The 55,896-nt window shown below is 70.9% G+C and carries 50 protein-coding genes, 1 tRNA gene and 2 pseudogenes (2 of these 53 running past the window's edge); 26 read left to right on the top strand and 27 right to left on the bottom strand.

The genetic code is table 11. The features are described from left to right. The 3 genes from AB6L24_RS22965 to AB6L24_RS22955 all read right to left on the bottom strand — a co-directional run. Positions 1-645, bottom strand: partial view of a PP2C family protein-serine/threonine phosphatase gene (locus AB6L24_RS22965; protein ID WP_405663264.1) — the beginning only. The gene continues 801 nt to the left of window position 1, outside the view; the window shows 645 of its 1,446 coding nt (coding positions 1-645); its start codon is at positions 643-645; the stop codon falls past the left edge of the window. A gap of 552 nt (positions 646-1,197) precedes the next feature. Further along, a complete protein-coding gene (locus AB6L24_RS22960) occupies positions 1,198-2,262 on the bottom strand; it encodes an NlpC/P60 family protein (RefSeq protein WP_405657873.1) in 1,065 nt (354 codons plus the stop codon). Positions 2,263-2,563: 301 nt separating this feature from the next. Further along, entirely contained in the window at positions 2,564-3,370 is an 807-nt protein-coding gene (locus AB6L24_RS22955) for a class I SAM-dependent methyltransferase (protein WP_405657870.1), read from the bottom strand. A gap of 157 nt (positions 3,371-3,527) precedes the next feature. On the opposite strand from AB6L24_RS22955, the gene mshA reads away from it, so the two are divergent. The 3 genes from mshA to AB6L24_RS22940 all read left to right on the top strand — a co-directional run bounded on the left by mshA (position 3,528) and on the right by AB6L24_RS22940 (position 8,383). Beyond that, a complete protein-coding gene (mshA, locus tag AB6L24_RS22950; protein ID WP_405657867.1) occupies positions 3,528-4,874 on the top strand; it encodes a D-inositol-3-phosphate glycosyltransferase in 1,347 nt (448 codons plus the stop codon). Further along, positions 4,867-5,367, top strand: a complete 501-nt coding sequence (locus AB6L24_RS22945) for a YbjN domain-containing protein (protein WP_405657864.1) — start codon at positions 4,867-4,869, stop codon at positions 5,365-5,367. The genes mshA and AB6L24_RS22945 overlap by 8 nt, the downstream gene beginning before the upstream one ends. Before the next feature lie 739 nt (positions 5,368-6,106). Next, entirely contained in the window at positions 6,107-8,383 is a 2,277-nt protein-coding gene (locus tag AB6L24_RS22940; RefSeq protein WP_405657861.1) for a hypothetical protein, read from the top strand. Positions 8,384-8,967: 584 nt separating this feature from the next. Here AB6L24_RS22940 and AB6L24_RS22935 read toward each other — a convergent pair. After that, entirely contained in the window at positions 8,968-9,414 is a 447-nt protein-coding gene (locus tag AB6L24_RS22935) for an ATP-binding protein (RefSeq protein ID WP_405657858.1), read from the bottom strand. Between the two features lie 46 nt (positions 9,415-9,460). Continuing rightward, positions 9,461-9,868, bottom strand: a complete 408-nt coding sequence (locus AB6L24_RS22930) for an NUDIX hydrolase (protein ID WP_405663261.1) — start codon at positions 9,866-9,868, stop codon at positions 9,461-9,463. A gap of 118 nt (positions 9,869-9,986) precedes the next feature. Here AB6L24_RS22930 and AB6L24_RS22925 point away from each other — a divergent pair, with 118 nt between their 5' ends. The 3 genes and pseudogenes from AB6L24_RS22925 (at position 9,987) to AB6L24_RS22915 (ending at position 12,081) form a co-directional block, all read left to right on the top strand. Further along, positions 9,987-10,775, top strand: coding sequence for a GntR family transcriptional regulator (locus tag AB6L24_RS22925; protein ID WP_405657855.1), 789 nt, complete (start codon positions 9,987-9,989; stop codon positions 10,773-10,775). Positions 10,776-10,832: 57 nt separating this feature from the next. After that, positions 10,833-11,443: pseudogene (locus AB6L24_RS22920) on the top strand (site-specific integrase); the annotation flags it as partial. A 458-nt stretch (positions 11,444-11,901) separates the two neighbouring features. Then, positions 11,902-12,081: a hypothetical protein gene (locus AB6L24_RS22915; RefSeq protein ID WP_405657852.1), complete on the top strand. Its 180-nt coding sequence runs from the start codon at positions 11,902-11,904 to the stop codon at positions 12,079-12,081. A gap of 80 nt (positions 12,082-12,161) precedes the next feature. Here AB6L24_RS22915 and AB6L24_RS22910 read toward each other — a convergent pair whose 3' ends face one another. Continuing rightward, entirely contained in the window at positions 12,162-12,923 is a 762-nt protein-coding gene (locus AB6L24_RS22910; protein WP_030362183.1) for a phosphoglyceromutase, read from the bottom strand. A 153-nt stretch (positions 12,924-13,076) separates the two neighbouring features. Here AB6L24_RS22910 and AB6L24_RS22905 point away from each other — a divergent pair, with 153 nt between their 5' ends. The 3 genes from AB6L24_RS22905 to AB6L24_RS22895 all read left to right on the top strand — a co-directional run bounded on the left by AB6L24_RS22905 (position 13,077) and on the right by AB6L24_RS22895 (position 14,969). Further along, complete coding sequence (locus tag AB6L24_RS22905; RefSeq protein ID WP_405657849.1) at positions 13,077-14,402, top strand: MDR family MFS transporter; 1,326 nt, start codon at positions 13,077-13,079, stop codon at positions 14,400-14,402. A 52-nt stretch (positions 14,403-14,454) separates the two neighbouring features. Beyond that, positions 14,455-14,703, top strand: a complete 249-nt coding sequence (locus tag AB6L24_RS22900) for a hypothetical protein (protein WP_380846468.1) — start codon at positions 14,455-14,457, stop codon at positions 14,701-14,703. A gap of 65 nt (positions 14,704-14,768) precedes the next feature. Continuing rightward, a complete protein-coding gene (locus AB6L24_RS22895; RefSeq protein ID WP_405663258.1) occupies positions 14,769-14,969 on the top strand; it encodes a hypothetical protein in 201 nt (66 codons plus the stop codon). Here the strand turns inward: AB6L24_RS22895 and AB6L24_RS22890 are convergent. The 3 genes and pseudogenes from AB6L24_RS22890 to phoU all read right to left on the bottom strand — a co-directional run bounded on the left by AB6L24_RS22890 (position 14,912) and on the right by phoU (position 18,262). Beyond that, positions 14,912-16,669: a glycosyl hydrolase family 28-related protein gene (locus tag AB6L24_RS22890; RefSeq protein ID WP_405657847.1), complete on the bottom strand. Its 1,758-nt coding sequence runs from the start codon at positions 16,667-16,669 to the stop codon at positions 14,912-14,914. The genes AB6L24_RS22895 and AB6L24_RS22890 overlap by 58 nt on opposite strands. Before the next feature lie 341 nt (positions 16,670-17,010). Next, a pseudogene (locus AB6L24_RS22885) lies at positions 17,011-17,133 on the bottom strand (NADPH:quinone oxidoreductase); the annotation flags it as partial. A gap of 448 nt (positions 17,134-17,581) precedes the next feature. Continuing rightward, the gene (gene phoU, locus AB6L24_RS22880) at positions 17,582-18,262 is read right to left on the bottom strand and encodes a phosphate signaling complex protein PhoU (RefSeq protein WP_380846462.1); all 681 of its coding nucleotides are present in this window, start codon (positions 18,260-18,262) and stop codon (positions 17,582-17,584) included. A 349-nt stretch (positions 18,263-18,611) separates the two neighbouring features. Here phoU and AB6L24_RS22875 point away from each other — a divergent pair, with 349 nt between their 5' ends. Beyond that, positions 18,612-19,922, top strand: coding sequence for a cell wall metabolism sensor histidine kinase WalK (locus AB6L24_RS22875; protein WP_030362172.1), 1,311 nt, complete (start codon positions 18,612-18,614; stop codon positions 19,920-19,922). After that, on the top strand, positions 19,919-20,599 hold the full coding sequence (locus tag AB6L24_RS22870) for a response regulator transcription factor (protein WP_030362171.1): 681 nt from the start codon (positions 19,919-19,921) through the stop codon (positions 20,597-20,599). Before AB6L24_RS22875 ends, AB6L24_RS22870 begins: the two co-directional genes overlap by 4 nt. 89 nt (positions 20,600-20,688) lie before the next feature. Here AB6L24_RS22870 and AB6L24_RS22865 read toward each other — a convergent pair whose 3' ends face one another. Next, positions 20,689-21,453 (bottom strand): DUF461 domain-containing protein, encoded by a 765-nt coding sequence (locus tag AB6L24_RS22865; protein WP_405657844.1) that lies wholly within the window; start codon positions 21,451-21,453, stop codon positions 20,689-20,691. Positions 21,454-22,230: 777 nt separating this feature from the next. Here AB6L24_RS22865 and AB6L24_RS22860 point away from each other — a divergent pair. The 7 genes from AB6L24_RS22860 to AB6L24_RS22830 all read left to right on the top strand — a co-directional run bounded on the left by AB6L24_RS22860 (position 22,231) and on the right by AB6L24_RS22830 (position 29,446). Then, positions 22,231-22,713, top strand: a complete 483-nt coding sequence (locus AB6L24_RS22860; RefSeq protein ID WP_003953493.1) for a CarD family transcriptional regulator — start codon at positions 22,231-22,233, stop codon at positions 22,711-22,713. A gap of 427 nt (positions 22,714-23,140) precedes the next feature. After that, a complete protein-coding gene (gene ispD / locus AB6L24_RS22855; protein WP_405657841.1) occupies positions 23,141-23,941 on the top strand; it encodes a 2-C-methyl-D-erythritol 4-phosphate cytidylyltransferase in 801 nt (266 codons plus the stop codon). Beyond that, positions 23,931-24,518 carry a 2-C-methyl-D-erythritol 2,4-cyclodiphosphate synthase gene (gene ispF / locus AB6L24_RS22850; RefSeq protein WP_405657839.1) on the top strand — a complete coding sequence of 196 codons (588 nt, stop codon included), beginning with the start codon at positions 23,931-23,933 and terminating at the stop codon, positions 24,516-24,518. Before ispD ends, ispF begins: the two co-directional genes overlap by 11 nt. Before the next feature lie 94 nt (positions 24,519-24,612). Next, on the top strand, positions 24,613-25,017 hold the full coding sequence (locus AB6L24_RS22845) for a PPOX class F420-dependent oxidoreductase (RefSeq protein ID WP_405657837.1): 405 nt from the start codon (positions 24,613-24,615) through the stop codon (positions 25,015-25,017). 89 nt (positions 25,018-25,106) lie between these two features. Further along, positions 25,107-26,510 carry a cysteine--tRNA ligase gene (gene cysS / locus AB6L24_RS22840; protein ID WP_405657835.1) on the top strand — a complete coding sequence of 468 codons (1,404 nt, stop codon included), beginning with the start codon at positions 25,107-25,109 and terminating at the stop codon, positions 26,508-26,510. A gap of 125 nt (positions 26,511-26,635) precedes the next feature. Continuing rightward, positions 26,636-27,577, top strand: a complete 942-nt coding sequence (rlmB, locus tag AB6L24_RS22835) for a 23S rRNA (guanosine(2251)-2'-O)-methyltransferase RlmB (RefSeq protein WP_405657833.1) — start codon at positions 26,636-26,638, stop codon at positions 27,575-27,577. 129 nt (positions 27,578-27,706) lie between these two features. Beyond that, positions 27,707-29,446: a DoxX family membrane protein gene (locus tag AB6L24_RS22830; protein ID WP_405657831.1), complete on the top strand. Its 1,740-nt coding sequence runs from the start codon at positions 27,707-27,709 to the stop codon at positions 29,444-29,446. A gap of 121 nt (positions 29,447-29,567) precedes the next feature. Here AB6L24_RS22830 and AB6L24_RS22825 read toward each other — a convergent pair whose 3' ends face one another. From AB6L24_RS22825 to AB6L24_RS22815, 3 genes are all read right to left on the bottom strand, one after another. Beyond that, on the bottom strand, positions 29,568-30,302 hold the full coding sequence (locus AB6L24_RS22825; RefSeq protein WP_380846438.1) for an NDP-sugar synthase: 735 nt from the start codon (positions 30,300-30,302) through the stop codon (positions 29,568-29,570). A gap of 94 nt (positions 30,303-30,396) precedes the next feature. Continuing rightward, on the bottom strand, positions 30,397-30,855 hold the full coding sequence (locus tag AB6L24_RS22820; protein ID WP_087884697.1) for a hypothetical protein: 459 nt from the start codon (positions 30,853-30,855) through the stop codon (positions 30,397-30,399). 269 nt (positions 30,856-31,124) lie between these two features. Beyond that, complete coding sequence (locus tag AB6L24_RS22815) at positions 31,125-32,261, bottom strand: ABC transporter ATP-binding protein (protein ID WP_030362161.1); 1,137 nt, start codon at positions 32,259-32,261, stop codon at positions 31,125-31,127. Between the two features lie 208 nt (positions 32,262-32,469). Between AB6L24_RS22815 and AB6L24_RS22810 the strand changes: the two genes are divergently transcribed. Then, positions 32,470-32,543 (top strand) — tRNA-Thr (locus tag AB6L24_RS22810). Positions 32,544-32,603: 60 nt separating this feature from the next. On the opposite strand, the gene AB6L24_RS22805 is transcribed toward AB6L24_RS22810, so the two are convergent. Together AB6L24_RS22805 and AB6L24_RS22800 are read right to left on the bottom strand one after the other, a co-directional pair. Continuing rightward, the gene (locus tag AB6L24_RS22805) at positions 32,604-34,601 is read right to left on the bottom strand and encodes a hypothetical protein (RefSeq protein ID WP_405657828.1); all 1,998 of its coding nucleotides are present in this window, start codon (positions 34,599-34,601) and stop codon (positions 32,604-32,606) included. Between the two features lie 83 nt (positions 34,602-34,684). After that, positions 34,685-36,085, bottom strand: coding sequence for an NAD(P)/FAD-dependent oxidoreductase (locus tag AB6L24_RS22800; protein ID WP_405657826.1), 1,401 nt, complete (start codon positions 36,083-36,085; stop codon positions 34,685-34,687). 90 nt (positions 36,086-36,175) lie between these two features. Here AB6L24_RS22800 and AB6L24_RS22795 point away from each other — a divergent pair, with 90 nt between their 5' ends. Together AB6L24_RS22795 and AB6L24_RS22790 are read left to right on the top strand one after the other, a co-directional pair. Then, positions 36,176-37,027, top strand: coding sequence for a thioredoxin domain-containing protein (locus AB6L24_RS22795; RefSeq protein WP_405657824.1), 852 nt, complete (start codon positions 36,176-36,178; stop codon positions 37,025-37,027). An 85-nt stretch (positions 37,028-37,112) separates the two neighbouring features. Further along, positions 37,113-38,015 (top strand): aminoglycoside phosphotransferase family protein, encoded by a 903-nt coding sequence (locus AB6L24_RS22790; protein WP_405657822.1) that lies wholly within the window; start codon positions 37,113-37,115, stop codon positions 38,013-38,015. A 179-nt stretch (positions 38,016-38,194) separates the two neighbouring features. Here the strand turns inward: AB6L24_RS22790 and AB6L24_RS22785 are convergent, their stop codons facing one another. Next, the gene (locus tag AB6L24_RS22785) at positions 38,195-39,313 is read right to left on the bottom strand and encodes an endo alpha-1,4 polygalactosaminidase (protein ID WP_405657820.1); all 1,119 of its coding nucleotides are present in this window, start codon (positions 39,311-39,313) and stop codon (positions 38,195-38,197) included. Here AB6L24_RS22785 and AB6L24_RS22780 point away from each other — a divergent pair. Beyond that, a complete protein-coding gene (locus tag AB6L24_RS22780) occupies positions 39,312-39,788 on the top strand; it encodes a GNAT family N-acetyltransferase (RefSeq protein WP_030362155.1) in 477 nt (158 codons plus the stop codon). The genes AB6L24_RS22785 and AB6L24_RS22780 overlap by 2 nt on opposite strands. Here the strand turns inward: AB6L24_RS22780 and AB6L24_RS22775 are convergent. The 6 genes from AB6L24_RS22775 to AB6L24_RS22750 form a co-directional block, all read right to left on the bottom strand. Then, on the bottom strand, positions 39,785-41,287 hold the full coding sequence (locus AB6L24_RS22775; protein WP_405657818.1) for a GNAT family N-acetyltransferase: 1,503 nt from the start codon (positions 41,285-41,287) through the stop codon (positions 39,785-39,787). The two genes, AB6L24_RS22780 and AB6L24_RS22775, sit on opposite strands and share 4 nt — an antisense overlap. Before the next feature lie 157 nt (positions 41,288-41,444). Then, positions 41,445-42,446, bottom strand: coding sequence for a zinc-binding dehydrogenase (locus AB6L24_RS22770; RefSeq protein WP_405657816.1), 1,002 nt, complete (start codon positions 42,444-42,446; stop codon positions 41,445-41,447). A 319-nt stretch (positions 42,447-42,765) separates the two neighbouring features. Beyond that, positions 42,766-44,019, bottom strand: a complete 1,254-nt coding sequence (locus tag AB6L24_RS22765; RefSeq protein WP_405657814.1) for an NAD(P)-binding protein — start codon at positions 44,017-44,019, stop codon at positions 42,766-42,768. A gap of 145 nt (positions 44,020-44,164) precedes the next feature. After that, positions 44,165-44,665: a hypothetical protein gene (locus tag AB6L24_RS22760; protein WP_380834042.1), complete on the bottom strand. Its 501-nt coding sequence runs from the start codon at positions 44,663-44,665 to the stop codon at positions 44,165-44,167. 192 nt (positions 44,666-44,857) lie between these two features. After that, positions 44,858-45,607: a response regulator gene (locus tag AB6L24_RS22755; protein ID WP_405657812.1), complete on the bottom strand. Its 750-nt coding sequence runs from the start codon at positions 45,605-45,607 to the stop codon at positions 44,858-44,860. Next, on the bottom strand, positions 45,597-47,183 hold the full coding sequence (locus AB6L24_RS22750) for a sensor histidine kinase (RefSeq protein ID WP_405663256.1): 1,587 nt from the start codon (positions 47,181-47,183) through the stop codon (positions 45,597-45,599). Before AB6L24_RS22750 ends, AB6L24_RS22755 begins: the two co-directional genes overlap by 11 nt. Before the next feature lie 577 nt (positions 47,184-47,760). Here AB6L24_RS22750 and AB6L24_RS22745 point away from each other — a divergent pair. Together AB6L24_RS22745 and AB6L24_RS22740 are read left to right on the top strand one after the other, a co-directional pair. Then, positions 47,761-48,318, top strand: coding sequence for a heme-binding protein (locus AB6L24_RS22745; protein ID WP_405663254.1), 558 nt, complete (start codon positions 47,761-47,763; stop codon positions 48,316-48,318). 78 nt (positions 48,319-48,396) lie between these two features. Further along, positions 48,397-49,860, top strand: a complete 1,464-nt coding sequence (locus tag AB6L24_RS22740; protein WP_405657810.1) for a M1 family metallopeptidase — start codon at positions 48,397-48,399, stop codon at positions 49,858-49,860. A 137-nt stretch (positions 49,861-49,997) separates the two neighbouring features. On the opposite strand, the gene AB6L24_RS22735 is transcribed toward AB6L24_RS22740, so the two are convergent. The 4 genes from AB6L24_RS22735 to AB6L24_RS22720 form a co-directional block, all read right to left on the bottom strand. Beyond that, positions 49,998-50,522 carry a GNAT family N-acetyltransferase gene (locus AB6L24_RS22735; protein ID WP_405657808.1) on the bottom strand — a complete coding sequence of 175 codons (525 nt, stop codon included), beginning with the start codon at positions 50,520-50,522 and terminating at the stop codon, positions 49,998-50,000. A gap of 140 nt (positions 50,523-50,662) precedes the next feature. Then, positions 50,663-51,748, bottom strand: a complete 1,086-nt coding sequence (locus AB6L24_RS22730) for a hypothetical protein (RefSeq protein ID WP_405657806.1) — start codon at positions 51,746-51,748, stop codon at positions 50,663-50,665. Beyond that, positions 51,745-52,293 (bottom strand): PadR family transcriptional regulator, encoded by a 549-nt coding sequence (locus AB6L24_RS22725; protein WP_405657804.1) that lies wholly within the window; start codon positions 52,291-52,293, stop codon positions 51,745-51,747. Before AB6L24_RS22725 ends, AB6L24_RS22730 begins: the two co-directional genes overlap by 4 nt. Before the next feature lie 173 nt (positions 52,294-52,466). Beyond that, on the bottom strand, positions 52,467-53,042 hold the full coding sequence (locus AB6L24_RS22720; protein ID WP_030363500.1) for a TerD family protein: 576 nt from the start codon (positions 53,040-53,042) through the stop codon (positions 52,467-52,469). Positions 53,043-53,307: 265 nt separating this feature from the next. Here AB6L24_RS22720 and arfB point away from each other — a divergent pair, with 265 nt between their 5' ends. Further along, a complete protein-coding gene (arfB, locus tag AB6L24_RS22715; RefSeq protein ID WP_030363499.1) occupies positions 53,308-53,751 on the top strand; it encodes an alternative ribosome rescue aminoacyl-tRNA hydrolase ArfB in 444 nt (147 codons plus the stop codon). A gap of 96 nt (positions 53,752-53,847) precedes the next feature. Here the strand turns inward: arfB and AB6L24_RS22710 are convergent, their stop codons facing one another. After that, positions 53,848-54,366 (bottom strand): flavin reductase family protein, encoded by a 519-nt coding sequence (locus tag AB6L24_RS22710; RefSeq protein WP_030363498.1) that lies wholly within the window; start codon positions 54,364-54,366, stop codon positions 53,848-53,850. A gap of 570 nt (positions 54,367-54,936) precedes the next feature. On the opposite strand from AB6L24_RS22710, the gene cdgB reads away from it, so the two are divergent. Further along, on the top strand, positions 54,937-55,896 hold the 5' portion of the coding sequence (cdgB, locus tag AB6L24_RS22705) for a diguanylate cyclase CdgB (protein ID WP_405657802.1). 717 nt of this gene lie beyond the right edge of the window; the window shows 960 of its 1,677 coding nt (coding positions 1-960); its start codon is at positions 54,937-54,939; its stop codon lies off the right edge, out of view.

Genomic DNA, 55,896 nt, shown 5'->3' with positions numbered 1-55,896 from the left:
CCGGATGGCGCGGCTGAGCAGGCGGCTGTCCAGCTCCTCGCGCAGCAGATAGTCCTGCGCGCCGACGCCCACGGCCTGCGCGCCGATCTCGGCGTCCCCGGACGCGGTGAGCGCGAGGACGGCGTGGCGCGGGGCGAGGCGCAGGACGTGCTTGAGGACGGCCAGCTCGTCGGGGGCGGCCTCGGTGTCGGCCGCGGGCTCGCGGTCCTTGCCGTGGGAGGGCTCGGGGCTGGGGGAGCTGGTGCCGGGGGTGCCTGGAGTGCCAGGGGTGCTGGGGGTGACAGGGGTGCTGGGGGTGCCAGGGGCGCCGCCGGGGCGGCTGAGGCCGCTCGGGCCACCGGCGCCGCCGGGGCCGCCAGGTCCACCGGAGCCGCCGGGTCCACCGAGCCCGCCATGGCCGCCGGGCCCACCGGGACCCCCGAAGCCGCCCGCCTGCCCGCGGCCGGGCAGGGCCAGGTCCAGCAGGATGCAGTGCACGTCGTCCGTGAGCAGCCGCTCGGCCTCGGTGAGGTTGCGGGCGGTGCGGATGCGGATGGGTTTGCCCGCGGCGTCCAGGAGCTCGGGCACGCTCAGGGAGCCTGCCGGGTCGTCCTCGATCACCAGCAGGGTGAGCCCGGTGCCGTTGCCCACGGGGCTGCTGACCATGGGGTCGCTCCCTATGGGGTCGTCGTCCGCGAGGCCGTCGCGTACGGATGTGTCGCGTACGGGTGCGTCGCGAACCGGGTCGGTGCCCGTGGGGTGGTGGGCGGTGGGGGCGGTGCCTTCGGTTGTCGGCGCCGCCTGAGCCTGACCGCCTTCCGCGGCCGGGTTCGCTCTCTGCCGCGGTATGGGTACGGGCATCGTGTGAATCCTTCCCTCCCCCCGAGGGCATGGCGGGGCGACGGTCGCACGCCCCACCAGACGGGGACCATAGCGTCACCCGGGGCGTGTGTGGAATGCCGTGCGGCACGCGGCCGACGGCATATGCCGCATCCTGGACCGCATTTGGGCACGAACCCGGTCCGCCTGGGATGACGAACGTCACGCCGCGAGGGTTGAGCGGGGCGCGGGGCCGTGCGCTGGGTCACAGTGCGGACCCGGCCGATGGACCGGCCGAAGGATCGGCCGACGGACCGACCGGCGGACCCGGTCGACAGGCCCGGTCGGCGGGCCGACCCGCCCGAGCCCGCCAAGGCCGTCCCGCATGGCTCATATGTCCTACTTGTCCGGCCGCACGACCCCGAGTATCTCCATCGAGCCCGCCCCCGCGAGCGTCACGCTGCGCCCGGGGCGGGGCGCGTGCACGATCGCTCCGTCGCCCACGTACAGCCCGACGTGGCTCGCGTCCTTGTGGTAGATGATCAGGTCGCCGGGGCGCATGTTCTTCACGTCCACGCGTGGCAGCCGCTTCCACTGCTCCTGCGAGGTGCGCGGGATGCCCTTGCCCGCGGCCGCCCAGGCCTGGGACGTGAGCCCCGAGCAGTCGAACGACTTCGGGCCCTCCGCGCCCCATACATAGGGCTTGCCGATCTGCGCCGTGGCGAACGCGATCGCCTTCTTGCCGGGGGAGGTCGCCTCGCCCTTGGCGTCCTTGAGTATCCCCGTGTCCACCCAGGCCGACTGCTGCCTCAGCGCGGCCTCCTCCTCCAGCTTCCGCAGCCGCTCGCGCTCCTTCTTCTCCAGGCGCGACTCCAGCTTCTCGGCGGCGGCGATCTTCTTCTTGACCTTCTTCTTCGCCTCCGCCTTGGCCTTTCGGTTGGCCTCCAGCTTCCGCCACTGCGCGGAGGCGTCCTTGGCGTACGTCTTCAAGTCCGCCTGGGTGCGGCTCATTTCCGTGAGCATGGCCTTCGTCGCGTGCTGGCCCTGGCGCAGCCGGCCCGCGCCGTCGAGGAAGCGGCTCGGGCTGTCGCTGAGGAGCAGCCTGGCCTCGTCCGGGACGCCACCGCCGCGGTACTGCGCGCGGGCCGCGGCGCCCGCGCGGGCCTTGAGTCTGTCCAGCTTCGTCTGGCCCTTGTCGATGGATCTGGCCAGGCGGACGATCTCCTCCGACTGCTTCTCGGCCTTCTCCTCCGCGGCGTTGTACGCGTCCGTGGCCGTGCCCGCCTCGCGGTAGAGCCGCTCGATCTCCTTGCGGACCTTCTCCAGGGAGCCGTTCGACGGGGGAGTGGGCTCGGCCGGGCTCGCGAACGCCGTGCCCGGCGCGGCGAGCACCGCGGCCGCGCACGCGCAGACCAGTGCCACGGCTGTCGTCGTCGAGTGCCTCTTGCCGGTCACGCCCGCCACCCCCAAAGTTGATTTACCGTCAGTAACTTCTCGGTGTTCCCGGGATGGTGCCATGCCGGTGCCGAATGCGACAGAGTCGCGTGACAACTCCGAACTCCCACCCGTCACATGTGACGAACCGCACGCGAAGATCGTTCCCCGCAGGTCAGGGGGTATGCGCGGCACAATTCCGGCACGTGGGCCGGGGGCAGAGCCCGCGCCGGACCCGCCGCCGCCCACCGGCCGCCGCCGCGCCGGATCCACCCCCACCGCCCACGGCCGCCGTGCCGGAGTCGCCCCCGCCCTCACCCCACCGCCGCGTTCAGCCCCGCCCCGGCGCCAACGCCCCCCACGCCACCGTCACTTCCCCCTGCCGCCACCGCGAACTCCGGTCCACCACCGGCCAGTCCGCCGCCAGGTCCCGCACCGCCCGCAGCCACCGCTGCCGCGCCCCGTACGCCGCGTACGGCGCGGCCGCGGCCCACGCCCGGTCGAAGTCGCGCAGGAACGCGTGCACCGGCTCGCCCGGCACATTGCGGTGGATCAGCGCCTTCGGCAGCCGCTCGGCGAGGTCGGACGGGCGGTCCAGGGAGGCGAGGCGGGCCGCGAAGGTGACCGTGCGCGGGCCCTCGGGGCCGAGCGCGACCCACACGTGCCGCCGCCCGATCTCGTCGCACGTGCCCTCGACGAGGAGCCCGTCCGGGGCGAGCCGCGCGCACAGCCGCTCCCACACGGCGGCGACCGCGTCCTCGTCGTACTGGCGCAGCACATTGGCCGCGCGGATCAGGAGCGGGCGTGCGGGCAGCGGCACCTCGAAGCCGCCGTGCCGGAAGGTGAGGCCCTCGCGCGCGTAGGGCAGGGCCGCCGCCACCCGCTCCGGGTCGATCTCGATGCCGACCACGCGCGCGTGGGGGGCGGCGGTACGCAGCCGGAGGAGCAGCTCGACGGCGGTCCAGGGTGCGGCGCCGTAGCCGAGGTCGACCGCGACCGGCTCGTCCGCGCGGCGCAGGGCGGCGCCGTGGGTGGCGGCGATCCAGCGGTCCATGCGGCGCAGCCGGTTGGGGTTGGTGGTCCCGCGCGTCACGGTTCCCACAGGTCGGGAGGGGGGACGGGGGGCACGCGGGGTCATGAGGGCAAGCGTAAGCAAGGGGCGCGGCCGCGAGGGCCAAGGTAATGCTTTGGCAAAGAGGAAATGGAGGTGAAGCTTCCGGTGTTGCTCCTCCAGGAGGCCCGCACCCGGTCTCCGCCTCGTCGTGCCCGCCGTCAAGGCCAAGGAGGACCGCCACGTGAGCCACTACGTGACCAGGCTCGGCCGTCTCTCCCCATCCTCGTCCGCGAGGATCCGGCTGCCGGGCTCCACCCGCAGGCCCCGCAGGGTCGCCATGCTGAGTGTGCACACCTCACCGCTGCACCAGCCCGGCACCGGCGACGCGGGCGGCATGAACGTCTACATCGTGGAGCTGGCCAAGCGCCTGGCCGCGATCAACATCGAGGTCGAGATCTTCACCCGCGCCACCACCGGCGCCCTGCCGCCCACCGTCGAACTGGCGCCCGGTGTGCTCGTGCGCCACGTCGACGCGGGCCCCTACGAAGGCCTCGCCAAGGAGGAGCTGCCCGCGCAGCTGTGCGCCTTCACGCACGGCGTGATGCAGGCCTGGGCGGGCCACCGGCCCGGCTACTACGACCTGGTCCACTCGCACTACTGGCTCAGCGGCCACGTCGGCTGGCTGGCCGCCGAACGCTGGGGCACCCCCCTGGTGCACGCCATGCACACCATGGCCAAGGTCAAGAACGCCGCGCTCGCCGCGGGCGACACCCCCGAGCCCACCGCCCGCGTCATCGGCGAGACCCAGATCGTGCGCGCCGCCGACCGGCTCATCGCCAACACCTCCGAAGAGGCCGACGAACTCGTCCGCCACTACGAAGCCGACGCGGGCAAGGTCGCCGTCGTCCACCCCGGCGTGAACCTGGACCGCTTCCGCCCCGCCGACGGGCGCGCCGCCGCCCGCCACCGCCTCGGCCTCCCGCAGGACGCCCTGATCCCCCTGTTCGCGGGCCGCATCCAGCCCCTGAAGGCCCCCGACGTGCTGCTGCGCGCCGTCGGCGTGCTCCTGGGGGAGCGGCCCGAGCTGCGCTCGCGGATCGTCGTGCCCGTCGTCGGCGGTCCCAGCGGCAGCGGCCTCGCCAAGCCGGAGGGCCTGCAGAAGCTGGCCGCGCGCCTTGGGATCGCGGATGTCGTACGGTTCCAGCCGCCCGTCGGCCAGGAGCAGCTCGCGGACTGGTTCCGGGCCGCCTCCGTGCTCGTGATGCCGTCCTACAGCGAGTCCTTCGGGCTCGTGGCCATCGAGGCGCAGGCCGCGGGGACGCCGGTGCTCGCCGCCGCGGTGGGCGGGTTGCCCGTCGCCGTGCGCGAGGGCGTCACCGGGTTCCTCGTGTCCGGCCACGAACCCGCGCACTACGCGCGCGTGCTGCGCGACTTCGCCGACTCTCCACAGCTTGTGGACCGCATGGGCGCGGCCGCCGCCCGGCACGCCGAGTCCTTCGGATGGGGGACCGCCGCGTCCGCCACGGCCGACGTGTACACCGCCGCCGTGCACGATCATCGCCGTCACGTACGCTCGCACCATGGCTGACGTTGCTGGCGGGGCGCCCTCCGAGGTGATCGAGCGGGCGCTGGACGAGGCCGAGCTCGAGTGGGAGTCCCCCGAGCCCGGGGCGTACGTGGTGAAGCTGCCCGGCACGCGCAAGCTCTCCACGACCCTCTCGCTCCGCGTGGGCAAGCACTCCCTGTCCCTCAACGCCTTCGTGATCCGTCGCCCCGACGAGAACCACGAAGGCGTCCACCGGTGGCTCCTGGAGCGCAACCTCCGCCTGTACGGCGTGGGTTACGCCATCGACTCCCTGGGCGACGTCTACGTAGCCGGCAAACTGCCGCTCGCCGCCGTCACCCCCGACGAACTCGACCGCCTCCTCGGCTCCGTCCTCGAAGCGGCCGACGGCTCCTTCAACACCCTCCTGGAACTGGGCTTCGCGACAGCCATCCGCAAGGAGTACGAGTGGCGCGTCGCCCGCGGCGAATCCACCCGCAACCTGGACGCGTTCACGCACCTGACGCAGCCGAGGTAGCCCCACGTGGTCACGCAACAAGGCCCCCACCCGCGGAGAATCCGCAGGTGGGGGCCTTGAACGTGAGGGGCTACTTCTTCTTGCCCTGGGTCTTGTCAGGGATCTTGGGGAGCTGGGTTCATGCTGGCCAGGGGCGGCAGCCCTGTGCGCCTGGTAGTCGTCGTTGGCCACTGTTGAGCAACCTCGGACGGCCCAGCCTGGCCTGGTGCGATGCCTCGTTCGGCTGACGGCCAGCACATTCGTCGTGGGCAATCTCAGCCTCAGCCGACGAAAGCCTGCCATGACGGCGCGTCACTCGACCGACCCGGCAGGCGTGTGCTCGCTGCACCCCGCCTCCCCTCAGCCACGCTGATGCTGTTGTCGGCCAGGCAGCGGGGTCTGCGAAAAGAGGCCTCAGCGACCACACTCGCCGTAGTTGCCAGTGCCGGGCAGATCCCGGAGGCCTGGTCGGCGCTCCTCGTTCTCCTGACCGGCACGGCTGGTACTCCTTCAGAGCCAACCTTGCCTTCCTATGGATACAGGATGACTCCCGGCGCTACGCTGTTTTCTTAGCCCTAGGAACTCTGAGTGTGCGGGAGTTGCGGTGACCAGTGCCTTCGAAATTGGCCGCAATGAAATGCAGAGGCTAGTCGACTCGTTCTCTGGCAACGCAACAGGGCCTCATAATGAAGCCACGACACGCCTGCGTGTGATTGATCGTATCTTCTTTGACATCCTCCAATGGCCGAAAGAGCAATGTGTGGCCGAGGAAAGTCATGAGGGGAAGTACATCGATTATGGATTTGGCATTCCACGTCGCCAGATGATCGTGGAAGCCAAAAGGGAGAACGCTTACTTTGAGCTTCCTCTAGACAAGGGATCACGTACGGTCTCTCTGCCCTCACTCGCCAAGAAGGACGGAAATCTAGATGCGGCACTAAGGCAAGTAGGTAGTTACTGCACGGATCGAGGAGTTCCGATTGCCGTCGCCTGCAACGGTCATCAGATCGTTGCATTCATCGGAAGCCGAGTGGATGGAGTGCCGCCAACACACGGGAAAGCGATTATCTTCCGGACTCCGGGCGAGATGCTTGCTGATTTCATGACGCTTTGGAACTGCCTTTCATATCCTGCGATCGAAAGGAAGTATCTTCAAAGCATCTTGAACCAGGAGGCTCTCCCGCCAGCGCCGGAAAAAATTTCTCGCAGACTGCTTCACTTCCCCGGTGTTAAGAAGCGTAATGAACTGGAGCACGAGCTCCGAATTCTCGGCGAGATCTTTCTTCAGGATCTCGTCAAAGATGCAGAACTTGAGCAAGATTTCTTGAAAGAGTGCTACTGCAGCAGCGGTGCTCTATCCCAATATGCCCTCATCAGTAAGGACATCCTCAGGAATCGTTACAGTGCATCAGGGGAAGGGAAAGTCAAAACCGTAACTGCAGCAACGGGAAAGGGGAAAGCTGGCGTATCGAAGGACCTACTGAGCGCCGTAATCGCTAAGAGCGTCACTCAGCGTCCAGTGATTCTGTTGGGAGACGTCGGAGTGGGCAAGACGAGTTTCATCAAAAATCTCGTCGCGGTCGAGGCAAGTGAGGAACTGAAGCGAGGAATTGTCCTGTATGTGGACTTCGGGCGGGAACCAGCACTCAGGAAAGACTTGCAAGAGTACGTCCTTGATTCTTTCGAGAGGCAACTGCAGGATAAGTACGGACTCAACCTGAGAAGTGACTCCTTCGTTCGTGGGATCTATCACGGTGATCTCCTGGCGATGCGTGAGGGTATCTGGGGGCCACTGAGAAAGGCGGATCCAACGGCCTACCTGATGAAGGAGGTCGAGATGCTAGCGGAGAAGCTTGATAACAAGGTCGGGCACCTAAAGCGCGCTGTCGAGCATCTTATCTCAGGAGAAAGGAGAACTGTTGTCGCATTCCTGGACAACATCGATCAGAGACAGGATGACTTCCAGGAGGAAGTGTTCCTAATTGCGCAAGGGCTTGCTGAGTCCTGGCCCATCACTTGCTTTGTTACGCTCAGGCCCTCCACGTACAGCAAGAGTCGAAGGCAAGGCTCTCTTAGTGCGTATCAGAATCGAGTTTTCACAATCTCCCCTCCTCGTATCGATCTAGTGGTGCGCAAGAGGCTTGAATATGCACTGCACAAGTTGATCAATGGTGGACTCCTCGCGCTATCCAGCGAGGGAATTTCGGTTGAAAGCAATATGCTCCGCGAGTATATTGAGGTTCTCATTCAGTCGATGGAGCGAAACCCTTCTTTGGCTGAATGCATCGATAACGTGAGTGCCGGAAACGTTCGGGATGCACTGGACTTGCTAACGAGTTTCGTCGGAAGCGGTCACGTGGATACAGGGAAAATCCTGGAGATCAAACTCTCCAGAGGGCGCTACTACGTGCCTTTGCACGAGTTCTTGCGGGCAGTAATCTACGGTGACAATGAGTTCTACTCTCCGGAGAACTCGTTTGTTGCGAACATGTTCGACATCACATCCCTTGATTCGGCAGAGCACTTCCTAACCCCATTCATGGTGGACTACTGCCTGAGGTCATCTCAAAACCCCCATGCAGATAAGGGATACATTCCTGAAGAGCAGGTCTTTTCGCACTTGAATTCACTGGGTTATCATGATCAGCAGATTTCCTCTGCCCTCGCGCGAGCCGAGCAATCGAAGTTGTTTGACTTCGCCTCGGCCGACCAGGCCTCTCCTGCTCGGGTAAGGATCACTCAAAGAGGTGCTTACATTTTGCGCAAGTTGATGCCCAAGTTTGTTTACGTTGATGCTGTAGTCACTGACACCCCAATCGTGGACGAAGGGTTTCGTGAACTCATCTGGGATGCGCGATACATTGGAGATCGGCTGGAGCGTGCCAGGCACTTTGCAGGCTACTTGGACACTTGTTGGGAAGATGCGCCCCGTGTGACAGGAGGATTCAGCTGGGCAGATGGGTCTGCAGAGCTGTGGCGAGACATCGAAAATGTCACGGAACGATTGGCTAGACGGGCAAGCGACTACGGTCGATGATGCGAACTGTGGGCCGTGGAGCCGACCGCCCCAGCTACGACGTTCCTCTTCTCTCGCATTAGGCGGCTGAACGCCAAGAGCGCGGTACGGGCGCCGGCCGGGCTGGAGCGGGGCGGAGACAGGAGCGCAGGCCCGGCCGGGGGCCGGGCCGCGCGCGGAGGGCGGAGCGAGCCGCCTTGAAAAACCAGTAGAGAAAGTTGTAACTCAGTCGGTCGCGTGAGGCTTGAAGTCGTGCGTGCACGGTGGGAGTTCAAGGGCCTCGTGGCTGTCTGCGAGGGGCAGGAAGAGCACCGGGTGCACCGTCCATGTGATGCGCGTGCTGGCGTAGGTCACCGACGCCGTGCAGGGCTCCGAGCGGAGGAGGGCTCGCCGGGTGTCGATGCGGCTTTCGTAGAGCCAGCCCCAAGTCTCTTTCGGCACAGCTGGGTTCAGCTCCGCTGTGATGGCTCGGAGTGCTGTGGGGAGCCAGCCGTCCGTCTGGGGCGCGGAGTATGCGCCGAATGATGTCGTTACCGTCGGTCGGCCCGGTGTCGTGAGGTCCTCTGCCCATTACTCGCACCAGAAGCCGCGGGCTAGGTCGTCGCTCAGCATGGATGACCCCCTGGCCTCGGTCGTGGTGAGGTGAAGAGTTCCGCCGTCACTGTGTGGGCCCCGTCGCTGTTCCGCACCACCACCCGGTGGGCCAGCGCGCTGACCATGCCCAGGCCTCTGCCGTGCACCGCCTCCTCGTCGGGATGCTCGACCTTCGGGGCCGTGCCGCCTGCGCTCCCGCCATCCGTCACCGACAGGGCGATGACCTGGGCCGAGACCGCCAGTGCCAGGTGGAAGCTGCCTGTGAGCCGGCCACTCGCCGTATGCAAGATCGCGTTCGCGCTCAGCTCGCTCGCGATCAGTTCGGCGTCCTCCGCGAGGGGTGAGGAGCCCAGGATGTCGCGGGTCCAGCGGCGGGCTCGGCTGACCTCTTCGGGGAGGCCTGGGAAGGTGAGGCCCCAGACCCGGGCGGTGCTCCCGGTGCTCGTATACTCGTGCATACAAGTTCCTTTGTGCTGCTCGGCCGCCATGTGCAGCGGGGTCGGGCTAGACGAGTTTCACGCCGTCGTGGGCGCGGATGGCCGGCGGGGAAGGCGGGTCGAGTGCGTCCAGGACGCGGATCGCGTACGCCTCGTCGGCGAGTTCGGTGACCTCTTCGCGGGTGGCCCAGCGCAGGGCGCGGGTCTCCTCGCCGGTGGTGGGTGTGCCGTCGGCGGCCTCGCAGCGGAAGACCAGGGAGACGATCAGGCCCGTCATGTTCTTGTAGACGCCGGTCAGGGTCGCGGGAAGTGCGATCTTGACGCCGGTCTCTTCGAGGACCTCGCGCTGGAGGGCTTCGGGGATGGTTTCCCCACGTTCGAGGACACCACCTGGAGGCTCCCAACGGCCGTTGTCGCGGCGCTGTATCAGCAGGGCCCGCCCCTGGTCGTCGACGATGACTCCGGCGACGCTCACGGAATGGGGGCGGTCAGTGCTCACGTTGCTCGGCCCTCTCGGTGACCTCTGGGATGGCTAGGCTCTCCACCGTAGCAACGGCACTCACCCACTCGTCTAGATATCTAAAGGAGTACCTGTGGCCTCGCTCCCTACCGGTCACCTCGGCGCCGTCGACCCCACGAGCGACCGTGCGGTCTTCCGGCAGATCGCCGACCAGCTGCGCGAGGCCATCGACCGTGGACGGTTCCGGGAGGGAGAGAAGCTGCCCTCCGAGGCCGAGCTGGTCGACCATTACGGGGTCTCCCGGATGACGGTCCGCAACTCCTTCTCCATCCTCCAGGGGGAGGGGCTCGTGCGCGCCGAGCACGGCAAGGGCGTCTTCGTCCGCCCACGGCCGCCCGTGCGGCGCCTCGCCGCCGACCGGTTCGCCCGGCGCCACCGCGACGAAGGGAAGTCCGCGTTCATCGTCGAAGCCGACGCCGCCGGCGGCCACCCCGAGGTGGACGGCCTGGAGGTCAAGGAGGAGAAGCCCAGCCAGGACATCTCCACCCGGCTTGGGGCAGCGCGCAAGGTACTCGTACGGAGGCGGCGGTATCTGCTGGACGGGCGGCCCGTCGAGTACGCCACCTCCTACCTCCCGCTCGACATCGCCCGCGGTACACGCATCGCCGAGCCCAACCCCGGCCCCGGCGGCATCTACGCCCGCCTCGAAGAACTCGGCCACCGCCTCGACCACTTCGAGGAAGAGATCCGCGCCCGCATGCCCTCACCCACCGAGGCCAAGACCCTGCGACTCGCACCCGGCGTGCCCGTGATCTGCCTGATCCGTACCGCCTACGACGCCGAAGGACGGGCCGTGGAGGTCTGCGACACCGTCATGGCCGCCGACGCCTACGTCCTGACCTACCAACTCCCCGCGAACTGACGGGTAATAGGGCGCGAGGCCGTTCCTCGGACTCGTACACCGAGAGTTTGGGCTCGTCGGACGCATGCCATGCATCGACCTGGGCGAGGGTGTGGACTCCGCCAGGGCAGATCCTCGGAGTCGCCGTCGACGCGATCGACTTCGAGTCGAACACGTTCCGCTTGGTCCAGCAGCTGAAGCTGAGCCGGAGCAAGGCCGTCTTCGCCCTGCCCAAGGCAGCAAGTTCTGCGACGTGCCTCTGCCTGGGCCGGTCGCCGATGCCCTGCGGGCACACATGAACTGCTCTCGCCGGTCGAGATCACCTTGCCGTGGAAGATGGCGAACGGGCTTTCTGTGACCAAGCGGCCGATCTTCAATGGGCCGCGTGGCGGACACGTTCGGTGGACGATGCTCAACGACAACGTCTGGAAGCCCACCTCGCTGCCGCCGGGGCATTCCCCGTGCCTGAGCGCGGCCAGCCGTGCCCCCGGTCCCGGGCAGACACCCTCCGCCACTTCTACGCCTCGATGCTCCTGCATGGGGAAAACATCAAGGCCCTCGCCAAGTACCTCGGCCACTCGGACCCGGGCCTGACTTTCCGTGTGTACGCACGCCTGATGCCCTCCAGTCGAGAAAGGGCACGAAAAGTAATCGCTCACGCATGCGAAAGGATCGGATCTCAGAGCTAGAGGCTTGAGCTTGTGACCCAGGAATTAGGTATGCATTCCGAGCTTTAGGCCCAGCGTCTGGGCGTGCGCTTGGCCTTCCGTGCTCGGAATGTGGGCACTCGCTTGGCTTTCTCCCTAGGGAGGGAGTCTAGCTAGCTAGCTCGAGCGCTAGCTAGCAAATATACGGCGGGTCTCGACCGTCGCTCTGAGTGACCGAAGTGGGTGCGTTTCCGCTGTTCAGCGACTGGAACGTTTCGTTCAGGCACAGAAATGCCTACCGATGAGGCGGCGCATTCTTCGACTTTTCTACAGTGAAAGTCGAAGGTTGCCATCCCCGCTAGCTGCACGTTTGTCTGCAAAGCCGAGCTGTGCGAAAGTCTCACCGCATGCGAATGCCGCCCCATGCCCGAGGCGGCATTCGTTTCCATTTCCGCACTCGGAAACCGCTTGATCAATAACCTGATACGGAAGGAGGCCATATGGTCCCACGCACAGGCGTCACCGTCGACATCTGCCCACGCGACCTGCCGATCGCGCTCATCGGCGCCGGGGGAGGTGCGCTCGCCCTCTGGGCGCAGGCTCCGGCCGAGATCGCCATCCCCGTGGCGCTGCTGATCGTGCTCGACGTCCGGGTCCGGCGCATGCGCCGCAGCACCTGACGGCCCAGCGACGGCCCCAGCGCATCAGCAAGGCCCCCACCCGCGGAGAATCCGCAGGCGGGGGCCTTGAACGTGCGGGGCTACTTCTTCTTGCCCTGGTTCTTGACCGCCTCGATCGCCGCCTTCGCGGCGTCCGGGTCGAGGTAGGTGCCGCCGGGGTTCAGGGGCTTGAAGTCGGCGTCCAGTTCGTAGGAGAGCGGGATGCCGGTGGGGATGTTCAGGCCCGCGATGTCGGCGTCGGAGATGCCGTCGAGGTGCTTGACGAGGGCGCGCAGGCTGTTGCCGTGGGCGGCGACGAGGACCGTGCGGCCGGCGAGGAGGTCCGGGACGATGCCGTCGTACCAGTAGGGGAGCATGCGGACGACGACGTCCTTCAGGCACTCCGTGCGGGGGCGCAGCTCCGGGGGGATGGAGGAGTAGCGCGGGTCCGCGGACTGGGAGAACTCCGTGCCGTCCTCGAGGGCGGGCGGCGGGGTGTCGTACGAGCGGCGCCACAGCATGAACTGCTCCTCGCCGAACTCGGCGAGGGTCTGCGCCTTGTCCTTGCCCTGCAGGGCGCCGTAGTGGCGCTCGTTCAGGCGCCAGCTGCGGTGGACGGGGATCCAGTGGCGGTCGGCCGCCTCCAGGGAGAGCTGCGCGGTGCGGATCGCGCGCTTCTGGAGGGACGTGTGGACCACGTCGGGGAGCAGGCCGGCGTCCTTCAGCAGCTCACCGCCGCGGACCGCCTCCTTCTCGCCCTTCTCGTTCAGGTTGACGTCCACCCAGCCGGTGAACAGGTTCTTCGCGTTCCATTCGCTCTCGCCGTGGCGGAGGAGGATCAGCTTGTACGGTGCGTCGGCCATGCCTCTGAGCGTAATCGAACCGCCGCAGGGGTCGCTCCCGGGAGCGATTGACGGTTGCTGTCAATTGAGTGGCGGGGAAGTTCTCCTGGGTCGTAAGTTGTGCCTGCCGTTTTCGCCACTTACACGCAGCAGCTGTGCCACCTCGGGGGATCCATGCCATTCGTCGCCGTGAGACGTGCCGTCAAGGAGTCCGTCTCCGGACTTCCCCCCGCCTTCTGGTGGCTGTGGACCAGCACCCTGGTGAACCGCCTCGGCGGCTTCGTGGCCACCTTCATGGCGCTGTATCTGACCGTGGAACAGGGGTACTCGGCCACGTACGCCGGGCTCGTGGCCGCCCTGCACGGGCTCGGCGGCGTCATCTCCTCGCTCGGCGCGGGCGTGATGACCGACCGGCTCGGGCGGCGGCCCACGCTGCTGATCGCGCAGGTGTCGACGGCCGCGTCGGTGGCGCTGCTCGGGTTCATGACGCACCCGGTGGCGATCGCGGGCGTCGCCTTCCTGGTCGGCATGGCGAGCAACGCCTCGCGTCCGGCCGTGCAGGCGATGCTGGCCGACATCGTGCGGCCCGAGGACCGGGTGCGGGCCTTCTCGCTCAACTACTGGGCGATCAACCTGGGGTTCGCGATCTCCACGGCGGGTGCGGGCTTCATCGCCTCGTACAGCTACCGCGCGGGCTTCCTCGTCGAGGGCGCGATGACGCTGGCGTGCGCGGTCCTGGTGTTCGTGAAGCTGCCGGAGTCCCGGCCGACGCGCAGCGCGGCGGCCACGGCGGCCGAGGAGCAGGTCGGGCTCGGCACGGTGCTGCGGGACGGCCGGTTCATGGGCGTGGTCGGCCTGTCCTTCCTGGTCGCGCTGGTCTTCCAGCAGGGGGCGCTGGGCCTGCCGGTGGCGATGGGCGAGGCGGGTTTCTCGCCGAGCGACTACGGCCTGGCCATCGCCGTCAACGGCGTCATGATCGTCGTGCTGCAGATCCCGGTGACGCGGTTCATCGAGCACCGCGACCCGCAGCGCCTCCTCGTGCTGTCCTCGCTCGTGGCGGGGTACGGCTTCGGGCTCACCGCGTTCGCCGGCTCGGTCGGCGTGTTCGCGCTGACGGTGATGGTGTGGACGCTCGCCGAGATCATCAACGCGCCCACCCAGACGGGCCTGGTCGTGCGGCTCTCGCCGACGCACGGGCGCGGCCGCTACCAGGGCATGTACACGATGTCGTGGGCCGTGGCGGGGCTCGTGGCACCACTGATGTCCGGATTCCTCATCGACCGCCTGGGGGCGGAGTGGCTGTGGGGCGGCTGCGCGGTCGTGGGTACGGCGGCGGCGCTCGGGTATTGGGGTCTGATGCGGGGGCTTCCCGAGGGGCCGGAGGACGAGGTGGCGGGGCACGACGTCCCGGCGCCCGCCCCCACGGCCGCGCGGGTTGCGGAGCCGGAGGCCGCGGCGCCCCTGGTCCCGGCGCCTGAAGGTGCCGCCGACCGCCGCTAACGTGAGATCAGCGCAGGGCCCACCCAGGGACCCCAGGGAGAGTGACCCGACCATGGCCGAACCACTGAAGACCTTCATCGGCGGCGAGGAGGTCGACGTCCCCAACACCATCCCGGACATCCGCGCCGCCCTGCCCGAGGACCGGCGCGCGGAGTTCGACCGGGCCATCAACGCGGCCGGTGTCGACGAGATCCACTCCGTGATGCGGCACTGGATGCTGGAGTCCGTGCCCGACCCCGAGGCCGAGGCCCTGCTCGACCGGCTCGCCGCCGACGAGGCCGAGAGGCGGAGCATCGCGTGAGCCGTCACCGGAGCCGCAGGTACCGCATCACCTACGCGCCGCCCGCCGACGACACCCTCGCCAAGATGGCCGACGCGGACGCCTTCCGGACGGCGATGGAGCGCACGCTCGGCCGCGACCCCTACGGGCACGGCTCGACGGCCGTCTCCACGGACGCCGCCGAGCGCGACCGCCGCGAGGCGACGGTCGGCGGCGCGATCGTCCTCTACTACGTGTCGGGTTCGGTCCTCACCGTGACAGTGGTCCGCCTGGTCCCCTTCGGCTGAGCCCGGCCTCGGTCCACGAGGGCGCGCTGCGCCTCGTACAGGTTCCGTGGCCGCACGGAAGCCGGTGAACCGTACGCCTCGATACGGGAGTGCAGCTCTCCGGAGAAGTCCGGTACGTCGATCTGGTCGAACTCGCGGACCAGGGAGATGCCGACCGTGGCACTGTACGGAGCGATGCCGTCAATTTTGACCAGTCCGGCGCGCTGGTTGGTGACCGTGACGTTCCAGTGGGCGAACCGCGCTCCGTAGAGGGGCCCCGCGCTGGCGTCGCCGCCGTGCCGCCCGTCGTTCTCGACCGTGATCTCGGTCCGTACGTTGGCGAACGGCATCCCCCGGTGCGTGTCGAACGTCCCCATCTCCATGACGCCACGGGACCACACGTTGTACGACGACAGGCCCTCCACGTTGATGCCGTGCAGCTGGGTCCCGGCGGGCGCGGGCGCGGTGCGCCGCTCGACGCGGAACTCCTCGATCAGGTTGTCGTGCGAGCCCTCGCGGCAGAAGTACGGGTGGTGCGAGCCGCGCCCGCCCACGGAGGTGCGGCGCAGCGTGCAGGCGGAGGCGGCGACCAGACCGAAACCGTTGTCCACGTGGCGCACGTGGACGTCGTCGGCCCAACAGTCGTACGCGCACTGGAAGGTGACGCCGTTGTGGCCCTTGTCGAGCAGGTGCGGTGACTGCGGGGTCCGCACCGCCTCCAGGGTGAGCCCCTCGACTCCGGAGCCGGTCAGCGCGGGGACGTGGGTGGTGAGGCGGGGGTCCCACTCGGGGCGCACGTCAAGCGGCAGGGGGCGTTCGAAGGTGACGGTGTGACCCTTGACCTGGGCGATCCGTACGGGCCACTCGTAGGGGACGTACGACGTCAGCTTCGTCTTGTCGTCCCAGGTGTACGCCCGCGCCCCCGGGCCTTCGCCCGCCATGTGCTCCAGGAGCGTGTGGTCCGCGTCGTCGGCGAGGCGCAGCAGGACGAGGCTGCCGCGGCGCAGCCGGGAGGTGTCGGCGACGCGGACGGACCAGGAGCCGCGGATGGCGGGGGCGACCGTGGTGAGGGTGCGCCACTCGTCGCGCTTGTTGCCGGTCCAGCCCTCGAACGGCCAGTCCTTGGCCCTGATGGCGGCCGTGAGGCCCTCAAGGCGTTCGCGCGGGCACAGCCAGATCAGGCCTCCGGCCCAGGACCAGCTGGACTTGTCGCCGCCGTAGCGGCTGCCGTACGGCCCGACGAGCTCGGTCAGGTTCTTGGTGGCGAGCAGTTTCGTGCGGCCGCTGCCCGCGCCCCGCAGGACGACGTCGTCGTCCCCGATGCGGATGATGTCGTCGATCCGGTACGTCCCGGGGGCGAGCTGGACCGTGCCCCCGCCGGCCCTTCCGGCGGCGGCGAGGGCACGGTTGATGGCGGGCGCGGCGTTCGACCGGGCGTCGGGCCTCGCGCCGTACCGGTGGGCGTGGAACACGCGCTCGGGCCGTCCGAGGTGCCGGGCGCCCCGACGGGCTCCGGCCCGTCCCACGTAGGGGATCTGAGGGTGGGTGTAGGGGGCCTTGGTGAACTCGCGCCAGAGGGCGGGGGGTTCGCCTGCCGGGGCGGCCGTGGCTCCCGTGGCTGCCGGAGTCCCCGTGACCGCCGAGGCGACCCCGCCCGTGGCCGCGGCGGCCGCGACGGCGATGGCTCCGCCGAGGATCCCGCGTCTGCTGAGGTCTCCCATGTCCGGCCCGCCTCCTGTGTATGTACGTGAACAGGGTTCACGTCTGCGTTGGGCGGGAGCATGCCATGGGGCCGGCCGTCGGGGGAAGGGCTCGTACCGTCGGCGTTACGGACACCCCCGGCCGGGGACCCGTACCCGCCCCGGCTCCTCCAGGGGGGTGCACGGCCACGGCGATGTTGCCACGCGGGCGCCCGCCACCCTCGCCGCCGGAGCCACCTTCCAGCAGCGCGTGCGCCTGCGCGATGTCGGCCGGCGGCAGCACGGCGCCGAGCCCCGCCGTGTACCAGGACCCGCTCCCCGACCCACACCCCGGCACGCTCGACGAGGGCTTGCCGCGCCGCGAGCTGGTTCACGGATGTGGCCAGGACGCGCACCAGGACCTGGCCGGGCCCGGGAGCGGGTCTGGGCAGCTCCCGGGTGGTGAACGCGGTGTCCGCGGCACCGAAGCGGACGAGTTCCCTCACGCGCCAACATCGCCCGCCTCCTGGAGACCCTGCGAGACGTGTTCTAGATCCAGCTTCTGGATCCTGCGTTGTTCGGTTGCGCGATTCCGGATGCGCGGGGGCGCGTGGGAGGGGGCGGACGGCGGGCGGCAGCGTGAGGCGAACGGCCACGCGCGCGTGCGCCGTTGACGCGCCCCGCCGCTCCGGGCGTGCAATGGAGGGGCAGGCAGTACGTCTTCGCAGTACGCCTTCGAGGTTTCGAGGAGGAGACACATGGCCGAGTCCCCCAAGATCGACACCTGTGCCGACGGATGTCAGTGCGGTCCTGGCTGTAGCTGCGGCTGCCAGTCCGGCGGCCCGTGCCAGTGCGGCGGCGGTTGCGGCTGACACAGCGCGCAGAGCCGACGCAACGTGAAAAGGGGTGGGCGCGCACGTCCCGGCGCCCACCCCGGTGTCCCACCGGTGGGAGCTACGCGCCCTCGACGGGCGCCGAGCCCGGCTGGATCTCGTCCGCGTGCTCACCCGTCACCAGGTACACGACGCGCTTGGCGACGGACACCGCGTGGTCCGCGAAGCGCTCGTAGTAGCGGCCGAGGAGCGTCACGTCGACGGCGGTCTCGATGCCGTGCTTCCAGCGGTCGTCCATCAGGTGCTGGAACAGCGTGCGGTGCAGCAGGTCCATCTCGTCGTCGTCCTGCTCCAGCTGCAGCGCCAGATCGACGTCCTTGGTGATGATGACCTCCGCCGCCTTCGCCATCAGGCGCTGCGCGAGCTGGCCCATCTCCAGGATCGTCGCGTGCAGGTCGCGCGGCACCGCCGACTCCGGGTAGCGCAGCCGGGCCAGCTTGGCCACGTGCTGGGCCAGGTCGCCGGAGCGCTCCAGGTCGGCGCTCATCCGCAGCGAGGTGACGACGATCCGCAGGTCCGTGGCGACCGGCTGCTGCCGGGCCAGCAGGGCTATCGCGCGGGCCTCCAGCTCGTGCTGCAGGTCGTCGACCTTCTGGTCGGCGGCGATCACGCTCTCGGCCAGCTTCAGATCGGCGTCGAGCATGGCCGTGGTGGCGCGCCCGATCGCCGACCCGACAAGGCGGGCCATTTCGACCAGGCCCTCGCCGATCGAGTCAAGTTCCTCGTGGTACGCGTCACGCATGTGGCTGTCCCTCTCTCGTACGTCACAGGGGCTCACCCCCACGCTCCCACGGTGGCGGGCCGACGCGTCCGTTTAAGTCATCTCAAATGAATCACCCCTGTCGCCAAGGTGAACTATGGGCGACGGAGTCCCGGCGCCCGCCCGATGCGCCACACTGCACCAGGGACCCCGCGAGGCGACCCGCGCTCCGCACCCGGATCGCGTGCCGCACACCGGAACCGGCCGGTCCGACGGGTCGTCCCGCCGAAATGAACCACTGCCGTCCCCACAGTGAACTCTGAGCGACGAGTGTTCGAGTGGCCACCCGGATGGCTGTGGCCGGTACTCCGACCGCGCATAACCTGGAGGCATGGACGTGAACGCGGCGGTCGCCGCAGCGGCAGCGATCGCCGGGGTGTGCACCGGCGTCATCGCCATGCTGGCGTTTCGCTGGAGCGAACGCGACCAGAAGAGGCCCACCCGGACATCCCTGCACACGGACGCGGTCCTGCCCCCCGGCGTCGACACGGTCCTCTCCGTGCTGCGCTCCTCCGCGGTCGTCCTGGACGAGGCGGACAGCGTCGTCAAGGCGAGCTCGGCGGCGTACGCCCTCGGACTGGTGCGCGGCGGCAAACTCGCCGTCGAGCCGATGCTGCAGATGGCCAGGGACACCCGGCGCGACGGCGAGATACGACAGGTCGAGCTCGACCTGCCGCGCCGGGGCACGGGCCGGGGGGACGCGCTCGCGGTCTCCGCGCGGGTGGCGCCCCTGGGCTCCCGTCTGGTCCTGCTGCTCGTCGAGGACCTCACGGAGGCCCGCCGCATCGAGGCGGTCCGCCGCGACTTCGTGGCGAACGTCAGCCACGAGCTCAAGACGCCGGTGGGGGCGCTCTCGCTGCTCTCCGAAGCCGTCATGGACGCCGCCGACGACCCCGAGGCCGTCGAGCGCTTCGCGGGCCGGATGCAGAACGAGGCGACCCGCCTGACCAACCTCGTGCAGGAGCTCATCGACCTCTCCCGGGTGCAGAACGACGACCCCCTGGAGGACGCCGAGCCGGTGCGCGTCGACGAGCTGGTGGCCGAGGCCATCGACCGCTGCCGGCACCAGGCGGGCACCAAGCAGATCACCATGGCCGCGACCGTCGGGAGCGCCGCGGCGCCCACCGCCGAGACCGGCACCGGCCGGACGGCGGTCTCCGACCTGCACGTCTGGGGCAACCGCGGCCAGCTCGCCGCGGCCCTCGGCAACCTCGTCGAGAACGCCGTGAACTACTCCCCGGCCCGCACCCGGGTCGGCATAGCGGCGCGGCGGGTCACCGCGCCGGGCGGCGACCACATCGAGGTCGCGGTCACCGACCAGGGCATCGGGATCTCCGACAAGGACAAGGAGCGCATCTTCGAGCGCTTCTACCGCGTCGACCCGGCCCGCTCCCGCGCCACCGGCGGCACCGGCCTCGGTCTCGCCATCGTCAAGCACGTGGCCGCCTCGCACGGCGGGGAGGTCACCGTGTGGAGCTCGGAGGGACAGGGCTCCACCTTCACCCTGCGCCTGCCCGAGGCGGGCGCGACGCGCGACCGCGGCACCGGCCACGGCCTGCCGAACGGCGCGCACCAGGGCGCCAGGCCCGACGACACAACCGCATACGAACCCATTCCTGCCGCCCCGGAGGTCCTTCCGTGACCCGAGTGCTCGTCGTCGAGGACGAGGAATCCTTCAGCGACGCCCTGTCGTACATGCTCCGCAAGGAGGGCTTCGAGGTCGCGATCGCGGCCACCGGACCCGACGGACTCGACGAATTCGAGCGCAACGGCGCCGACCTCGTCCTGCTCGACCTGATGCTGCCGGGCCTGCCCGGCACCGAGGTCTGCCGTCAGCTGCGCAGCCGCTCGAACGTGCCGGTGATCATGGTCACTGCCAAGGACAGCGAGATCGACAAGGTCGTCGGCCTGGAAATAGGAGCCGATGACTACGTCACCAAGCCCTTCTCGTCCCGCGAGCTGGTGGCCCGCATCCGCGCGGTCCTGCGCCGCCGCGGCGAGCCCGAGGAGGTCGCCCCGCAGGCCCTGGAGGCGGGCCCGGTCCGCATGGACGTCGACCGCCACGTGGTCACCGTCTCCGGCTCCAAGGTCGACCTGCCCCTGAAGGAGTTCGACCTCCTGGAGATGCTGCTGCGCAACGCGGGCCGCGTACTGACCCGCATGCAGCTCATCGACCGCGTCTGGGGCGCCGACTACGTGGGCGACACCAAGACCCTCGACGTGCACGTCAAGCGCCTGCGCGCCAAGATCGAGCCGGACCCGGGCGCGCCGCGCTACCTGGTGACGGTGCGTGGCCTGGGCTACAAGTTCGAGCCGTAGACAGCGGTAGACAGCGGTAGACAGCCGTAGACGGCAGAACGGAAAGGGCGGGAACCCCGAGGGGTTCCCGCCCTTTCCGTGTGCTCCCGTCAGTGCTGGGCGGCGGCGCCGTCGTGCCCGGCCTCGCCGGACGGCGTGCTGCCCGCGCCCTGCGCGCCGTCGCCGGCCTCGGCGCCGTCAGCGCCCGCGGCGCCCTCAGCGGCGCCCTCGGCGTCCCCGGACGGCGTGCCCGACGGGTTGCCCGACGGCGTCCCCGAGGGCTTGCCCGACGGCTTCCCGGACGGCTTGCCGGAGGCGTCGCCCGAGGGCTTGGCGTCCGGGGCCTTCGGGAGCTCGGTCGGGCCCCACTTCTTGAAGTAGCTCTCGGCGGGCACGACGAACGTCTTCAGCTTGACGTCGCCGGTCTTGCTGAACGTGAAGGTGACCGGCTGCGCGTTGCCGTCCTCGACGGACTCGCGGCTGCTGGGCAGGACCGCGGCGGCGTTGTCCTTGCCGCCGATGGTGATCGAGCCGCCGGCCGGGACGGTCAGGCCCTTGCCCTTCTTCTCGCCCTTGGCGGGGCTCAGCTCGGCCGTCTTGCCGGTGCCGTCGACCTTCACCGATTCGAGGGTCTGGGCGGTGCGGCCGTTGTTGAAGATCGTCGCGGCGATCACGGCGGGGCCCGTCGACTCGCGGTCGGGCTGCGTGATGATCATGGCGTTCTGGATCTTGATGTCGCCGACGGCGGTCGCCGCGTTGTCCGGCTTGATCTCGATCGTCTGGGCGTTGTTTCCTGCACCGCAGGCGGTGAGCGTGGCGAGCGAGAACGCGAGGGCGGTGGCGGCGATGGCGCCGCGTCGAAGGCTGCGGCTCACGGCGGCGGCAACTCCTAAACGTGGGCGGTACGGAGGGGGCGGGCGGCCTTGACGCCGTCCTGGCGGGCGACCGTAAAGCCGCCCTAAGGGTGTGTCAGCGGGCTTAGGTTACCGAGCCGTTCCCGTGCCGCCGCACCCGACCCGCCCCTCGGAGCCGCGAGCCTCCCGGCGTCCCCGTCCGCCACTCTCGCCGCGCCCCTCCTCAAGGGCACCTCGGGGCCTCCAGCGACCTCCTGTGCCCCACCCGTTCCCTGGCCCGTTCCGTATTCGTAAATCCGTGGCCGGGGGTGTTCCGGCGATTTTCGGATAAGGAAATGCGGAGGGGTCCGGGAAATTGATCAGTGGATGGCGCACGGGACGTGCCGCCGGGCGGATCGGAGCGCGGTTCGGGCGCACCGGCGCTCGCGCTTCTTGATCAATTCCGGATTCGCGCCGGACCCGTCTCCGGGGCCGTCGCGAAGTGATCCCGAACGCGTCCGACGCGTCGTCTCGTACATGTCACCGCGTGCCGAACGGAGTAGCGGAAGTTCACCTACGGGAACCGCGCAAACCGGGACGTTCGTCCCCTTGCGGCACTCTCCCGGGGCGCGTAACGGGGGTGTTTCACCGTCCCCGGACAGCGGCTCCCACCTGCGAATACCCCCTTCCGTAGCCCCCGCGCAGCACGTTCCTGTTGCTGTTGTCAAGCCCCGAGATATGCCCTGACCTGCGAAAACGCCATTCAGAAGACGCCGTATCCGTGTTACCCTGGATAGCCACGGAAGGGGTACCTGTCACATGACGTTCAAGGTTGGCGACACCGTGGTCTATCCCCATCACGGGGCCGCGCTGATCGAGGCCATCGAAACTCGCCAGATCAAAGGCGTGGACAAGACCTACTTGGTGCTGAAGGTCGCCCAGGGCGACTTGACGGTACGTGTGCCAGCGGACAATGCGGAGTTCGTCGGTGTGCGTGATGTGGTCGGCCAGGACGGCCTCGACCGGGTCTTCGAAGTACTGCGCGCGCCGTACGCAGAAGAGCCCACGAACTGGTCGCGTCGTTACAAGGCAAATCTCGAGAAGCTTGCCTCCGGCGATGTCATCAAGGTCGCGGAAGTCGTCCGTGACCTGTGGCGTCGGGAGCGCGAGCGCGGACTGTCCGCCGGTGAGAAGCGCATGCTCGCCAAGGCCCGTCAGATCCTGGTGAGCGAGCTGGCCCTCGCGGAGAACACGAACGAGGACAAGGCCGAGGCCCTCCTCGACGAGGTCCTCGCGTCCTGAGGTCCTGACCGACGCAGCGCAGCGCCACACCACCTGGCGTGCGTCCCAGGGCAAACACACAGCGCACACATTGCCGCGGTGCCCGCCGACTCCTGAAAGGTGTTGCCGGGCACTGCGGCATGTTCGTACTCCGCGGCGTGTTCCTACCCCAAGCGGCAGTTTCTACCCCAAAGGGCGTGCTCGTACCCGAAAGCGGGCAGGATCCGGCCCTGGGCGCGCGTGCGCGTACCCCGGTCTTCACCGCCGGTTCGCGTGTACGGAAAGGTCCCCCGGTACTTTGGCGTGCCGGGCTCGGGCAGCTGGCTCGACCAGATGTCACGGAAGGGTCCGGTCAAGGCGTCGCGCCCGGCACTGCCCCCAACCTACGGTCGGGGGTACGCCCAGGCCATACCCATGTCGGCCGAGCACACAAACCTGAACGGAACCGATGTCTGACGCATCTTCTGTGGCGGGCCGGCCCGGCCCCGCCGAGACCGCCCAGTCCGAGACCGCCCCGACCCCCCGCCCCCGCACCGCCGCGGTCATCCCCGCGGCGGGCCGCGGCGTCCGGCTCGGCCCCGGCGCCCCCAAGGCCCTGCGCGCCCTGAACGGCACGCCCATGCTCATCCACGCCGTGCGCGCGATGGCCGCCTCCCGCGCCGTCTCGCTCGTCGTGGTCGTGGCACCGCCGGACGGCGCCCCCGAGGTCAAGACCCTGCTGGCCGACCACGCCCTGCCCGAGAGGACCGACTTCCTCGTCGTGCCCGGCGGCGCGACCCGCCAGGAGTCCGTGAAGCTCGGCCTCGACGCCCTGCCGCCCGGCATCGACATCGTCCTCGTGCACGACGCGGCCCGCCCCCTGGTCCCCGTCGACACCGTCGACGGCGTCATCGAGGCCGTCCGCGACGGGGCGCCCGCCGTCGTCCCCGCGCTGCCGGTCGCCGACACCGTCAAGGAGGTCGAGCCAGGACCGCCCGGCGCGCCCGAGCCCGTCCTCGCCACCCCCGAGCGCGCCCGCCTCCGGGCCGTGCAGACGCCGCAGGGCTTCGACCGCGCCACGCTCCTGCGTGCCCACGAGGCCGTCGTCGTCGGCGAGGGCGCCACGGACTGCGCGGGGCTCGTGGAGCGGCTCGGCGAGCCGGTCGTGCTCGTGCCCGGCCACGAGGAGGCGTTCAAGGTGACCCGGCCCCTCGACCTCGTCCTCGCCGAGGCCGTACTCGCCCGCAGGAGGGCCAACGATGGTTTCTGAGCAGCCGCAGCCGCAGCCGCAGCCGCAGCCCCAGCCGGGGGCGCAGCCCGAGCCCGGGACGCAGCCCCAGCCCCAGCGGGGGGCGCCCACCTCCCCGTACCCCCTGCCCCAGGTAGGCATCGGCACCGACATCCACGCCTTCGAAGACGGTCGCGAGCTGTGGTGCGCCGGGCTGAAGTGGGAGGGGGAGGGGCCGGGGCTCGCCGGGCACTCCGACGCGGACGTCGTCGCGCACGCCGCGTGCAACGCGCTGTTCTCCGCCGCGGGCCTCGGCGATCTCGGCGCCCACTTCGGCACCGGGCGGCCCGAGTGGGCCGGGGCGTCGGGCCTCACCCTCCTCACCGAGGCCGCGCGGATCGTCCGGGAGGCCGGTTTCACCGTCGGCAACGTCGCCGTGCAGGTGATCGGCCCCCGTCCGAAGATCGGCAAGCGGCGCGAGGAGGCCCAGAAGCTCCTGTCCGAGGCGGTCGGCGCGCCGGTCAGCGTCTCCGGCGCCACGACGGACGGCCTCGGCTTCCCCGGCCGCGACGAGGGCCTCATGGGCATCGCGACGGCGCTGGTCGTCCGTACGGGCTGAGCGGGGCCGAAACCCGTCCCGCCCCATGGTGCGGCGACCGGCGATCGGGTAGGGCTACGAGTCGTCAAGCGATCAACCGCCGAGGAGTGAAGCCATGTCCGCCCAGCTTTCCGACGACCTCAAGTCCCAGCTCGACAACCCGGTCTTCATCACCGTCGCCACGATCCAGCCCGACGGCAGCCCCCAGCTCTCACCGGTCTGGGTGAAGCGCGACGGCGACGACGTCATCTTCTCCACCACCGTCGGGCGGCAGAAGGAGAAGAACCTGCGCCGCGACCCGCGCGTGACGGTGCTGCTCCAGCCCTTCGACAAGCCCTACACCTACGCGGAGATCCGGGGCACCGCCGAGCTGACCACCGAGGGCGGCCAGGAGCTGATCGACGAGCTGTCGCTGAAGTACACGGGCCTGAAGTACGCCGAGTTCAACCCGAAGGCCGGCCAGGACGCGCCGCGCGTGGTCGTCCGCGTCACGCCCCGCAAGGTCGTCGGCAGGATCTGAGCGGTCGCGGGGCAGCCGTTCATCACAGTTGTGTGCCCTGTCGCCCCTAGGGGCGCGGGGCACTGCCCGAGGGCCACTACCCTGGAGTGGTGACGATTCGCCTGTACGACACCAGCGCCCGGCAGATCCGTGACTTCAGCCCCCTCGTCGAAGGCTGTGTCTCGATCTACCTGTGTGGCGCCACGGTGCAGGCGGCCCCGCACATCGGACACATCCGGTCGGGCCTCAACTTCGACATCATGCGCCGCTGGTTCGCCCACCGCGGCTACGACGTGACGTTCATCCGCAACGTCACGGACATCGACGACAAGATCATCTGGAAGTCCGCGGACCAGGGCCGCCCCTGGTGGTCCATCGGCTACGAGAACGAGCGCGCCTTCAACGACGGCTACGACGCCCTCGGCTGCCTGCCGCCCACGTACGAGCCGCGCGCCACCGGCCACGTCACCGAGATGGTCGAGATGATGCGCGGCCTCATCGAGCGCGGTCACGCCTACGAGGCCGACGGCAGCGTCTACTTCGACGTGCGCTCCTGGCCGAAGTACCTGGAGCTGTCGCGCCAGGACCTGGACAAGATGCAGCAGCCCGCCGAGGAGGGCATCACCGGCAAGCGCGACCCGCGCGACTTCGCCATGTGGAAGGCCGTCAAGCCGGGCGAGCCCTCCTGGGACACGCCCTTCGGCCCCGGCCGCCCCGGCTGGCACCTGGAGTGCTCGGCCATGGCGCACAAGTACCTGGGCCGCGCCTTCGACATCCACGGCGGCGGCCTCGACCTGATCTTCCCGCACCACGAGAACGAGATCGCCCAGGCCAAGGCCTTCGGCGACGACTTCGCGACGTACTGGGTGCACAACGCCTGGGTCACCATGAGCGGCGAGAAGATGTCCAAGTCGCTCGGCAACTCGGTGCTCGTCTCCGAGATGGTCAAGAAGTGGCGCCCCATCGTCCTGCGCTACTACCTGGGCACCCCGCACTACCGCTCGACGATCGAGTACAGCGAGGAGGCCCTGCGCGAGGCCGAGTCCGCGTTCGCGCGCATCGAGGGCTTCGTGCAGCGCGTGGTGGAGAAGGCCGGGGGCGTCGTCGAGCCCGCCGCCGAGGTGCCGCCCGCGTTCGCCGAGGCGATGGACGACGACCTGGGCGTCCCGCAGGCCCTCGCGATCGTCCACACCACGGTCCGCCAGGGCAACTCCGCGCTCGCCGCCGACGACAAGGAAGCCGCGATCGCCCGCCTCGCCGAGGTGCGCGCCATGCTCGGCGTCCTCGGCCTCGACCCGCTCGACCCGCACTGGGCGGGCGGCGACGGCGACACCGGTGAGGACCTGCACGGCGTGGTCGACACCCTCGTACGCCTCGTACTGGAACAGCGCGAGGCCGCCCGCGGCCGCAAGGACTGGGCCACCGCCGACGCCATCCGCGACCAGCTCGGCCAGTCGGGCCTCGTCATCGAGGACAGCCCGTCGGGCCCCCGCTGGACGCTCGGTCCGCGCTAGCGCGGACCACACGCTGATGTGCCGCCCGGGGACTCGGGCGGCACACTGCATATACGACGACTTCAGACGCGTCCGCACGCCTCCGCGCGCGGATCGCGACCACGCACCACACAGACAGGTAGGTCATGGCCGCTAACAACCGCCGCATGTCCGGCAAGAAGGGCGCGCAGATCGGCAGCGGCGGAAAGCGACGCCGTGCCCTGGAGGGCAAGGGCCCCACGCCGCCCGCCGAGATGCGCAAGGGGCACGTCAAGCAGCGCGCCGCCAACGCCAAGGCGCGCCGCACCACCGGCAAGCCCGCGCCGCGCGGCCGGGGCGGCAAGTCGGCGTCCGAGCTGGTCGTGGGCCGCAACCCCGTCTACGAGGCGCTGCGCGAGGGCGTGCCCGCCACCACGCTGTACGTCCAGCAGTTCATCGACAACGACGAGCGCGTCCGCGAGGCGCTCCAGCTCGCCGCCGAGCGCGGCGACATCCACCTGATGGAGGCCCCGCGCCCCGAGCTGGACCGGATGACCAACGGCCTCAACCACCAGGGCCTCGTGCTCCAGGTGCCGCCGTACGAGTACGCGCACCCCGAGGACCTGGTCGCGGCCGCCCACGACGACGGCGAGGACCCGCTGATCGTCGCCCTGGACGGCGTCACCGACCCGCGCAATCTCGGCGCGGTCGTCCGCTCCGTCTCCGCCTTCGGCGGGCACGGCGTCGTGGTGCCCGAGCGCCGGGCCGCCGGGATGACGGCCGGCGCCTGGAAGACGTCGGCGGGCACCGCCGCGCGCACGCCGGTCGCGCGCGCCACCAACCTCACGCGCGCCCTGGAGGCGTACAAGAAGGCGGGCATCGCCGTGGTCGGCCTCGCCGCCGACGGCGAGCACGAGATCGGCGACCTGCAGGCCCTGGAGGGCCCGGTCGTCATCGTCGTGGGCAGCGAGGGCAAGGGCCTGTCCCGGCTCGTCGGCGAGACCTGCGACTTCCGGGTGCGCATCGACATGCCCGGCGGCGCGGAGTCGCTGAACGCCGGTGTGGCCGCGGGCGTCGTGCTGTACGAGGCGGCGCGCCGACGCCGGTGAGGCACGGGCGGGGCGGGCCCCGCCGACCCCGTCGAGCCGTCCGCGCCCCGCCGGGTCACGGCTGCTTGACGGGGTCCGGACATTTGCCGTGGGTCAAGGCAGTGTCCAAACCACACATCACTCGGTTAGATGAGTGTGGACACCAGAACACCCCGCACACCCACGGGGGGACGCTCGTCAGGGTTCGACGACACTCCCGCGCTGAGCATGGTGAAGGTGCCCTGCGACCCGGCGCAGGTCATCGTCAATCACGCGAGCTTCCGCGTGCAGCTCCGGACCTCCGGGCGGACCCAATCGCCGCGTATCGCACGCGACTTGAACACCACGGACGACACCGTGCGGATCCCCGCCGCCGGGGCCGCGCCGGCCCGCAGGCGCGCGCCCGTCGTGTGGAGCGGCAAGTCCGCGCCGGGCGACCTCGACGCGAGCGGACTGCTGCAGGCCGTACGCGCGAGCGGTGTGCGCCGTTCGGCCGAAGGGGGCGGCCGCGACACCTTCGACGACGGCGGTTCCACCCAGGTCATCCCACGCGTCGACCTCGACGATCCGTACGCCGACCCGGCCGAGACCGCGGCCTTCACCCCGCCCCGCGACCCGGCCGAGACCGCCGCCTTCACGCCGCCCCGCGACCCCCGCGACGGCACCCGGCTGCTCCCGCAGATGCGGCTGCCCGGCAGCGCCGACGACGAGCACCACGAGGCCGAGGCCGCGCGGTACGCCGACGACGGCTATGACGGGGACGACGGGGACGACCGCGACCAGGCCACCGGACGCCGGGGCGGCGCGGGCACGGCGGGCGCGCAGCGGCACGCCTACTTCCCCGGCCGCCGCCTCAACCTGGGCGTCGTGCTGCTCCCGCTGCGCGTCTTCCTCGGCTTCATCTCCATCTACGCCGGCATGGGCAAGCTCTGCGACCCCGTCTACTTCGACGGCGGCGAGCGCGGCTCCATGGTCAAGTGGCTGAACTCGCTGCACCCGTGGGCGCTCGCCGAGCCGCTGCGGGACTGGGCGCTCCAGCACCCCGTGGGCGCCGGCCTGGTCATCGCCTTCCTGCAGGTCATCGTCGGCGTGCTGACCGTGCTCGGCCTCTGGCAGCGGCTCGCCGCCTCCATCGGGGTGATGCTCTCCGCGGCGCTCCTGGTGACGGTGAGCTGGAAGACCGTCCCGGCGTACGACGCGCCCGACATCATCTACCTGGCCGCCTGGTCCCCGCTGATCATCGCGGGCGCGCCCGTCTACTCCGTCGACGGCCGCCTCGCCAACGAGGCCTGGCGCACGCTCGGGCCGCGCGCGGAGCTGTGGGAGCTGCGGCGCCGGGTGCTGCGGCGCGGGGCGCTCATCGGGACCGTCGTCGTCGGCCTCACGCTGCTCGTCGGCTCGCTGCTCGGCGGCGCCGTGCGGGACGCGGACCGCGTCACCGTGCCCGGACCCGGCGAGGCCCCGCGCAACGAACTGCCCGGCACCCCGCTGCCGGGCGAATCCGACGGCGAACGCCAGCTGCGCCGCGACAAGCAGAGCCCGTCGGCGACCGCCGACGGCGCGCCCACGCAGGGCAGTTCGGCCAGCCCCACGCGGGGAGCCGACGGCACCCCGGGCGCGGCCCCCGAGACCGGCGGCGCGAGCCAGGGCCGGCCGAGCGCCACGCAGGGCACCGGCGGCCAGGCGCCGTCGTCACAGCAGCAGGCGCCCACCGAGGAGCAGCCGCCCGCGGCGAGCAGCGGCCCGGCCGCCACCAGCGGCGGCAGCACGGGCGGCGCCAACACCGGCTCCGGCGGCACCACGGGCGGCGGCTCCGGCGGCTCCACCGGCGGTGGCGGCACCACGGGCGGCGGCGCGAAGCCGGGCCTGCTCGGCGGTGTCCTCGGCTGAGGCGCCCGGCGCGCCCCGGCCGGGGCGCTCGCCTCCGGTACGTCCCCGGTACGCAGATGGGCCCCGCACACAGCACGTGTGCGGGGCCCATCTGCGTCTGCTCGGGGCACTCGGGGCGCGGTCAGCCCTTCTGGGCCGCCAGTTCCTTGGCCGCCTCGGTGAGGTCCTTGGCGGTGTCGATGGCGCGCCAGTACGCGCCCTGCGGCAGCGGGAAGCCGGCCAGGCGCTTCTCCCGGGCCAGGCGCGGGAACGTGGTCCGCTCGTGGTCGCCGCGGTCGGGCAGCAGGCCGGTGAAGGCCGCCGAGAAGACGTACACGCCCGCGTTGATGAGGTACGGCGACGGCGGGGCCTCGATGAAGTCCGTGATGTGGCCGAAGGCGTCCGTCTCCACGGCGCCCCACGGGATGCGGGGGCGGGCCAGGGCGAGGGTGGCGGTGGCGTCGCGCTCGGCGTGGAAGGCGGCCATGTCGCGCAGCGAGAAGCGGGTCCAGATGTCGCCGTTGGTCGCGTACCAGGGGCGGTCGGTGTGCGGCAGGTGCGCGGCGGCGTACTTGAGGCCGCCGCCGCGGCCGAGCGGCTCCTTCTCGACGACCGTGGTGACCTTCAGCGGCAGGTCCGCGGACTCCAGCCACTCCTGGAGCACCTCGGCGAGGTGGCCGCAGGAGACGACCGCGTCCGTGACGCCCTCGGCGGCGAGCCAGGCCAGCTGGTGGCCGATGATCGGGGTCCCCGTGCCGGGGATCTCGACCATGGGCTTGGGCCGGTCGTCGGTGTACGGGCGAAGGCGTGAGCCCTGGCCGCCGGCCAGGACGACGGCCTGCGTGGGCCGTGCGGGGTGGTGGGCACCGGTGGTCATGACGGAACCCTACGCGGCGTACCGCGCAGGGTTCGGTGCCGCCTCGGCCCCTGAGAGGCCCCTACCGGCCCTTAACGGGGCCGTGCGGGCCCGCTCAGCCGTTCTGGTGCGCGGCGACGCCCGTGGCGAAGGACGTGTCGCAGACCGGGCGTGCGTAGGACTGGGCGCGGCTCGGGCCGTACGCGCGGACGGCGGCGCGGCCGAGTGCGCGGGCGATGGACACGCAGTGCTTGGCGAGCGAGGGGTGCCGGTCGACCTCCTGCTGCAGCTGCGTGAGGGCGACGCCGGGGTTCTTCTCCTGGAGTTCGAGGAGGAGCCGGTGGCGCAGGACGTCCTGCGGGGCACGGGACTTGGCCGGTACGGACAGGTCGCCCGCCGACGCGGTGAGGACCGAGTCGGAGGAACTGCCGGACCAGTTGACCCGGGTGACCGCGAGCGTGCCGGACAGCACCAGGACGACGGGCAGGACGAGGGCGAGCGTGCGCCCGATGCGGCGGCCGGGGCCGCGGTGGCCCCGGCGCGACTTCTGGGTGTGGTTGGCGGAGTGCGTCACGCGAGTGAGAGTAGCGGTAGGTGATGATTTGGCGACATTTAGTCACCCGGTCGAGCGACGGGGTCCGGTGTCTTTCTGCTTGCGTGTTGACGCACAAGGATCGAAATGACCGATGTGCCGGGGTATTTGTCGACAACCTCTGACGGGGGTGGGGCCGGAGGGTGTGCGGCGGACGGCGGCCGGGTACGGCGAGGGGCCGCCGTACGGACACCGGGTACGGCGAAGGGCCCCGCACCGGAGTGCGGGGCCCTTCGCCGAGTGGATGGCGGTCAGTCGCTGAGCCGCTCGCCCGTCGACGTCGAGAAGACGTGGGTCTCGCCCGGCCGGGGCACGACGTGCAACTGGGCGCCCTTGTCCGGCACCTGGCGGCCGTTCACGCGGACCACGAGGTCCTTCTGCTCGCCGCCGACCTCGGCGGTGCCGTAGACGTACCCGTCGGCGCCGAGCTCCTCGACGACGTTCACGGACACGGCGAGGCCGGCCGGGGCGTCGGCGGTCTCCTTGGAGAGGGTCTTCGCGGCGCCGCCGTTCTGCTCGACGATGTCGAAGTGCTCCGGGCGGACGCCGACGGTGACCGTGCGGTCGCCCTTGTCGGCGGCGGCGGACAGCGCCTCGCGGTTCACGGGGACCACGGAGTTGCCGAACTTCACGCCGCCGTCGGTGATCGGGACCTCGACGAGGTTCATCGCCGGGGAGCCGATGAAGCCCGCGACGAAGAGGTTCGCCGGGCGGTCGTACATGTTGCGCGGCGAGTCCACCTGCTGGAGCAGGCCGTCCTTGAGCACGGCGACCCGGTCGCCCATCGTCATGGCCTCGACCTGGTCGTGGGTGACGTACACCGTGGTGATGCCGAGGCGGCGCTGGAGCGAGGCGATCTGCGTACGCGTCGACACGCGCAGCTTGGCGTCGAGGTTGGACAGCGGCTCGTCCATGAGGAAGACCTGCGGCTCACGGACGATGGCGCGGCCCATCGCGACGCGCTGGCGCTGACCGCCGGAGAGGGCCTTGGGCTTGCGGTCCAGGTACTCCGTGAGGTCGAGGATCTTCGCGGCCTCCTCGACCTTCTGCCGGATGGTGGCCTTGTCGACGCCCGCGATCTTCAGGGCGAAGCCCATGTTCGCGGCGACCGACATGTGCGGGTACAGCGCGTAGTTCTGGAACACCATGGCGATGTCCCGGTCCTTCGGCGGCAGGTGCGTGACGTCGCGCTCACCGATGCGGATGGCGCCGGCGTTCACGTCCTCCAGGCCCGCGAGCATGCGCAGGGACGTGGACTTGCCGCAGCCGGACGGGCCGACCAGGACGAGGAACTCGCCGTCCTCGATCTCGATCTCGAGAGAGTCGACGGCGGGCTTGGTGGAACCCGGGTAGATCCGGGTCGCCTTGTCGAACGAAACAGTGGCCATGGTGAGGGCCCCCTTCACCGGCAGGAACGTGCCGGACGATCCGAGTAAAGGATGGGTCTAGTCCACGTGGGTGAACTGTCCGTGACGCTACCCCGCAGGTCGTTGGTCTGTCAGTAGCCGGAAGGTCACGACCTTCGCGGAAATTTTCGAGACGACCCCCGGCCGTGTCGGACCCGTTGGTTACACTGCACGGGCACGTCTCCGCACTGCCTCCTTAGCTCAGCTGGTCAGAGCGCCGCTCTTGTAAAGCGAAGGTCGTCGGTTCGAATCCGACAGGGGGCTCCGACGGCGAGGGCCCCGGCACCGAAGCGGTGCCGGGGCCCTCGTGTGTCCCTCGGGCGGCTAGCGGGCGACCGCCTTCGTCGCCTTGCTCGTCGCCGAGCCGTCGCGGTGGCCGGTGCGGTGCGCCGTCACCACGACCGTGACCTTCTTGCCGCGCTGGGCGGACTTCAGGGTCAGCGAGGACTTGGTCGCGCCGCTGATCGCCGTTCCGTTCGCGTACCACTGGTACGAGTACGAGCCCGGGGCGGGCGACCAGGTGCCCTTCGCGGCCTTGAGGACCTTGCCGACGCGCGCGGTGCCGGTGATCGCCGGGGCCTTCGTGGCCTTGGGCGCGGTGCCCTTGGCGACCTTGACCGCCGCGGAGGTCGCGGCGGCGTCCGGGCGGCCGGCCCCTCGCGCGGTGACGGTGACGGTGAGCTTCTTGCCCAGGTGCGCGGCCGGGATCTTGTACGTCGACGCCGTGGCGCCCTCGATCGCCGTGCCGTTCGCCTTCCACTGGTAGCCGTACGAGGAGGGCGTGCCCGTCCAGGTCCCGGTCGTCGCGGTGACCTTGGAGCCGACCGCGGGCGTGCCCGTCACCTTGGGAGCGGTGGTGTTGCTCAGGTCCGGCTCGGTGACGGTGAAGGTGCCGCGGGAGAACTCCATGCCGCCGGTGTGGACGCTCATGCTCCACGTCCCCGCGGGGACGCCCGTCAGGTCGAGCGTCGCCTTCAGCGAGCGGTGGTCCGCCGACACCGAGGTCGTCTTCGCCGTGAGCTTCCTGCCCGCCTGGGAGAGGCGGACCGTGAAGTCGGGGTGGAGGGCGGTGCCCGTCACCGTGAGCGTGGGCTTGGTGCCACTGGCCGCCGTCGTGGGGGTCACGTCGGTGACGGTGACCTTCTCGTCGCCGCAGGGGCCGCGCGTGCACTTCATCGTGGCGCGGTACGAGGTGCTCGACGCCTTCTCCGGGAGGCCGAGGAGGAGGACGGAGGGCTTGCGCGGCGTCGAGGGGGATTCCGTCACGCCGCAGTCGTAGCCCTCGCCGTCGTCGCCCGAGAACCAGCTGCAGCCGTTCTCCCACTCGCTGTTGTAGAGCACGGGGACGGCCGTGTCCGTGGCTCCGGTGGTGTCGGTGATCTCGGACTCGAAGTGGTCGCCGTCGGCAGTCGGCAGGAGCGCGCACACCGCCGTGCGGGACTCGTCGAGCCTGCCGGTGATCGGGCCGTACCCGTACGCGACGGACGGGACCTCGGCGCACTCGGGCGCGGGGCCCTCGGCCGTCGCGACGCGCAGGGCGTCGAGGCGGTACTCGGGCGCCGCCTTGAGGTGCGTCGGCACCTGGACGAGGACCTGATGGGTGCCGCCGCCGGTGACGGCACAGGCGCGGTTCCGGTAGGAGCACTCCGACTCGCCGTTCCCGCCGAGGACGGCGATGTTGGCGGTGCCCCGGGCGTCACGGACGTCGACGTGCAGGACGTCCGTGGCGGCGTCGGTGGTGACCTGGTGGCAGCGCAGGGTGCCGGGGTCGCCGTACGCGCCCTTCACCGAGGGACCGCCGACCTTGGCGGCCGGGGTCTTCGCGCAGCCCGCGGACGACGCCGTCGACGTCACGTCGCGCCGCGTCAGGGTGTAGTCGGCGGCCTGGTCGCGGCCGGTGACCAGGACGGTGTGGGCCTCGCCGGGCGTCAGCGCGCAGACCGTCCAGCCGTTGGTGGTGGAGGAGCGGTCGCAGACGCGCTTGCCCGAGGAGTCGAGCACCGAGAACGCGGCGGGCACGTCACCGGAGGTGTTGACGAGCTGAAGCACCTCGGCCGGCGTGTGGTCGTCCGCCGGGATCGTCAGGCAGTGCGAGAACGTGCCGTCATCCGTGGCGAACGTGGCCTTGGCGCCGTCGGCCGCGAAGCTGCCCGCGGGCAGGACGGAGCAGTCGGCCTCGGTCGCGGCCCGCGCGGTCGCCGTCGGCAGCACCGCCGGGACGCACAGGGACAGCAGTGCGGTCAGGGCGAGGAGCAGGGCGAAGGGCGCCCTGGGTCTCGCCGCGCCGGAAACGGGTCTCGCAGAGGTGTGTGGTTGTGGCATGAAGCCCCCCCCGGGCTGAACGAAACAGGAACGAATGATCGTGACACATCGGTGTGACGGTCACCCCGGGGGGACTGCCGCTCTCAGTGCCGCCCGGCCACCCGCTCCGCGATCCGCGCGAGACGGGACGACGACGCGCTGTGGGAGCTGTCCTCACGGCGGTCCGCCGCCCGGAACGTGGCGTACATGCCGTGCACGCCCAGCCACCGCAGCGGCTCCGGCTCCCACTTGCGGACGCGGTGGTTCACCCAGGGCAGGGCGGTCAGGTCGGTCGCGCCCGCCTGGCCCGAGTCGCGCTGGACGAGGTCGCGCAGGGTGCGGGCGGCGAGGTTGGCGGTGGCGACGCCGGAGCCGACGTAGCCGCCCGCCCAGCCGAGGCCGGTGGCGCGGTCCAGGGTGACCGTGGCGCACCAGTCGCGGGGCACGCCGAGGACGCCCGACCAGGCGTGGTCGATCCGGACGCCGGTGAGCTGCGGGAAGAAGCGGACCAGGATCTCGCGCAGGGCGTCGACGGTGGCCGGCTGCGTACGGCCGTCGTTGTCCGTCCTGGAGCCGAAGTGGTACGGCACGCCCCGGCCGCCGAGGGCGATGCGGTCGTCGGCGGTCCGCTGCGCGTACATGTACGCGTGCGCCATGTCGCCGAGCGTCTCGCGGCCCGCCCAGCCGATGGTCTCCCAGACGTCGGCGGGCAGCGGGGCGGTGGCGATCATCGAGGAGTTCATCGGCAGCCAGGTGCGGCGCTGGCCCTTGATCGAGGCCGTGAAGCCCTCCGTGCAGCGCAGGACGTAGGGCGCGCGGACCGTGCCGTACGGCGTGACCGCGTGCTTCGGCTTGATCTCCGTGACCGGCGTCGACTCGTGGATGGTGACGCCGAGCGCCTCGACGGCCGCCGCGAGGCCCTTCACCAGCTTCACCGGGTGCAGCCGGGCGCCGTGCGGCGTCCAGGACGAGCCGACGGCCCCGGCGACCCGGATCCGCTCGGCGGTCTCGCGGGCGCCGTGCAGCGTGCGGTCGTCCTCCCCGTACGCGAGTTCCGCCTCGTGGAAGGCGCGCAGGCGGGCCAGTTGGGCGGGCGTGTACGCGACTTCGAGGACGCCGCCGTGGTGGACGTCGGCGTCGATCTTCTCCTCGGCGGCGACGCGGATCACCTCGTCGACGGTGGCGTTCATGGCCTGCTGGAGGCGGACGGCGGCGTCGTGGCCGTGCAGGCGGGCGTAGCGGTCGCGGCCCGCGATGCCGTTGTAGAGCCAGCCGCCGTTGCGGCCCGAGGCGCCGTAGCCGCAGAACCGCTGCTCCAGGACCGTGACGCGCAGGAAGGGCGCGGCCTTCTTCAGGTAGTACGCCGTCCACAGGCCCGTGTAGCCGCCGCCGACCACGCACACGTCGGCCGTCGTGTCACCGGTGAGGGGTTCGCGGGCCGTGGGCAGGCCGTCGTCCGCGTACCAGAAGGAGATGCCGCCGTTCACGGTGTTCGTGCTGCTCATGGGGCGGGACGTTACTGGTCGCGTGAGCCGCTGGGCAGGGGTCGGATAGATTTTCGGGCCACGGGTACCCACGTTTTTGGAGGGCTGTTCATGGCCGTACGGGCCGTACGCAAGGCCGGGCGCGTGGCCGTCTCGGTGACCGCCGTCGCGCTGCTCGGTGCCGCCGTCACCGCGTGCGACTCCGACGACGGCGGGAACGACTGGATGGGGGCGGGCAAGAAGTCGCCGTCCGCGTCGGCCTCTTCGTCGGACGCGACCTCGGGCGGTGAGTCGCCGGGCGGTCCTTCCGACGGGCCGTCCTCCTCGTCGTCGCAGGACTCCCAGGACTCCCAGGAGGTCATCCCGGAGGCCAAGGTTCCACCCGTCTCCGTCGAGCGGCTCGCCAAGGTGCCCACCGCCGTGAAGGGCGGCGTGATCACCGTCGGCAAGCCCGGTGCCGAGCACACCGTGAAGGTGTACGAGGACGCGCGCTGCCCGTTCTGCAAGAAGTTCGAGGAGGGCGGCGCGCAGGCCCTCGTGGGGCCGCTGGTCGACGGTGACGTGAAGGTCGAGTACACGATCGCCTCCTTCCTGGACCGGAACCTGGGCGGCAGCGGCTCGGTGAACGCCGCGAACGCCCTGCGGGCCGCCGTGGAGGCGGGCAAGTTCCCGCAGTTCCACTCCGCCGTCTTCGTCAACCAGCCCGAGGAGAGCGACGACGCGTTCACGCCCGCGTTCCTCCTGAAGATCGCCGACAAGGTGGGCCTGCGCGACGCGGCCTTCACGAAGGCGGTCACCGGCAACACGTACAAGAGCTGGGTCGGCACCGCGATGGACGCCTTCACGGACGACGGGGTCACGGGGACGCCGACGGTCGTCGTGGACGGCGAGAAGGCGGCGAGCGAGGCGCTGTACACGGAGGCGGGGTTCCGGAAGGTCCTTGAGGACGCGGGGATCTCCTGAGGCGGCCGGGGCCGGAATGCGGTGGGGCTCCGTGTCCGGAATAAATCGCATGTGGTGATTCCGGTGCGTCGGTAGGGTCGCCCGCGTGATCGATATCAAGGTCCCTGACGAGCTGATCGAGTCGCAGTACGAGTACGCGGGCGAGGCGGGCCGCGCCTTCATCGCCGCCCTGCCCGCACGGGTCGCGGAGTTCGTCGACCGCTGGGAGCTGAAGGTCGTCGGCGACTCCATGTACGGCATGGCGGCGCTCGTGCTGCCCGTGCTCCGGGCCGACGGCAGCGACGCCGTGGTGAAGTTCCAGGTCCTCGACGAGGAGACGGAGGGCGAGCCGGTCGCGCTCCGCGTCTGGAACGGCGACGGCGCCGTGCGGCTGCTCGACTACGACGACGCCACCGGCACCATGCTGCTCGAACGCGCCCGCGACGGCCAGGAGCTGTCCGAGTACGCCGAGAAGGGCCCCGCCGAGACCCGCAAGGCCGTCGTCCTCCTCGCCGAACTCCTCGCCCGCCTCACCTCCGTGCCCGCCCCGCCCGGCATGCGCACCCTCGGCGACATCGCCGGCCAGATGCTGGCGGACACCCCGGCCGCGCTCAAGGCCCTCCGGGACCCGGGCGAGCGCGCCCTGATCGCGCGCTGCGCGGACGCCGTGCGCGAGGTCGTGGGCGAGCCCGGCGACCGGATGCTGCACTGGGACCTGCACTTCGACAACGTCCTCGCCTCCGACCGCGAGCCGTGGCTCGCCATCGACCCCAAGCCGCTCGCCGGCGACCCCGGGTTCGACCTGTGGCCCGCCCTCGACAACCTCTTCGAGGCGGACGAGGTGTGCTGGCGGTTCGACGCCATGACGGAGATCCTCGGCCTGGACCGGGAGCGGGCCAGGGCGTGGACGATGGGGCGGGTGCTGCAGAACGCCCTCTGGGACATCGAGGACGGGCGGCCGCTGGCGGCGGATCATCTGGAGGTGGCGCGGCGGCTCTCGGGCCGCTGAGGGTCGGCAGGCGCCGGGCCCGGCAGGCGCTGAGGGGCGGCGTGCGCTGACATCGGGGGGGCGCTGAGGGGCGGCGTGCGCTGACATCGGGGGGGCGCTGAGGGCCGGCGTGCGCTGACATCGGAGGGCGCTGAGGGGCGACGTGCGCCGACATCGGTGGCGTTGCGGGCCGGCCGGCCTCAGCCGCAGGACTTCCGGTACGCCCCCGTCGGCGGCTCGTCCTTGATCAGGCCGTCCAAGCCGTGCCTCCGATGCGTCCGGCAGGCCTTCGCCCGGTCGGCCACCGACTTCCTGTAGTCGACGGCGAACACCGCCTTGCCCGCCGCCACGAACGCCTTCAACTCCCCGCACTCCGCGAACTCCACGCACTCCTCGGGCAGCGCCCAGTCGAAGGAGTCCACGAGCCGCGCCGCCGTCCCCGGCTCGTTGTGGCCGTTCTTCATCCCGACGGAGAGCCCGCGCGCGTGCGCCTGCCGCGCGACCTCCCGGTACCAGGAGAGCTGGTCCGCGAGCGGGATCCGGAAGCCCGGATCGTTGCCGCGCGGATTGTTCTGGTCGGGCTCGACCCCGTCGCAGCCCATGCGTTCCGCCAGGTCGAACCGCGCCCAGACCGCCTCCGCGAACGCGTCCCGCGAGCCCTCCCGGATGTCCAGCCAGCGCTCGCCCGCCCAGCCGGTGTCCCACCCGATCACCGAGCCCGCCGCGGGAGCGTGCGGCCGGTTCGGGATGGCGTCCTCGCGCTTCTCGTGGCCGGGGAAGCGGGACGCGTCGGGGCGATAGTGCTCGTACGCCCCCGTGTCGACGTAACAGATCACGACGGGGCGCGGGCGGCGCGCGTGCAGCTCGTCGATCTTCCCGGCGAGCGGGCCCGCGGGTACGTCGATGACGTCGCCGTCGGCGTACGTGAGCTGCGCGCCCTCGGGGGCCAGGTCGAAGAGGTCGATGTCGTACATCTGGCGGGGCGCGGAGAGGTCGTAGGGCTCGGTGAGCTGCCAGTCCCAGTCGGTGATCTCTCCTGGCTCGGGGGCCCACCAGGCGGGGTCGGCCGGGGTGCGCGTCGGCTTTCCGGACGGGCTCCGGGCGGGGCTCCGGGCGGGGCTCTGGGTGGGTTTCTCCGCTTGGCTCGGGTTCTCGGCGCAGCCGGTCAGGGTGGCTGCCAGGAGGAGCGCGGTGGCGGCGAGGCGGGGGGCTGCCCGGCGGAGGGCTGTCGGGCGGGGGGCTGCCCGGCGGGCGGCTGTCCGGCGGGCAGCGGAAACGTGGTTGACCCCGCGTCGCGGCCTGTGGCTTGCTGCGCGCATGATTCGTACCGCCACACCCGATGACATCCCGCTCATCCACACCCTCGTCCGTGAGCTCGCCGAGTACGAGAAGGAGCCGCACGAGGCGCGCGCCACCGAGGAACAGCTGCGCGAGGCGCTGTTCGGCGAGCGGCCCGCCGCGTACGCCCACATCGCTGTGGACGACGCGACGGGGCTGCCCGTCGGTTTCTCCCTGTGGTTCCTGAACTTCTCCACGTGGCGCGGGGTGCACGGCATCTACCTGGAGGACCTGTACGTACGCCCCGAGGCGCGCGGCGGCGGCCACGGGAAGGCGCTGCTGCGGGAGTTGGCCCGCATCTGCGTCGAGCGCGGGTACGAACGCCTTGAGTGGTCCGTCCTGAACTGGAATGCTCCGTCGATCGCGTTCTACGAGGCGATGGGGGCGCGGCCGCAGGACGAGTGGACGGTGTACCGGCTGACCGACGGCGCGTTGGCCGACCTTGGCTCCTCCTAGAACTCGTCCGCGGTGTGCGGCAGGTGGGTCGTGCGCAGGGCCGCGTCCAGGGCGGCCGCCGCGCCCGGGGTGTGCTCCGTGGCCAGGCCCGCGCGGACGGCCGCCGTGATCCGGGTGCCGCCGAGGTAGGCGGCGCCCAGGTCGCGGACCTCGATGCTGAGGTCGGCGGGGGCGGTGGTGGGTTCGTACGTGGCCTTGTACGTGGCTGTGCCTGTGCGTGTGCCGTCGTACGGGGTGTCCGTGCTTGTGCCTGTGCCGTCGTACGGGGTGTCCGTGCCCTCGGCCGTGGCGTCCCCCGGTGCCACCGTCAGGCGGAAGCGGCCGTCGTTCGCCGGGACGTGGGTGTCGGTGACCTCCAGGACGAGGGCGGCGGGGGCGGCCCAGTCGCGGGCTTCGAGCGCGGCGCGCACGTCCACGAGGCGCAGCCACAGCGCCGGGAAGTGACCCGTCACGCGGACCTGGTCGCGGTCCGCGGCGAACAGGAGCAGGGAGTCGTCCACGGGGCGGCCCCAGGCGCGGATCACGCCTGTGAGGTCGATGTTCGCGAGGTAGCGCCAGAGGGCGGCGGCGGCCTGCGGGGTGTCGGCCTCCAGCTCGTCGAGGCGGACCAGGCCGGGGGCGTCGTCGCGGGTCTTGGTGCGGTAGACGGCGTAGCCCTTGAGGGGGGCGGGGCTGCCGGGGGTGGTGTGGGCGCCGTCGGGCCGCGTGGTGGCCTGGGGGGTGGCCTGGGTGGCGTCCGGCTGTGTGCCGTCGGGCCGCGTTTCGTCGGGTCGCGTGCCGTCGGGTCGGGTGCCGAGCACGACCACCCGCGGCGGTGACAGCTCGTCGTCCTCCTCGTCCTCCGTGACCAGCCACTCCTCGCTCCACCACGCCTCACTGCGGGCGATGCGGCCGGCGCGGTCGGCGCGGGTGCGGTCGTAGTACGCGCCGAGCAGGGCCGGGGCGTCCGCCGGGTCGACGAGGCGCAGGGGGCCGTCGTCCGGGGTGACGCGGAGGGCCAGCGGGCGCTCGGAGTTGATCTCGACGGTGTTGCCGTGGGTGGCCGGGCCGAAGCCGAAGCGGCCGTAGATCGCGTCCTCGGAGGCCCAGAGCGCGGCCACCGGGCGACCCTCGTCGCGGCACATCTCGTACAGCTTCGCGATCATCCCGGAGAGCACGCCGCGACGGCGGTGCGTCGGCGCCACGGAGACGAACGTCAGGCCGGGGCAGGGGAGTTCACCGCCCGGCACGGACACCGTGAACCGGAACGCGGCGATCAGTCCGACCAGGGCGTCCCCGTCGTACGCGCCGATGCGGTCGCAGCCGAGCAGCAGGTCGTGGTGGTGTTTGCGCTTCTCCTCCTCGGGCGTGTCGTGGAACACGAGGTACGCCAGGTCGAGGGCGCGGTCGATGTCTGTCTCGGGGAGGGGGCGGATGGTGAGGGGGGTGTGGGGTGCGGAGGTGTGCGGTGCGGAGGTGTGGGGCGCCGTGGCATGGGTGGCGGGGCGTGCGGAGTCCATATAACGGACGGTAGTTCCCGTTTGTCGTACGAGCACCTTGTTTTCGCCACTGGTGGGGTGGGGCGGAGTTGGGGGGCGGGGTCGGGGTCCGACCGCCGGAGGCTGGGCCCGGGTTGAGGCTCGGCGTGCACCCGCCCCGGGCCGCCGCTCCGCCCGGCTACGGGAGCAGCACCACCTTGCCGGACGTCCCCCGGGACTCCAGCGCCCGATGCGCCGCGGCCGCCTCCCGCAACGGGAACCGCTGCACCGCGGGCGTGAAGTACCCCCCGGCGTACGCCTCCAGCGCCGCCAGCTCAAGCACCCGCACCGGATTCTCCCCGCCCGCCTTCTGCATCATCGCCGGACCCAACGGGTTGACCTGCGTGATCCCCCGCTCCGCGAGTTCGTCGTCCCCGAACGTCACCGGCCCCTCCTTCCCCGACCACCCGAACATCACATGCGTACCGCCCGCCCCCAGCATCTCCACGACCTCTCGTCCGACGGCCCCACCGACCCCGTCGAACACCACGGTCGCCCCGCCCCCGCCGAGCCCCTTGAGGTAACCGCGCACCTCGTCCTGCCACCCCGCGGCGGTGTAGTCCACCGCCAGATCCGCCCCGTTGTCCCGCACCCGCGCCACCTTCGCCGGCCCGCCCGCGAGGCCCACCACCGTCGCCCCGGCATGCTTCGCGTACTGCACAAGCAGCGTCCCGATCCCGCCCGCCGCCGCCGGAATCACCACCACCGACTCCTCGCCCAACTCCACGAACTGCAGGACCCCCATCGTCGTCCGCCCCGTCCCGATCAACCCCACCGCCTCCGCGAAGTCCAGCCCCTCGGGGAGCTCGTGCAGGCGGGCCACGTCCGTCACCGTCAGCTCGGCGTACCCGCCGGGCGCGAGGCCGATGTGCGCGACCACGCGCTTGCCGAGCCACTCCGAGGGCACGCCCTCCCCGACGGACTCGACGGTTCCGGCGATCTCGCGGCCCGGCACCGTGGGCAGCACGGGCAGCTCCGGCAGCGGCCCCTTGTCGCCCTCGCGGATCGCCGTGTCGATGAGGTGGACTCCCGCCGCGGCGACGGCTATACACACCTGGCCCGCCGCCGGCCGGGGGTCCTCGACCTTCTCGTACGTGAGGTTCTCGGCGGGGCCGAAGGCGTGGAGGCGGACGGCGTGCATGAGGTCTCCCTGGGGGTGACGTCGGGGTCCGTCCGGGCGACTGAGGGCCGTCCGGACTGCTGATCCTCGCCACTCTTCAACCTCAGGTGGACTTGAGGTCAAGCTGCTCGGGCGGACTTGAGGTCGACCCGCTGGGGCGGACTTGAGGTCGACCCGCTGGGGCGGACTTCAGGTCGGCCTGTGCGGGCGGCCTTGAGGGTGATCTGTGTGGGCGGGCTTGAAGTCGACCTGTGCGGGTGGGCTTGAGGTCGACCTGTGTGGGCGACCTGCTCGGACGGACTCGGGGTCGACCCGCTCAGTGGGCCTTGGGCCGACCCGCTCAGGCGGACTTGAGGTCGACCCAGGGGGTGTCGTCGCCCGGACGCCCCCCACCGGCCATCCCCCTCCGCCTGGTCAGCGCCAGCGTCACCGACTCGATCGCGCTGTTGAACGACACCTCCGACAGGAGCCCGGGCGCCGCCACCTGATCCCCCGCGAGATACACCTCCCCGCCCCGGTCCACCGCCGGCCGGTCGCGCCACGTCGTCCCCGGACGGTCGACCGCCCCGGTGCGGCCGTTCGCCACGCCCGCCCGCCGCCAGGTCACACGATCCCGCCAGTCCCGGAAACCGAGGTCGAGCAGTTCCTCGGCCCGAGCCACACCGTCCGCCTTGGACTCCTTGGGGCCGAGGGGGATCTGGGCCTGGATGAGCTGCTCACCGGCAGGCGCGAGCGTGCGGTCCTGCGTGGTGAACCGCTCCACCCACCCCGTCTCATCCAGATCGGACACCGCGAACAGGTCCCCACGGCGGCTCCGGACCGCCACATCCACCAGCGCCGTGCGCCCGCTCTCCCACCGCAGCGTGTCGTCCTTCAGGAGCCGTCGCGCCGCGTCCAGCGACGTCGCCACGACGACCGGGCCCCGATCCGCCAGCTCTCCCACGTCGTCCACCCGCGCCAGCGTCTCCACCCGCACCCCGAGGTTCCATGCCAGGCCCGCCATCCGGTCGACGACCGCCCCCCAGCCACCTACCGGATAGTGCGCCTCCGGCGGGAACTTCGCGGCCCGCCGCAACCTCGTGTGCACGAACCGCGCCGACAGCGAACCAGGGTCGTGGTGGAACAACGCCACCGCCGAGTAGTGCGCCGCCGCCCGCGCGCCCTCCTCACCCACCTGCGCGCCCGCCCACGTCGCGAAGTCCACATCCACCGGCGCCTGTTCCGGCGACCGACGCAACAACTTCAGCATCGCGAACGGCGGCGTACGACGCAGCGCCCCATGGTGGCGAAGCCGCAGCCGCGTCCCCTCGATCGGCGGGATCGGCGCGAGGTCCCCGATCAGCCCCCGCTGCTTCAACCACGTCCAGTGCGGCCCGCCGTTGTACAGCGCATGCGGCCCTTCATTCGTCTTGTACGCCCCCTCCGCCGTCCGGGCCCTGCCTCCCAGCGTGTGGTGCGCCTCGTGCAACGTGACTCGCGCACCGGCCTCCGCGGCCGTGATCGCGGCGGTGAGCCCGGCGAACCCACCACCGACCACGCTGATGTGGGTCTGGGGACGGCCTGGGGAGTGGGGAGCACGGGTGGCGCGGGCCATGAGCGGCCTCCGTTTCAGTCAACCCTCACGGGCACGAGAACGCGTTCACCCCTACGACGCACACCCCCACTCCGAATGTGACATCCCCCCACCGGCCCGCACGTCGGCCCACCGGCGACTGACGGCAGCCCATCGGCGACGGACGTCAGCCCACCCGCGGAAACTGTGCCTGCAACGTCCAGATCACCGGATTCGCCCCCAGCTCCTCATGCATGTCGATGAGGTCGGCCAACAGGTCGTGCAGGAAATCCCGCGCCTCCTTCCGCAGCTCCCCGTGCGAGAACGTGAGCGGTTCCTCCTCCGCCCTCATCCAGTCCGCCTCGATGTCCACCCACCCGAACCGCCGCTCGAACAGCATCCGGTCCGTCGACTCCGTGAAGTCCAGCTCCGCGAACTGCGACCGCGACGCCCGGCTCCCCAGCGGATCCCGGTCCAACTGCTCCACGATGTCGCACAGCGCCCAAGCGAAGTCGAGCACCGGCACCCACCCCCACGCCGTCCCCACCTCCCGGTCCGCCTTGGTGTCCGCCAGATACACATCCCCGCAGAACAGGTCGTGCCGCAGCGCATGAACATCCGCCACGCGGTAGTCCATCTGCGGCGGGTCCGGAAAACGGCGAGAAAGGGCGTAACCAATATCGAGCACCCGCCCGATGGTGCCACGCTCCCCACCCCCACCACGCCCTCGCACCACCCCGGGTCGCCTTCGGACCCGCCCGCCACGCGCTCTCCCACCTCGGAACGCCCGCCAGCGAAACAACCGCCGCTCCCCAGCGAAGCAACCGCCGCCCTCTCCGGGGAGAACATCGCCCTCCCCAGGGAAAACAGCTGCCGCTCCCTAGGGCAGCAACCGCCGCTCCTTGGCCACCGCCACCGCCCCCGCCCGCGTATCCACCCCCAACTTGTCGTAGATCCGCCCCAGGTGCGTCTTCACCGTCGCCTCACTGATGAACAGCGTCCTCGCGATCTCCCGATTCCCCTTCCCCTGCGCGAGCTGCTTGAGAATGTCCAGCTCCCGGGCCGTGAGCGTGGGCCGCGGCTCCCGCATCTGCGCCATCACCCGGGACGCGACGGGCGGCGACAGCGCCGTACGCCCCTGTGCCGCCGCATGAATCGCCGCGAACAACTCCTCGGGCCGCTCGGCCTTCAGCAGATACCCAGTCGCCCCCGCCTCAATGGCCCGCGTGATGTCAGCATCGGTGTCATACGTGGTCAGAACCAGCACCCGCGGCGCCCCACCACCCCCACTACCCCCCTCACCGCTGCCGCCACCAGCACTGTCGCTGCCGCCACCGTCCCCCGTGCCGTTGCCGCTGTCGCCACCACCCTCGCCCCCACGCTCCCCGGCCGCGATACGCCGTGTCGCCTCCACGCCGTCGATCCCCGGGCCCAGCTGCAGGTCCATCAACACCACGTCCGGCGCCAACTTGGCCGCCAGCGCCACCGCCTCCTCACCTGTCCCGGCCTCACCGATCACCTCGATCCCGGGCGCACTGGCCAACAGCGCCAGCAACCCGGCCCGCACCACCACATGGTCGTCACACACCAACAGCCGAACCGGCTCACTCGTGGGCGTACTACTGCTCATGGGCACTCCCGGATGACGGCGGATCGGAGGGCGGCGGCCACGCGGGCGGCGGGCCTGTGGACGGGGGCGGCGGTGCGGACGGCTCCGTTGGCGTGGCCGAGGGCGACGGCGTGGACGGGGTTGAACGCGAGGCCCCCGTCGTGGGCGAAGGCGTCGCCGCAGGCGTGCCTGCGCCCGTGCCTGCGCCCGTGCCTGTGCCCGCGCCCGTACTCGCGCCTGCGCCGGTCCTCGTGCCCGTGCCCGCGCTCAGCCGAGTGCCCGAGGCCGAGGGTGCGGTCAAGGGGATCGACACCGACAGAACCGTCCCCTCGCCCGGCGCCGACTCGACCGTCAGCGTCCCGCCGAGCTGCCGAGCCCGTGCCCGTATCGCGGGCAGTCCGTGTCCCCGCCCGGCCCGGGCGCCCGGCTCACGCGGACCGAGCCCCCGCTGATCGCCGGTGGCCGCGCCCTCCCGTGCGGTGTCCCCAATCTCGGACGCCCGCTCGTCCTGCCCGTCGGCGAACCCCGTGTCGTCCCCCGCGACCACGAACCCTTTCCCGTTGTCCGCGATGTCGAGGACCACCTGGTCGTCCAGGTAGGTCAGCGTCAGCGCCGCCGCGCTCGCGTCCGCGTGTTCTCGTACGTTCGCCAATGCGCCCTGCGCGATCCGGAGCAGCGCCGACTGGGCTCTGCCGGGCAGGGGGACGGGCTTGCCCTCGGCGTGGAACTGGATGGCCAGCTCCGCTTCCGATTCGCGTGCGGCCAGGGTGCTCAGGGCCGACGGCAGGGCTTCGCCGTCGTCGGTACCGGCGTCCGCGAGGTCTGCGGGCGCCAGGTCGTGGACGAATCTGCGGGCTTCTGCCAGCCCGCGCTCGGTGATGGCCGCTGCTGTGCGGACGTGGGTGCGGGCTGTCGCCGGGTCGGCGTCCCATACCCGCTCGGCGGCCTGCAACAGCATCTGTTGGCTGGACATGCCCTGGGCCAGGGTGTCGTGGATCTCCATGGAGAGGCGTTGGCGCTCGGCGAGGGTGCCTTCGCGTCTTTCGGTGGCGGCCAGCTCGCGTCGGGTGCGGATCAGGTCGTCGATCAAGGCGCGCTGCTGCGCTGTCTGGCGCTGCATGTGGATGAACATGGCGGTGGCCACCGCCGCGACGGCGGGTGGGGCGAAGGCCAGGTTCGGGTCGAAGCTGCCGGCGAGTCTGAGCTGCGCGGCGACCACGAGGGCAGTGAGGGCTGTGACCAGGACGAGTGCTGCTCGCGTCGGGAGCGTGCGCAGTCCCGTATAGAACAGGGGCACCGCGCACCACGCGAAGCTCGGTGCGAGGACGACCAGGACCACCCATGCTCCGACCACTGAGCCCAGCCAGAACGGGCGGCGGGTGCTGGGCGCGGCGCCGGGTGCGGGGCCGAGGAGGTAGAGGACGGCGAGGGCGACGGACAGGGCGACGACGCCCGGGGTGCGGGGCTCGCCCGGGTGGCGGAGGAGGAAGCGGGTGAGGGAGGCGGCGAGGAGAAGGAAGAACGCCGTGTGCATGACGGGGGCGAGCCAGCGCGACTCAGGGGCCGCCGGCTGGAGGCCGGCCGTCTGCTGATCCATGGCGTGGGTCTCGCCCTGGTCCTGCCGCGCTCCGCGCAGGCCGTTCTTGCCTTGATCCAGGGCGCTGAGGCCCTCCGGGTGCTGTTCGGCGGCGCCGAGGCCGTCTGTGTGCCGTTCCACGCTGGCCTCCTTCTCGGCCGCTGCTCGCCCTTGACCGCACGGGCCTGATCCCGTGCGCCCGATCCCGCGTACCTGGTCCTGTGTGCTCGACCCTGCGCACCGGATCTTGTCCACCTGATCTTGTCCATCTGATCCTGCGCGCCTGGTCCCGTGCGCTGGATCCGACGCGCCTGACTCGCTCGCACGGCGGGACCTCACACGATGACGCGCATGACCGCACACGCTTGATCGCACACGCCTGAACTGGGAAGACATCCCCATTCTGGCTGGTGGTGCCGAGCGCCCGGATCAACCGATCGGTTGACATGGCCGTCAGCCGATTCGTGCGCGGCGGGCAGCCGTAGTGCCGACGAGGAGAGGCGGTCAGCGGCCGGACGATGGATTGCGAGGCGGGGATCGATTCGCCGCCCACTCTCAACAGCCCGCATCCGCACAGGAGTCAACGGACATGAAGTCGCTGAAGCAGCTCTCCCCGCGCACCCGCATCCTCACCACCGCCGCGGCCCTGGCCACGGTCGGCGCCGCGACGTTCGGCACGGTCTCGGCCACGGCCGGGACGCCGGACGCCGCAGCCAAGGCCGCCGTGACCGCCGATGCCGGCAACCGCCACCTGACCAGCTCCACGCACCTCAACGTGGCCGCCGCGACCAAGGCCGCGGAGGCCGCCCTGGACGCCGCGAAGAAGGAGAATCAGCGCGTGACGGTCGCCGTGGTCGACCGCAACGGCAACACCATCGTCACGCTCCGCGGCGACGGCGCCGGCCCGCAGTCCTACGAGTCCGCCGAGCGCAAGGCCTACACGGCCGTGTCGTGGAACGCCCCCACCTCCGAGCTGGCCAAGCGCCTCACCCAGACACCGAACCTGAAGGACATCCCCGGCACGCTCTTCCTCGCGGGCGGCGTCCCGGTCACCGCCAAGGGCGCCCCGGTCGCGGGCATAGGCGTGGCGGGCGCGCCCAGCGGCGACCTGGACGAGAAGTTCGCGAAGGCAGGAGTGGCGGCACTCAACCGCTGACCGAGGCCCGAGCGGACGCCGCTCAGCTGACGCCCCTGGCATGAGGTCTGGCGGGGCGGTGGCCATAGGATCACCGAGGTGAACTACCGAGCCACCGCCCCTCTGACCAAGGGGCCCCGCGCCCGCCGTATCGCCCCCGCAGCCCTGGCCGCCCTGACGCTGACCGCCCTCACCGCCTGCACCGGCGGCGGGGTCGACGGAACGCCCGGCGCCGCAGGTGTGCGCGACCCGTTCTTCCCGAAGCTCGGCAACGGGGGGTACGACGTGACGCACTACGGCCTGACCCTCGGCTACGACCCGGAGAACCGCCACCTCACCGGCACGGCGGACATCACAGCCCGTGCCACCAAGAAGCTCAGCGCCTTCAACCTCGACCTCAAGGGCCTGGAGGTCAAAGAGGTCACCGTCGAAGGCAAGGAAGCCCGCTTCAACCGCGCCGGTGACGAGCTGACCGTGCGGCCGCGTGACGACCTTGACCGAGGCGAGACGTTCCGCGCGACCGTTCGCTACTCGGGGACGCCGCAGACGGTGACCGATGCGGACGGATCGAAGGAAGGCTGGCTGAAGGGAGAGGAGGGTGCGCTCGCGGTCGGCGAGCCCGCCGGTTCGATGGCGTGGTTCCCGAGCAACAACCACCCGAGCGACAAGGCCGCATACGACATAAAGATCACCGTGCCCAAGGGGCTGAAGGCGATCTCCAACGGCGAGCTGACGCACGAGACCACGACGAACGGCCGCACCACGTTCGCCTGGCACAACGCCGAGCCCATGGCGACCTACCTGGCGACCGTGGCGATCGGCAAGTACGACACCAAGAAGTCGATGACGGCCAAGTCGGACTCCGGCATCCCGGTGTTCACTGCGATCGACCCGACACTGCCGGACGGCAAGTACAAGAAGACCGAGAAGGTCCTCTCGAAGATCCCCGAGATCATGGACTGGGCGGAGCTGAACTTCGGCACCTACCCCTTCTCCTCGACCGGAGCGATCGTCGACGACCGGGTGAACCTGGGCTACGCCCTGGAGACCCAGACCAAGCCGGTGTTCCCCTCCAGCGAGGTCGACACCTCGACACTTGTCCACGAGCTGGCACACCAGTGGTTCGGCAACTCGGTCACGCCGAAGACATGGCAGGACATGTGGCTGAACGAGGGCCTCGCCAGCTACGCGGAGTGGTTGTGGGAGGAGGACAACGGAGAGGACAGCGCGCAGGACATCTTCGACGCGCTGTATGAGCAAGGGGAAGACGAAGACCTCTGGGACTTCCCGCCGGCGAGGCAGCCGGACGCCGCGAGCATCTCGGATGATCCGGTGTACGACCGGGGAGCGATGGTGATCCACAAGATCCGGGAGACGGTCGGCGACGACACCTTCTACGACATCATCCAGGGCTGGACGAAGACCTACCGCCATGCGAACGCGAACACCAAGGACTTCACGACCTACGTCGAGAAGCACGCGGGGGACGATGAAGCGCGCGAGGAACTGAAGAAGGTGTGGGCGGACTGGCTCTACGGGGATGGAAAGCCGGACAACCCGTAGGCCCAGGAGGCGTCGGCCCGCACCCGACCGCAGGGCAGTGGACAGAAGGGCACCGGACAACAGGCCGCCGACTCAGGGGACAGAGGTCCAGTGAGCCCGGCCACCACCTGCGCCGCCCCGCGCCCCGCGCCCCGCGCTCACAGAGTCTTGCGCAATACGGCGCAGGGGCGGCCGAGTTGGGTGTCCTCGCGATGGTCGAGGAGCTCGTAGCCGAGGGTGGTCCAGAAGGCGAGGGCCTTCGGGTTGTTGTCGAGGACGGCGAGGCGCACGGCGCTGCGGCCCGCAGCGCGGAAGCGGTCCTCGGTGGCGGTGGCCAACCGGCGGCCGAGGCCGGTGCGTTGGACTCGGGCGTCCACCAGGAGGAGGCCGATCCAGGGGTCGGGGTCGGCCGGGTCGGGATGGTGGGCGAGGGTGACGACGACGCCGATGAGCCGGCCCTCGGAGCGGCCGATGAGCACTTCGGCGCCGGGTTGGGAGAGTTCGTCGGCGAGGGCGGTGGCGACCTGTTCGGTGCTGATGTGGTGTGCGTCCGGGAAGTCTCCGCTGAGTGCGAAGAACTCGTGGTTGGAGGCGTAGAGGGCGGTGAGTTCCGTGAGGAGAGGGCCGGGCAGGTCGCCGGGGGAGGTGCCGTCGGCGGCGGAGGCGAGCGGTTCGAGGAGCATGCGGCGCAGGCTAACCGGCCGGGAGGGGAACGGGTGGGCGTCCAGGAAGGGATAGGGCCAGCTGTGTGAGACGGCGGGGCCAGGGGCCGCGGCTAAGGCCGGGAGCCGGGGCGCGGCTAGGGCGGGGAGCGGGGCCGCGGCTAGGACGGGGAGCCGGGGGACGGGGAGTTGCCGGGGTCCGGGGTGGGGGTGGGGCGCTTGGTGGAGCGGCGCCATTCGCCGAGGAGGGACCAGAGGGTCGCGCCGAGGGCACCCGTGTTGACCGCGAGCCAGAAGGGGGAGGTGTCGGAGTCGGTCAGGTTGTCGATGAGCAGGATGGTGAGGCAGACGGCGAGGAAGCAGGAGCCGTAGAACTGGCGGCGGGCGAGGCGCTGGTTGCGGCGAGGGCCTTCGGAGAGGCGGAGGGCGTAGACCTCGACGTCGCCGAAGACGTCGGCGGCGGGTTCGGTGCCGGGAGTGGAGGCGAGGTGGTGGCGGGCCTCGCGAATGTGGTCGCGGGCCTCGGCGGACGGCATGGCGTGGCGGCCGCGCAGGAGGCCGTCGAGGTGGGTGAACCAGGCCTCGTCGTCGCCACTGCGAGGGGCGGCGGCGAACCAGCGGTCGATGGTGGGGTCGGGGAACTTCACGGCGGCGGCGATGACGGCGAGGCAGACGAGCATCAGGACGGGGGCGGGGACGGCGAAGAGCTCGCCCGCGGGGACGAAGGGGGTGACGCCGACGCCCGTGCAGACGGCTCCGGCTGCGGCGGCTGCGAAGTACCAGGCGCCGCGGACCCGGCCGGCGACGCGGGTGGCGAGGGCAGCGGCGGCCAGCGAGGCGCCGAGGACGACGGCCGCGGTGATGGTGAAGGAGGGCCAGCCGATACCGACCCAGAGGCCGTCGCGGAGCCACTCGAAGCCGCAGAAGAGCAGTCCGCCGGTGCCGAGGGTGACGAAGGAGCCGGAGACGCGTTCGCCGGGGGTGAGGCCGTGGGCGTCGCCGCGGGCGCGGTGTTCCTCGGGGATGCGTTCGTCGGCGACGGACTGGGCGTAGGCGTCGGGGTCGCCGAGGAGATCGAGGGCGGGGCGGCTCTCCTCGTGGACGAGTTGGTGCGCCTCGGCGAGGACGTCGTCGGCGAGGCCGGCGGGGGCGTCGTGGTCGAGGACGAGGCGCACCTTGACGGAGGCGGCCCAGGCCTCGTCCTCCTTGCGCTCCCAAGTGAGCTTCGGGTGGCGGTCCTTGGTCATGTCGGTTCCCCCGGTTCCGCTGCGTGAGGTGTGGGCCGTGCCGTGCCGGGCTCGCTGGGTGCGTCGGTTCCGGTGAGGGCGGCGACGGAGTGGGTGAAGGCGGCCCAGGCGGTGCGGTCGTGGTGCAGGCGGGCTCGGCCCGCGTCGGTGATGCGGTAGTACTTCCGGCCGGGGCCGCCCTCGCCGGCACCCCACTCGATCTCGACGGAGCCGTCCTCTTCGAGGCGGGTGAGGGCCGGGTAGAGGGTGGCGGCCTTGACGCCGTCGAGGCCGGCGGTGGCGAGGTGGTTGAGGAGGGCGTAGCCGTAGCTCTGCTTCTCGGTGTCGAGGATGGCCAGGAGGCAGAGGGGCAGGGCGGCTCGGGTCCAGGCGGTGTGGACGGTGCCGGGTGCGGCGCTGGCCCCTGCGGCGCTGGTCCCTGCGGTGCTGGTCCCCGTGCCGTTGGACCCTGCGCTGCCGCTGCCGCTGCCGCTGCCGCTGCCGCTGCCGGCGCCGACGCTGGTGCTCGGGCCCGTGGTGGCGGTTGCCTTCGGTGGTTTCGGCATTCCGGGGTCCCCCTTCCTCTCCGGCCACGCCGACTAGTTGGGAATTTAGAATAGTCGGGGAGAGGGGCTAGTGCCAGTGGGGGTTGGGGGAAGTGGGTGGGGGCATGGCGAAGGGCCCCGACCTGGTGGGGTCGGGGCCCTTGCGTGGTGCTGGTCCGCTACGCGGTGGAACCTCAGACGTTGACGCCGAAGTCCTGCGCGATGCCGACGAGGCCGGAGGCGTAGCCCTGGCCGACGGCGCGGAACTTCCACTCGGCGCCGCTGCGGTACAGCTCGCCGAAGACCATGGCGGTCTCGGTGGCGGCGTCCTCGGAGAGGTCGTAGCGGGCGATCTCGGTGCCGCCGGCCTGGTTCACGATGCGGATGAACGCGTTGCGGACCTGGCCGAAGTTCTGCGAGCGGTTCTCGGCGTCGTAGATCGAGACCGGGAAGACGATCTTCTCGACGTCGGCGGGGAGGCCCGCGAGGTTGACGTTGATCTGCTCGTCGTCGCCTTCGCCCTGGCCGGTGACGTTGTCGCCGGTGTGGACGATGGTCTGGTCCGGCGTCGCCTTGTTGTTGAAGAAGACGAAGTGGGCGTCGGAGTAGACCTTGCCCTGGGGGTTCACCGCGATGGCGGAGGCGTCCAGGTCGAAGTCGGTGCCCGTGGTGGTGCGGACGTCCCAGCCGAGGCCGACCGTGACGGCGGTCAGGCCAGGTGCCTCCTTGGTGAGCGAGACGTTGCCGCCCTTGGACAGGCTTACAGCCATTGTTGGGAGTCCCTTCCTAGCGTGAGTACAACCGTGTAGTACGTGCGTACTTTGCGGGCTTCGTGCTGGGACGAAGCTACCGACACCCCTATGAACGCCGAGGGGGGTATCGAAGGTTCCATATGCCGAGGACTGTCTTTACTTTCTTTACTCGTTCCATGCGGGCCCCGCGCTGCCCCTTGAAGCCGACCTGGAGGTGGTTGTCGGGGGTCGGTGGGGTGCGGGCGGGAAAAACGGGTGACGTGGGGTGTTCGTACGCGGGACCATGGAGCACATGTCCGGTCACCGCGCTTACGTCATCCGTGGCTCCGTCTCGCTGCCCGAGGCCGAGCTGATGTGGCGTTTCTCGCGGTCCTCGGGGCCCGGCGGGCAGCACGTCAACACCAGTGACTCGCAGGTCGAGCTGCGCTTCGACCTCGCGCGCACGGAGGCGCTGCCCGAGGTGTGGAAGCAGCGGGCGCTGGAGCGGCTCGAGTCGCGGCTCGTGGGCGGCGTCATCAGCGTACGGGCGAGTGAGCACAGGTCGCAGTGGCGGAACAGGGAGATGGCGGCCACGCGCCTCGCCTCCCTGCTCGCGGAGGCCACCGCTCCGCCGCCCAAGCCGCGCCGCGCCACCCGCATCCCGCGCGGGATCAACGAGCGGCGGCTGCGGGAGAAGAAGCGGCGCGGGGAGACCAAGCAGGGGCGGTCGGGGAAGGACTGGGGGTAGGCCCAGGTCCAGATCCGGGCCGCCTGGATCCGGTTCGCGCGGGTCCGGTTCGCCCGGGCCGGGGCCCGCGCCCGGGCCGGGGTGCCGTGTGGGCGGCTAGCCCAGTTGCCGGTAGCGGCCCTTGAAGTACAGGAGTGGGCCCCCGTCCGCGCTCGGCAGTTCCGCCGTGAGCACGCGGCCGATGACCAGGGTGTGATCGCCCGCCGTCACGGTCTGTTCCGTGCGGCACTCGAGGGTCGCGAGGGCGCCGCCGACGAGGGGGGCGCCGGTGATGTCGCCGCGTACGTAGGGGATGTCCTCGAAGAGGAGCCGGTCGCTGATGCGGCCCTTCATGGCGAAGCGGCCCGCGATGTGCCGCTGGCTCTCGGTCAGGACCGACACCGCCCACAGTGGCTGCTCCGCGAGCAGGTCGTCCATGCGGGAGCCCTCGCGCAGGCTGACCATGACCAGGGGCGGATCCAGGGACACGGAGAGGAAGGCCGTCGCCGTCATGCCGACGTCCTCGCCGCCCGGGGCCGTCGGGTCGTCCGGGTCCAGCGGGGGCTCTTGGGCCGTCACCAGGACCACGCCCGCGGCCAGGCGGGACATGGCGGCGCGGAACTCGTCGTTGCTCACCCCCACAGGATGAGGGGTGGACGAGGCCCGGGTCGGGGTCTGGGTCTTGATGGTCAGGTCGGCAGCCACGTTGTTGACGCTAGTCGCGGATTCGGGCGCTCCGCATCGGACCCCGGGCCGAGGGAGGACCTAGGGCGAGACCTAGGACTTCCCGGGACGGGAGGCTCCGCGGAGGCGTATGGTGCGCGGGACTCCGGGGCGGGGATCCGGGTCGGGACTCCGGCGGGCCCGGCGGCCATGGTGCAGTCCCGCGGCCCCTTGGCCAAGGCTTGTGCACCACCCTCCGCATAGCTCAAATTTGGCTCAACTCCAGGGCTCAAATCGGACCTCTCACCTGTGACTTGAGTCACAGGGCCCATATTTTGTTGACCCTGTGTACCGGGTGGGCAGCTCGCTGTGATTCAGTGACGGTGGCAATCGGACAGGCACGGAACAGGCACGTACAGGCACAGACGCCGGGCGCCACAGCGCGACGGGGCGCGAAGGAACGCACGGTGGAGAGTCAGAGTTACGGACACTGAGGAAGCTGCGGATCCTGGAGTTGCTGTCGAGGTCTCGGGGAGAGCGAGCATGGAGACCGAGTCGGAGCCGTACGTCCGTCTTGCGACCCTGCGGCAGCTGCATCAGGTGGTTGCGGACCTCAACACGGCCCGCAGCCTCGCGGACACGCTGCAGACCGTCGCCGACGGCGTGGTCAACGGCCTTGGCTATGAACTGGCGTGCGTCAACCTCGTACGCCCGGACGGCGACCTCGTCGTCGCCGCGTTCGCGGGCAACCCGGCCGCCGAGGCCCTGATCACCGGCCGGGTCGGCTCCCGGGAGTCCTGGGAGCGCCGCCTGACCATGGGCGAGGCCTGGGGGGCGCTGCGCTTCATCCCGTACACGGAGGGCTGGGTCCTCGACGAGGACGACGTGCCGCAGTGGTACACCGAGGGCCCCGAGCCCCGCTTCGAGGACGAGTGGCACCCCTCCGACCGGCTCTTCGCGCCCATGTACGCGACGGGGTCGTCCGGCGGCGAGCTGATCGGCGTGATCTCCGTGGACCGGCCGCGCAACGGGCGGCGCCCGGGCGCGTGGGGGCGTGAGGCGCTCCAGATGTACGCCTTCCAGGCCGCCATCGCCATCAGCAACGCCCGGCTGCGCGCCAACATGCAGCGCGCCCTGGTCCGCCTGGAGCGCGAGCAGCAGGCGCTGCGCGCCAGCGAGGAGAGCTTCCGGCAGGCCTTCGAGTACGCGCCGAGCGGCATGGCCATCGCCGAGATGGGCGGCGACCAGCACGGGCGGATCCTGCGCACGAACGACGCGCTGTGCCGGCTGCTCGGCCGCCCCGCGTCCGCGATGCGCCGCTACTCCTTCTCCGACCTGGTGCACCCCGAGGACATCGGGACGCTGCTTCGTACGTCGGCCGAGGGCGGGCGGGCCGAGCTGCGGTTCGCGCGGCGCGACGGGACGTATGTGTGGGTGTCGCTGCGGAACTCGGTGGTCGCGGACGCCGCGGACGGGCCCCGGTTCCTGCTCACGCACGTCGAG

The sequence above is a fragment of the Streptomyces sp. RK9 genome (genome assembly GCF_045070545.1).
In the GTDB taxonomy this organism is placed as follows: Bacteria; Actinomycetota; Actinomycetes; order Streptomycetales; family Streptomycetaceae; genus Streptomyces; species Streptomyces alboflavus.
The sequence above is the reverse complement of the archived record's forward strand: the minus strand, read 5'-3'. Positions and strand labels throughout refer to the sequence as shown.

Excerpts from the sequence above, each read along its gene's own strand:
- AB6L24_RS22730 (WP_405657806.1), bottom strand. The coding sequence starts at position 51,748 with ATGACCAAGGACCGCCACCCGAAGCTCACTTGGGAGCGCAAGGAGGAC.
- AB6L24_RS22775 (WP_405657818.1), bottom strand. The coding sequence starts at position 41,287 with ATGGACTCCGCACGCCCCGCCACCCATGCCACGGCGCCCCACACCTCC.
- AB6L24_RS22780 (WP_030362155.1), top strand. The coding sequence starts at position 39,312 with ATGATTCGTACCGCCACACCCGATGACATCCCGCTCATCCACACCCTC.
- phoU (WP_380846462.1), bottom strand. The coding sequence starts at position 18,262 with ATGCGTGACGCGTACCACGAGGAACTTGACTCGATCGGCGAGGGCCTG.
- AB6L24_RS22765 (WP_405657814.1), bottom strand. The coding sequence starts at position 44,019 with ATGGCCCGCGCCACCCGTGCTCCCCACTCCCCAGGCCGTCCCCAGACC.
- AB6L24_RS22915 (WP_405657852.1), top strand. The coding sequence starts at position 11,902 with ATGGTCCCACGCACAGGCGTCACCGTCGACATCTGCCCACGCGACCTG.
- AB6L24_RS22725 (WP_405657804.1), bottom strand. The coding sequence starts at position 52,293 with ATGCCGAAACCACCGAAGGCAACCGCCACCACGGGCCCGAGCACCAGC.
- AB6L24_RS22955 (WP_405657870.1), bottom strand. The coding sequence starts at position 3,370 with ATGACCCCGCGTGCCCCCCGTCCCCCCTCCCGACCTGTGGGAACCGTG.
- AB6L24_RS22830 (WP_405657831.1), top strand. The coding sequence starts at position 27,707 with ATGAGTGTGGACACCAGAACACCCCGCACACCCACGGGGGGACGCTCG.
- AB6L24_RS22805 (WP_405657828.1), bottom strand. The coding sequence starts at position 34,601 with ATGCCACAACCACACACCTCTGCGAGACCCGTTTCCGGCGCGGCGAGA.
- AB6L24_RS22825 (WP_380846438.1), bottom strand. The coding sequence starts at position 30,302 with ATGACCACCGGTGCCCACCACCCCGCACGGCCCACGCAGGCCGTCGTC.
- AB6L24_RS22905 (WP_405657849.1), top strand. The coding sequence starts at position 13,077 with ATGCCATTCGTCGCCGTGAGACGTGCCGTCAAGGAGTCCGTCTCCGGA.
- AB6L24_RS22800 (WP_405657826.1), bottom strand. The coding sequence starts at position 36,085 with ATGAGCAGCACGAACACCGTGAACGGCGGCATCTCCTTCTGGTACGCG.
- AB6L24_RS22755 (WP_405657812.1), bottom strand. The coding sequence starts at position 45,607 with ATGAGCAGTAGTACGCCCACGAGTGAGCCGGTTCGGCTGTTGGTGTGT.
- AB6L24_RS22890 (WP_405657847.1), bottom strand. The coding sequence starts at position 16,669 with ATGGGAGACCTCAGCAGACGCGGGATCCTCGGCGGAGCCATCGCCGTC.
- AB6L24_RS22785 (WP_405657820.1), bottom strand. The coding sequence starts at position 39,313 with ATGCGCGCAGCAAGCCACAGGCCGCGACGCGGGGTCAACCACGTTTCC.
- AB6L24_RS22735 (WP_405657808.1), bottom strand. The coding sequence starts at position 50,522 with ATGCTCCTCGAACCGCTCGCCTCCGCCGCCGACGGCACCTCCCCCGGC.
- AB6L24_RS22935 (WP_405657858.1), bottom strand. The coding sequence starts at position 9,414 with ATGCACGAGTATACGAGCACCGGGAGCACCGCCCGGGTCTGGGGCCTC.
- AB6L24_RS22945 (WP_405657864.1), top strand. The coding sequence starts at position 4,867 with ATGGCTGACGTTGCTGGCGGGGCGCCCTCCGAGGTGATCGAGCGGGCG.
- AB6L24_RS22900 (WP_380846468.1), top strand. The coding sequence starts at position 14,455 with ATGGCCGAACCACTGAAGACCTTCATCGGCGGCGAGGAGGTCGACGTC.
- arfB (WP_030363499.1), top strand. The coding sequence starts at position 53,308 with ATGGAGCACATGTCCGGTCACCGCGCTTACGTCATCCGTGGCTCCGTC.
- AB6L24_RS22875 (WP_030362172.1), top strand. The coding sequence starts at position 18,612 with ATGGACGTGAACGCGGCGGTCGCCGCAGCGGCAGCGATCGCCGGGGTG.
- AB6L24_RS22720 (WP_030363500.1), bottom strand. The coding sequence starts at position 53,042 with ATGGCTGTAAGCCTGTCCAAGGGCGGCAACGTCTCGCTCACCAAGGAG.
- AB6L24_RS22750 (WP_405663256.1), bottom strand. The coding sequence starts at position 47,183 with ATGGATCAGCAGACGGCCGGCCTCCAGCCGGCGGCCCCTGAGTCGCGC.
- AB6L24_RS22895 (WP_405663258.1), top strand. The coding sequence starts at position 14,769 with ATGGCCGACGCGGACGCCTTCCGGACGGCGATGGAGCGCACGCTCGGC.
- ispD (WP_405657841.1), top strand. The coding sequence starts at position 23,141 with ATGTCTGACGCATCTTCTGTGGCGGGCCGGCCCGGCCCCGCCGAGACC.
- AB6L24_RS22815 (WP_030362161.1), bottom strand. The coding sequence starts at position 32,261 with ATGGCCACTGTTTCGTTCGACAAGGCGACCCGGATCTACCCGGGTTCC.
- ispF (WP_405657839.1), top strand. The coding sequence starts at position 23,931 with ATGGTTTCTGAGCAGCCGCAGCCGCAGCCGCAGCCGCAGCCCCAGCCG.
- AB6L24_RS22770 (WP_405657816.1), bottom strand. The coding sequence starts at position 42,446 with ATGCACGCCGTCCGCCTCCACGCCTTCGGCCCCGCCGAGAACCTCACG.
- AB6L24_RS22910 (WP_030362183.1), bottom strand. The coding sequence starts at position 12,923 with ATGGCCGACGCACCGTACAAGCTGATCCTCCTCCGCCACGGCGAGAGC.
- AB6L24_RS22795 (WP_405657824.1), top strand. The coding sequence starts at position 36,176 with ATGGCCGTACGGGCCGTACGCAAGGCCGGGCGCGTGGCCGTCTCGGTG.
- rlmB (WP_405657833.1), top strand. The coding sequence starts at position 26,636 with ATGGCCGCTAACAACCGCCGCATGTCCGGCAAGAAGGGCGCGCAGATC.
- AB6L24_RS22860 (WP_003953493.1), top strand. The coding sequence starts at position 22,231 with ATGACGTTCAAGGTTGGCGACACCGTGGTCTATCCCCATCACGGGGCC.
- AB6L24_RS22845 (WP_405657837.1), top strand. The coding sequence starts at position 24,613 with ATGTCCGCCCAGCTTTCCGACGACCTCAAGTCCCAGCTCGACAACCCG.